This is a genomic window from Mesorhizobium sp. L103C119B0, assembly GCF_000502235.1.
Taxonomy (GTDB): Bacteria; Pseudomonadota; Alphaproteobacteria; order Rhizobiales; family Rhizobiaceae; genus Mesorhizobium.
On sequence record NZ_AYXE01000005.1, the window covers coordinates 230,687 to 282,687 of the forward strand.

The 52,001-nt window shown below is 63.1% G+C and carries 46 protein-coding genes, 1 pseudogene and 1 riboswitch (1 of these 48 cut by a window edge); of the genes and pseudogenes, 18 read left to right on the top strand and 29 right to left on the bottom strand.

All coding sequences use genetic code 11. The features are described 5' to 3' along the window. A riboswitch (cobalamin riboswitch) is annotated at positions 1-152 on the bottom strand (it extends 51 nt beyond the left edge of the window). 491 nt (positions 153-643) lie between these two features. The 3 genes from X728_RS156100 to X728_RS156090 all read left to right on the top strand — a co-directional run bounded on the left by X728_RS156100 (position 644) and on the right by X728_RS156090 (position 1,425). After that, entirely contained in the window at positions 644-850 is a 207-nt protein-coding gene (locus X728_RS156100; protein ID WP_023668885.1) for a DUF680 domain-containing protein, read from the top strand. Between the two features lie 66 nt (positions 851-916). Then, entirely contained in the window at positions 917-1,120 is a 204-nt protein-coding gene (locus X728_RS156095; RefSeq protein ID WP_023668886.1) for a DUF680 domain-containing protein, read from the top strand. Positions 1,121-1,191: 71 nt separating this feature from the next. Beyond that, positions 1,192-1,425, top strand: coding sequence for a DUF680 domain-containing protein (locus X728_RS156090; RefSeq protein WP_023831253.1), 234 nt, complete (start codon positions 1,192-1,194; stop codon positions 1,423-1,425). A gap of 72 nt (positions 1,426-1,497) precedes the next feature. On the opposite strand, the gene ugpC is transcribed toward X728_RS156090, so the two are convergent. The 5 genes from ugpC to X728_RS156065 all read right to left on the bottom strand — a co-directional run bounded on the left by ugpC (position 1,498) and on the right by X728_RS156065 (position 8,107). After that, positions 1,498-2,610, bottom strand: a complete 1,113-nt coding sequence (gene ugpC, locus X728_RS156085; RefSeq protein ID WP_023668888.1) for a sn-glycerol-3-phosphate ABC transporter ATP-binding protein UgpC — start codon at positions 2,608-2,610, stop codon at positions 1,498-1,500. 66 nt (positions 2,611-2,676) lie between these two features. Then, positions 2,677-4,341 (bottom strand): alpha-glucosidase family protein, encoded by a 1,665-nt coding sequence (locus tag X728_RS156080; protein ID WP_031195265.1) that lies wholly within the window; start codon positions 4,339-4,341, stop codon positions 2,677-2,679. 5 nt (positions 4,342-4,346) lie between these two features. Next, positions 4,347-5,501, bottom strand: coding sequence for a carbohydrate ABC transporter permease (locus X728_RS156075; RefSeq protein WP_023715517.1), 1,155 nt, complete (start codon positions 5,499-5,501; stop codon positions 4,347-4,349). A 1-nt stretch (position 5,502) separates the two neighbouring features. Then, entirely contained in the window at positions 5,503-6,516 is a 1,014-nt protein-coding gene (locus X728_RS156070; RefSeq protein WP_023668891.1) for a sugar ABC transporter permease, read from the bottom strand. Positions 6,517-6,751: 235 nt separating this feature from the next. Beyond that, positions 6,752-8,107: an ABC transporter substrate-binding protein gene (locus tag X728_RS156065; protein ID WP_023668892.1), complete on the bottom strand. Its 1,356-nt coding sequence runs from the start codon at positions 8,105-8,107 to the stop codon at positions 6,752-6,754. A gap of 365 nt (positions 8,108-8,472) precedes the next feature. Here X728_RS156065 and X728_RS156060 point away from each other — a divergent pair, with 365 nt between their 5' ends. Further along, entirely contained in the window at positions 8,473-9,495 is a 1,023-nt protein-coding gene (locus X728_RS156060; protein ID WP_023831255.1) for a substrate-binding domain-containing protein, read from the top strand. Positions 9,496-9,661: 166 nt separating this feature from the next. Beyond that, complete coding sequence (locus tag X728_RS156055) at positions 9,662-11,008, top strand: FAD-binding oxidoreductase (RefSeq protein ID WP_023831256.1); 1,347 nt, start codon at positions 9,662-9,664, stop codon at positions 11,006-11,008. Between the two features lie 10 nt (positions 11,009-11,018). Here the strand turns inward: X728_RS156055 and X728_RS156050 are convergent, their stop codons facing one another. The 9 genes from X728_RS156050 to X728_RS156010 form a co-directional block, all read right to left on the bottom strand. Further along, a complete protein-coding gene (locus X728_RS156050; RefSeq protein WP_023831257.1) occupies positions 11,019-12,437 on the bottom strand; it encodes a S8 family serine peptidase in 1,419 nt (472 codons plus the stop codon). Beyond that, entirely contained in the window at positions 12,427-13,095 is a 669-nt protein-coding gene (locus X728_RS156045) for a hypothetical protein (protein WP_023831258.1), read from the bottom strand. The genes X728_RS156050 and X728_RS156045 overlap by 11 nt, the downstream gene beginning before the upstream one ends. Before the next feature lie 14 nt (positions 13,096-13,109). Continuing rightward, positions 13,110-13,676 carry a sigma-70 family RNA polymerase sigma factor gene (locus X728_RS156040; RefSeq protein ID WP_023831259.1) on the bottom strand — a complete coding sequence of 189 codons (567 nt, stop codon included), beginning with the start codon at positions 13,674-13,676 and terminating at the stop codon, positions 13,110-13,112. A 286-nt stretch (positions 13,677-13,962) separates the two neighbouring features. Continuing rightward, positions 13,963-14,802 (bottom strand): alkaline phosphatase family protein, encoded by an 840-nt coding sequence (locus X728_RS156035; RefSeq protein WP_023831260.1) that lies wholly within the window; start codon positions 14,800-14,802, stop codon positions 13,963-13,965. 64 nt (positions 14,803-14,866) lie between these two features. Continuing rightward, entirely contained in the window at positions 14,867-16,522 is a 1,656-nt protein-coding gene (locus tag X728_RS156030) for an ABC transporter ATP-binding protein (RefSeq protein ID WP_023831261.1), read from the bottom strand. After that, positions 16,522-17,349, bottom strand: a complete 828-nt coding sequence (locus X728_RS156025; protein ID WP_023703637.1) for an ABC transporter permease — start codon at positions 17,347-17,349, stop codon at positions 16,522-16,524. The genes X728_RS156030 and X728_RS156025 overlap by 1 nt, the downstream gene beginning before the upstream one ends. Positions 17,350-17,358: 9 nt before the next feature. After that, positions 17,359-18,318 carry an ABC transporter permease gene (locus X728_RS156020; protein ID WP_023823868.1) on the bottom strand — a complete coding sequence of 320 codons (960 nt, stop codon included), beginning with the start codon at positions 18,316-18,318 and terminating at the stop codon, positions 17,359-17,361. Between the two features lie 16 nt (positions 18,319-18,334). Further along, positions 18,335-19,921 (bottom strand): ABC transporter substrate-binding protein, encoded by a 1,587-nt coding sequence (locus X728_RS156015; RefSeq protein ID WP_023671387.1) that lies wholly within the window; start codon positions 19,919-19,921, stop codon positions 18,335-18,337. 154 nt (positions 19,922-20,075) lie between these two features. Further along, positions 20,076-22,061, bottom strand: coding sequence for a CocE/NonD family hydrolase (locus X728_RS156010; protein ID WP_023831262.1), 1,986 nt, complete (start codon positions 22,059-22,061; stop codon positions 20,076-20,078). Positions 22,062-22,241: 180 nt separating this feature from the next. Between X728_RS156010 and X728_RS1000000168650 the strand changes: the two are divergent. Together X728_RS1000000168650 and X728_RS156005 are read left to right on the top strand one after the other, a co-directional pair. After that, positions 22,242-22,495, top strand: a pseudogene (locus X728_RS1000000168650) (BrnT family toxin). Next, positions 22,482-22,793, top strand: coding sequence for a BrnA antitoxin family protein (locus X728_RS156005; protein ID WP_023671384.1), 312 nt, complete (start codon positions 22,482-22,484; stop codon positions 22,791-22,793). Before X728_RS1000000168650 ends, X728_RS156005 begins: the two are co-directional and overlap by 14 nt. Positions 22,794-22,803: 10 nt before the next feature. On the opposite strand, the gene X728_RS156000 is transcribed toward X728_RS156005, so the two are convergent. The 4 genes from X728_RS156000 to puuE are packed head-to-tail and all read right to left on the bottom strand — an operon-like array spanning position 22,804 to position 26,205. Beyond that, on the bottom strand, positions 22,804-23,397 hold the full coding sequence (locus tag X728_RS156000; RefSeq protein WP_023671383.1) for a nucleoside deaminase: 594 nt from the start codon (positions 23,395-23,397) through the stop codon (positions 22,804-22,806). Positions 23,398-23,400: 3 nt separating this feature from the next. After that, positions 23,401-23,901 (bottom strand): ureidoglycolate lyase, encoded by a 501-nt coding sequence (locus X728_RS155995; protein WP_023831263.1) that lies wholly within the window; start codon positions 23,899-23,901, stop codon positions 23,401-23,403. Beyond that, positions 23,898-24,761: a bifunctional allantoicase/(S)-ureidoglycine aminohydrolase gene (locus X728_RS155990; RefSeq protein WP_023831264.1), complete on the bottom strand. Its 864-nt coding sequence runs from the start codon at positions 24,759-24,761 to the stop codon at positions 23,898-23,900. Before X728_RS155990 ends, X728_RS155995 begins: the two co-directional genes overlap by 4 nt. 25 nt (positions 24,762-24,786) lie before the next feature. Beyond that, positions 24,787-26,205: an allantoinase PuuE gene (gene puuE / locus X728_RS155985; protein WP_023831265.1), complete on the bottom strand. Its 1,419-nt coding sequence runs from the start codon at positions 26,203-26,205 to the stop codon at positions 24,787-24,789. A 184-nt stretch (positions 26,206-26,389) separates the two neighbouring features. Between puuE and uraH the strand changes: the two genes are divergently transcribed. The 4 genes from uraH to xdhC all read left to right on the top strand — a co-directional run bounded on the left by uraH (position 26,390) and on the right by xdhC (position 31,706). Next, complete coding sequence (gene uraH / locus X728_RS155980; RefSeq protein ID WP_023694734.1) at positions 26,390-26,764, top strand: hydroxyisourate hydrolase; 375 nt, start codon at positions 26,390-26,392, stop codon at positions 26,762-26,764. A gap of 3 nt (positions 26,765-26,767) precedes the next feature. Next, the gene (gene xdhA, locus X728_RS155975; protein ID WP_023746345.1) at positions 26,768-28,249 is read left to right on the top strand and encodes a xanthine dehydrogenase small subunit; all 1,482 of its coding nucleotides are present in this window, start codon (positions 26,768-26,770) and stop codon (positions 28,247-28,249) included. After that, positions 28,249-30,615, top strand: a complete 2,367-nt coding sequence (gene xdhB / locus X728_RS155970; protein WP_023831266.1) for a xanthine dehydrogenase molybdopterin binding subunit — start codon at positions 28,249-28,251, stop codon at positions 30,613-30,615. The genes xdhA and xdhB overlap by 1 nt, the downstream gene beginning before the upstream one ends. Before the next feature lie 74 nt (positions 30,616-30,689). After that, positions 30,690-31,706, top strand: coding sequence for a xanthine dehydrogenase accessory protein XdhC (xdhC, locus tag X728_RS155965; protein ID WP_023831267.1), 1,017 nt, complete (start codon positions 30,690-30,692; stop codon positions 31,704-31,706). 12 nt (positions 31,707-31,718) lie between these two features. On the opposite strand, the gene X728_RS155960 is transcribed toward xdhC, so the two are convergent. The 3 genes from X728_RS155960 to X728_RS155950 all read right to left on the bottom strand — a co-directional run bounded on the left by X728_RS155960 (position 31,719) and on the right by X728_RS155950 (position 34,935). After that, positions 31,719-32,969, bottom strand: coding sequence for an LLM class flavin-dependent oxidoreductase (locus X728_RS155960; RefSeq protein ID WP_023831268.1), 1,251 nt, complete (start codon positions 32,967-32,969; stop codon positions 31,719-31,721). Continuing rightward, the gene (locus tag X728_RS155955) at positions 32,966-33,907 is read right to left on the bottom strand and encodes an LLM class flavin-dependent oxidoreductase (RefSeq protein ID WP_023695955.1); all 942 of its coding nucleotides are present in this window, start codon (positions 33,905-33,907) and stop codon (positions 32,966-32,968) included. The genes X728_RS155960 and X728_RS155955 overlap by 4 nt, the downstream gene beginning before the upstream one ends. A 107-nt stretch (positions 33,908-34,014) precedes the next feature. Further along, complete coding sequence (locus tag X728_RS155950; RefSeq protein ID WP_023671373.1) at positions 34,015-34,935, bottom strand: LysR family transcriptional regulator; 921 nt, start codon at positions 34,933-34,935, stop codon at positions 34,015-34,017. 135 nt (positions 34,936-35,070) lie between these two features. Here X728_RS155950 and X728_RS155945 point away from each other — a divergent pair, with 135 nt between their 5' ends. The 4 genes from X728_RS155945 to X728_RS155930 all read left to right on the top strand — a co-directional run bounded on the left by X728_RS155945 (position 35,071) and on the right by X728_RS155930 (position 39,873). Then, on the top strand, positions 35,071-36,288 hold the full coding sequence (locus X728_RS155945) for a urate hydroxylase PuuD (RefSeq protein ID WP_023695954.1): 1,218 nt from the start codon (positions 35,071-35,073) through the stop codon (positions 36,286-36,288). A 2-nt stretch (positions 36,289-36,290) separates the two neighbouring features. After that, the gene (guaD, locus tag X728_RS155940) at positions 36,291-37,607 is read left to right on the top strand and encodes a guanine deaminase (protein WP_023831269.1); all 1,317 of its coding nucleotides are present in this window, start codon (positions 36,291-36,293) and stop codon (positions 37,605-37,607) included. 311 nt (positions 37,608-37,918) lie between these two features. Next, the gene (locus X728_RS155935; protein WP_023711326.1) at positions 37,919-38,425 is read left to right on the top strand and encodes a heme-degrading domain-containing protein; all 507 of its coding nucleotides are present in this window, start codon (positions 37,919-37,921) and stop codon (positions 38,423-38,425) included. Between the two features lie 167 nt (positions 38,426-38,592). Beyond that, positions 38,593-39,873, top strand: coding sequence for a glycerate kinase (locus X728_RS155930; protein WP_023822081.1), 1,281 nt, complete (start codon positions 38,593-38,595; stop codon positions 39,871-39,873). A gap of 276 nt (positions 39,874-40,149) precedes the next feature. On the opposite strand, the gene X728_RS155925 is transcribed toward X728_RS155930, so the two are convergent. The 4 genes from X728_RS155925 to X728_RS155910 form a co-directional block, all read right to left on the bottom strand. Further along, complete coding sequence (locus X728_RS155925) at positions 40,150-41,619, bottom strand: UdgX family uracil-DNA binding protein (protein WP_023822080.1); 1,470 nt, start codon at positions 41,617-41,619, stop codon at positions 40,150-40,152. Positions 41,620-41,621: 2 nt separating this feature from the next. Further along, a complete protein-coding gene (locus X728_RS155920; RefSeq protein ID WP_023831270.1) occupies positions 41,622-42,857 on the bottom strand; it encodes a putative DNA modification/repair radical SAM protein in 1,236 nt (411 codons plus the stop codon). A gap of 119 nt (positions 42,858-42,976) precedes the next feature. After that, positions 42,977-44,362 (bottom strand): glutamine synthetase family protein, encoded by a 1,386-nt coding sequence (locus X728_RS155915; RefSeq protein ID WP_023695949.1) that lies wholly within the window; start codon positions 44,360-44,362, stop codon positions 42,977-42,979. A gap of 35 nt (positions 44,363-44,397) precedes the next feature. Beyond that, positions 44,398-45,882 (bottom strand): aspartate aminotransferase family protein, encoded by a 1,485-nt coding sequence (locus X728_RS155910; protein ID WP_023831271.1) that lies wholly within the window; start codon positions 45,880-45,882, stop codon positions 44,398-44,400. Positions 45,883-46,037: 155 nt separating this feature from the next. On the opposite strand from X728_RS155910, the gene X728_RS155905 reads away from it, so the two are divergent. Continuing rightward, entirely contained in the window at positions 46,038-46,490 is a 453-nt protein-coding gene (locus tag X728_RS155905) for a hypothetical protein (RefSeq protein ID WP_023683507.1), read from the top strand. 1 nt (position 46,491) lies between these two features. Here X728_RS155905 and X728_RS155900 read toward each other — a convergent pair whose 3' ends face one another. Together X728_RS155900 and X728_RS155895 are read right to left on the bottom strand one after the other, a co-directional pair. Beyond that, positions 46,492-47,466 carry a WD40 repeat domain-containing protein gene (locus X728_RS155900; RefSeq protein WP_023815964.1) on the bottom strand — a complete coding sequence of 325 codons (975 nt, stop codon included), beginning with the start codon at positions 47,464-47,466 and terminating at the stop codon, positions 46,492-46,494. A gap of 248 nt (positions 47,467-47,714) precedes the next feature. Continuing rightward, on the bottom strand, positions 47,715-48,770 hold the full coding sequence (locus tag X728_RS155895; protein WP_023739647.1) for a GTP-binding protein: 1,056 nt from the start codon (positions 48,768-48,770) through the stop codon (positions 47,715-47,717). A gap of 421 nt (positions 48,771-49,191) precedes the next feature. Here X728_RS155895 and X728_RS155890 point away from each other — a divergent pair, with 421 nt between their 5' ends. After that, the gene (locus X728_RS155890; protein WP_023694717.1) at positions 49,192-49,662 is read left to right on the top strand and encodes a MarR family winged helix-turn-helix transcriptional regulator; all 471 of its coding nucleotides are present in this window, start codon (positions 49,192-49,194) and stop codon (positions 49,660-49,662) included. Positions 49,663-49,688: 26 nt separating this feature from the next. On the opposite strand, the gene X728_RS155885 is transcribed toward X728_RS155890, so the two are convergent. Continuing rightward, positions 49,689-50,624 (bottom strand): AraC family transcriptional regulator, encoded by a 936-nt coding sequence (locus tag X728_RS155885; protein WP_023831272.1) that lies wholly within the window; start codon positions 50,622-50,624, stop codon positions 49,689-49,691. A gap of 46 nt (positions 50,625-50,670) precedes the next feature. Between X728_RS155885 and X728_RS155880 the strand changes: the two genes are divergently transcribed. Then, the gene (locus X728_RS155880; protein ID WP_023714565.1) at positions 50,671-51,078 is read left to right on the top strand and encodes a DUF2000 family protein; all 408 of its coding nucleotides are present in this window, start codon (positions 50,671-50,673) and stop codon (positions 51,076-51,078) included. On the opposite strand, the gene X728_RS155875 is transcribed toward X728_RS155880, so the two are convergent. Then, the gene (locus X728_RS155875; RefSeq protein ID WP_023689240.1) at positions 51,075-51,863 is read right to left on the bottom strand and encodes an alpha/beta fold hydrolase; all 789 of its coding nucleotides are present in this window, start codon (positions 51,861-51,863) and stop codon (positions 51,075-51,077) included. The two genes, X728_RS155880 and X728_RS155875, sit on opposite strands and share 4 nt — an antisense overlap. Positions 51,864-52,001 lie beyond the last annotated feature (138 nt).

The following is a 52,001-nucleotide window of genomic DNA, read 5'->3' on the forward strand; positions in this document are numbered from 1 at the left end:
GACCATCGCGACACCTTCCCAGGCTGCTGCCCAGTGGTCTCCCGTTGCGACTTCAACTCCACCACCGTTGCGGGGGCAGCGCCGGATTCTGACCGGCTTCCCAATTCTCCGCTGCGTCGTCACGAAGCGGCACCTGAGATGCGATCATCTAATCACGGCAGCGATCGCGACGTCGGCATGAAAGCGACATCATATCCATGCGGCGCGACACGCGCGGCATACGCCCCGCCGACCACCGAAGGGCTGAGATCCTGTCTTGCGGCGCTATCATCGCCGAATCGCTGCGGATCCAGTTCCGATCGGGGGCAAAAAGGGCTCAACGGTATCGAAAAGTTACTAGCAATCTCTAATCGAACCGAACGGTTCGTTTCTGTTGACAATGCGTGCAGGATGGTGTGAACGACGGCCCGGAAACCGACACCGGAGCGAACCACTCGGTTCGACATAAGCAACTGAAAACAATGCGATAAATGACCATAGAGGAACTTCCTGGCACAATTTCAAGGTGCAGGACCGTGGTCCACACGGAACAACTTCGTGATTGGAAACCAGCCTATGGCTTTCCCACATCGGGGCTGTCCGAACGACGCGAATTCCTCCCAAGACACGCCGCTAGACGGACAGACAAACTGGAGTACTAAAAATGAAAAAGATCATCCTCACTGCCGCAGCCGTTTTGGCGATCACCGGCAGCGCCTTCGCCGGTAGCGACAATTACGGTTCCAATGGTGCGAACCAGCCAGCCGTCTCGGTCGACAGCTCGTATACGGCTTCCATTCAGAAGCCGGCGCACGCTGACAAGCAGCCTGTCGTTCAGGGCGCCGACCGCGACCTCTACGGCAATCGCTGATCCCGACCAAAGAAGGGCGGCTAACCCGTCGCTCTCGGGATCCCAAAAAATTCAGGAGTATTTGAAATGAAAAAGATCATCCTTGCTGCCGCCGCCGTTTTGGCCATCTCCGGCAGCGCTTTCGCCGGCAGCGACAACTACGGTTCGAACGGCGCCAACCAGCCTGCGATTACGTCGACCGATAGTGGCCATACGGCTTCGGTTGAGAAGTCGGCTCCAGCCGAGCAGGCGCCTGCCCACGGTGCCGACCGTAACCTTTTCGGCCGCTAAAAGCCGGTTTCCAGCACGTGGCGGGCTTATCCGCTGCAGCTGGCGGCATCAGAAAAATTCAGGAGACTAAAATGAAGAAGATCGTTCTTGCCACCGCAGCCGTTCTGGCTGTTTCGAGCGCTGCCTTTGCCGGCAGCGACAATTATGGCTCCAATGGCGCCAACCAGCCGGCCGCTGCCGTCGACACCACCCGCACTTCGTCGACCGGCACCAAGTCGGCGGTCTACAAGCTGCTGAACTCGTCGAACGACCAACAGAAGTTCGTTCCTCAGAGCAGCGACAGGGATCGGTTCGGCAACAACTAACAGCCGAAGCTTAAAAAAGAGCGGCGGGCCTGGCCCGCCGCTCTTTTTTCATGCCTGTACGACGCAGCTATCTCAAGCCGCCTTCACTTCCACCGGCTTGAGCGAGAAGGAGTGCCCATCGGCGTCGAAGATGTGCAGGTCCCCGGCATCCGCGGTCAGTCGCAGCTTTGCCCCGCGCTTGACCTCGACATTGCCGGGCAGCTTGGTCACCAACGGCAGGTCAGCGCGGCCGATATCGACATAGACAAGCTGCACCTCGCCGAGTTGCTCGACATAGTCCACCACGCCCTCGAAAAGATATTCCGCGCCGGTGGCGGCCGACAGATCCTCCGGCCGCACGCCGAAGCTGACTGCCGCACCCTTTGCTGACGCCGGCGTTGCGATCGGCACCGTTGCCTTGCGGCCGCCGACATGGCTGACGATTGTCGGGTTGCCCGTCCTGTCGATTGTCGCCGGCAGGATGTTCATGGCCGGCGAGCCGATGAACTGGGCAACGAACAGATTGCCGGGCTTCTTGTAGAGGTCCATCGGCGTGCCGACCTGCTCGATATGGCCATCCTTCAGCACGACGATGCGGTCGGCGAGCGTCATCGCTTCGACCTGATCGTGGGTGACGTAGATCATGGTCGTGGCAGGCATCGATTCCTTGAGCTTGGCGATCTCGATGCGGGTCGCGACGCGCAGCGCCGCGTCGAGATTCGACAGCGGCTCGTCGAACAGGAACACTTTCGGATTGCGCACGATGGCGCGACCGATGGCGACACGCTGGCGCTGGCCGCCCGACATCGCCTTGGGCAGGCGGTCGAGATATTTGGTCAGCTGCAGGATTTCGGCGGCCTGCCGCACCCGCTTGTCGATCTCGGCCTTGCTTTCCTTGCCGATCTTCATAGAGAAGGCCATGTTGTCGTAGACGGTCATGTGCGGATAGAGCGCATAGGACTGGAACACCATGGCAATGCCGCGCTTGGAAGGCGGCACGTCGTTCACCACCTCGCCGGCGATCTTCAGCTCGCCGGAGGTGATCTCCTCAAGCCCGGCGATGGACCGCAGCAAGGTCGACTTGCCGCAACCCGACGGGCCGACGAAGACGATGAACTCGCCCGACTTTATGTCGAGGTCGATGCCGTGGAGAATGTGCAGATTGCCGTATGATTTCTTCACCTGTCTCAGCGTGACATCGGCCATAATTTCCTCCCAGTGATTTCCCTAGAGAACCTGGATTTCCTCAAAAAATCCAGTTTCGTCAAAAACTCAGTCGATGCGCCCGAACCAGGCGCCGTAGCCGCCGAGGCGGATGGAACCTGTGCCGGATTGTCCCGAAAAACCGTGCCCGGCCAATGGCAGCAGCGCCTGACCACCGAGATCGACCTCGGCCGGCTTGCTGGCCAGATTGAAGACGCAGACGATCTGCTCATTGCCCTCACGGCGGGTGAAGGCGACGGTGTCGCCCTCGCTTTCGATGAACTCGATGTCGCCTTTGGCCAGGGCCGGATGCTGGCGGCGGAAACCGAGAAAGCGCCGGTAGTGCTCGAGCAGCGAGGCCGCGTCGCCCTGCTGAACATTGACCGCTTGCGACAAGTGCTTGCCCGGCACCGGCAGCCAGGGCTTGGCCGTCGAAAAGCCGGCATTGCTGGCGGTTGCATCCCACACCATCGGCGTGCGGCAGCCGTCGCGGCCCTTGAATTCGGGCCAGAAGCGAATGCCGTAGGGGTCCTGCAGATCCTCGAACTGCAACTCGGCTTCGCCCAGCCCAAGCTCCTCTCCCTGATAGAGGCAGACCGAACCGCGCAGCGACATCAGCAGCGCCGAGATAACCTTCAGATAGGCGGCCGGGTCGGCCTCGTCGGCGGCCCAGCGCGAGGCCGGACGCATCACGTCGTGGTTGGAAAAGGCCCAGCACGACCAGCCGTCGCTGGCGACCTTGCCGAAGGCTTCCAGCACCTGGCGCACCTTGGCGGCGCTGATCTTTTCCGGCGCCAGGAAATCGAAGGAATAGCACATGTGGACGCGTTTGCCGCCGGCGGTGTAGGCGGCGACCACTTCCAGCCCACGCTGCGAATCGCCGACTTCGCCGACCGCGGCGGCCGCCGGATATTCGTCGAGCAGCGCCCGGAACCGTTCGAGGAAGGCAAGGTTTTCCGGCCGGCTCTTGTCGTAGATATGGTCCTGGTAGTTGTAGGGATTGACCGCAGGTGCTGTCTGGTCGTTGCGCTCTTCGGGCGGCAGCGGCGGATTGTTCTCCAGCCCCTGGCTGTGGAAGTAGAAATTGATGGTGTCGAGGCGGAAGCCGTCAACGCCGCGCTCCAGCCAGAAGCGGGTGACGTCGAGCAGCGCGTCCTGGACTTCCAGATTGTGGAAGTTGAGATCGGGCTGCTCGGACAGGAAGTTATGCAGGTAATATTGCTGGCGGCTGGTGTCCCACTGCCAGGCCGAGCCGCCGAAGATCGACAGCCAGTTGTTGGGCGGCGTGCCGTCCGGCCTGGCGTCGGCCCAGACATACCAGTCGGCCTTCGGATTGCCGCGGCTGGCGCGGCTCTCCTTGAACCATGGATGGTTGTCGGCGGTGTGCGACAGCACCTCGTCGATCATCACCTTGAGGCCGAGGTGATGGGCTTCCGCAACCAGCGCGTCGAAATCGGCGAGCGTCCCGAACATCGGGTCGACGTCGCAATAGTCCGAGACGTCGTAGCCGAAATCCTTCATCGGCGACTTGAAGAAGGGCGAAATCCAGATGGCGTCGACGCCGAGCGAGGCGATGTAGGGCAGCCTGCGGATGATGCCCTTGAGGTCGCCGATGCCGTCGCCATTGGAGTCCTGATAGGAGCGCGGATAGATCTGGTAGATCACCGCGCCCCGCCACCAGTCGCGACCGACGGCGAGATCGGGCTTCGAGGTCGCCTTCAAAGCGGCTTGCATAAGTCTCAACCTCCTTTGACCGAGCCGGCCAGCAGCCCGCGGACGAAATAGCGCTGCAGCGAGAAGAACACGATCAGCGGCACGATAATGGTGACGAAGGCCGATGTCGTCAGGATTTCCCAGTCGCCGCCGCGCGAGCCGAGCAGTGCGTTGAGCTTCGCGGTCAGCACGATCTGATCCCCTTCGGTACCGAGGAAAACCATTGCCACCAATAAGTCGTTCCACACCCACAGGAACTGGAAGATCGCAAAGGACGCCAGCACCGGGAAGGACAGCGGCAGCACGATCTTGACGAAGATTTCGAAATCGCTGGCGCCGTCGATACGCGCCGATTCCATGATCTCGCGCGGCAGGCCGGCAATATAGCTGCGCAGGAGATAGATGGCGAAGGGCAGGCCGAAGCCGGTATGCGCCAGCCAGATGCCGAGATAGGTTTTCGACGGCACACCGAAGAAGATGCCGACGCCGTTGTAGATCTTCAAAAGCGGGATCAAGGACATCTGCAGCGGCACGACCAGCAGGCCGATGATTGTTGCGATCAGCAAGGCGCGGCCGGGAAAACGCATCCACGCCAATGCATAGGCGGCGAAGGCGGCGATCAGGATCGGGATGACCGTCGCCGGGATGGTGACGGTCAGCGAGTTTATGAACGAGCGGCCGATACCCTCCGAAAACAGCACGGTCTTGTAATTGTCGGTGGTGAATTTCGGTGGCGCCGACGAGGCGTAATAGACGCGCTGGCCACGGTCGCCTTCGAAAGCCTTGGGCGAACTCATGACGAACGTTCCGTCGGCATTGAGCTGCAAGGTCACGCCGTCGCCGAGATCGGCAGTGGTGCCGGCCGGATATTGCGTCGGTGCCGCCGACTTGACGCCGAAGGCGCTGATGTTGCGCGCAGCACCGTCGCCGAAGATGTTGCCGGCAAGCACGAACTTGCCGTCCTTCTCGACCTGCGCCGAGGCCGGCGGCAGGCGGCCGGCTTCGGTTTGGCTGGAGCTGGAGAACGAGTTCCACCAGCCCGAGGCGATGATCTGGTCCTTGTCGCGCAGTGACGAGACCAGGATGCCGAGCGTCGGCACGGTCCAGATGGCGACGAAGACGAGCACGGCGATGTGGACGCCGAAGCGGCTGGCAAAGGACTTCCCGGTCGCGACGGCCATCTCAATGTCCTCCCGTCTCTTTGTTCGCCTGGCGGATGTTCCAGACCATGATCGGGATGACCGCGATCATGATGATGATGGCGATGGTGGCGCCGCGGCCGAAATCGCCGCCGCCGCGGAACATCCAGTCGAACATCAGATTGGCCAGCACCTGGCTGTTCCACTGGCCATTGGTCATGGTCAGCACGATGTCGAACACTTTCAGCACCAGGATGGTGATTGTCGTCCAGACCACGGCGATGGTGCCCCAGATCTGCGGCACCATGATCTTCCAGAAGATCTGGAACGGATTGGCGCCGTCGATGACCGCGGCTTCAAGCGTCTCTTCGGGGATGCCGCGCAACGCCGAAGACAGGATGACCATGGCAAAGCCGGTCTGGATCCAGATCAGGATGATCATCAGGAAGAAATTGTTCCAGAACGGCAGCGATATCCAGACCTGCGGCTGACCGCCGAAATACTGGATGATGGCGTTGAGCAGACCGATCTGCGTCTGGCCCTCGCCGCGATATTCGTAGATGAATTTCCAGATCACGCTGGCGCCGACGAAGGAGATCGCCAGCGGCAGGAAAATCAGGCTCTTGGCGATCGTGCCCCACCAGATCTTGTCAGTGAGCACGGCGATTATCAGCCCTAGAAAGGTGCAGGCGGCGGGCACCACCGCCAGCCAGATGATATTATTCAGGATCGAGTTGCGGAACTCGCGGTCGCCGAACGCCCATTCATAGTTGGCGAAGCCGACAAAATGCTGGCCGCCGCGGTCGAGGAAGGACAGCCAGAGCGTCGCCACCACCGGATAGATCAGGTAGACGGTGAGGATGATCATCGCCGGGCCGACGAACAGCCACGGACGGACCAGTCCTTGCCGGCGCAGATTGTCGATGGCCGCAGCCCCTGCCACGCCGCGCGACGGGAATATCAGGTCGACCAGCTTGTTGGCGCCCCAGAAATAGGCGACGCAGCCGCCGACGCCGATGATGATGACAAAAATGGCCGATAAGATCTGAGCAGCCATGGGTCCCTCTTCCCTGCGCATGATCGGCCGGGCCTTGAACAGCCCTGGCGATGTGGCTCTGCGCCGATTTAAGTTATTCTGAAACGAACGAACGCAAATCGGTCCGGCGTAAGGCGCCGGTCGGATCCGGGCCATAGCGGCCCGCATCCAGTCTGTGGAGGAAGTCCTGAATTTGCCGCCAAAGCAGCTGATTACTTGGCAGTGATTACTTGCCAGCTGACTGCTTGCCAGCTGACTACTTGATAGCGTCCCAGCTCTTCTGGATGTCGGTGGCGACATCCTGCGCCGACTTGCCGCCGACCAGATCGATCATGCCGGTCCAGAAGGCGCCGGCGCCGATCTTGCCCGGCATCAGGTCCGAACCGTCGAAGCGGAAGGTCGAGGCATTGGCGAGGATATCGCCCTGCTTCTTCAGCGCGTCGCTGGCATAGGCATCCTTGTTGACCGACTTGAGCGGCGTGACGAAGCCGCCCTGGGCCATCCAGATTTCATGTGCCAGCGGCATTTTCAGGAATTCGATGAACGCGCGTGCACCCTTCGAGTCCTTGGTGATCATGGCCAGCGTGCCGGCGCCGAGCACAGGCGTGCCGAGCTCGGGCTTCGAGGCATAGGGCGGGAAGTAGAAGAAGTCGGCGTCCTGTCCAACCTTTGTGCCTTCCGGGAAGAAGGTCGGGATGAACGATGCCTGATGGTGCAGGTAGCATTTCGGCGGCACCGAGAAGAGGCCCTTCGGGCTGTCGCGGAAGTCGGTCGCGGCAACCGCCTTGGCCCCACCGTCGACCATCTTGTCGTCGGTCGCGATCTTGCCGAAAATGTCGATGGCGTTGACCACCGCCGGATCGTTGAACGGGATCTCGTTCTTTACCCACTTGTCATACACGTCGGGCGCCTGGGTGCGCAGCATGATGTCTTCGACCCAGTCGGTCGCCGGCCAGCCGGTAGCGCCGCCTGAGCCGAGGCCGATGCACCACGGCGTGCCGCCGTCGGCGATGATCTTCTTCTCGAGGTCGGCGAGCTCTTCCTGGGTCTTGGGAACCTTGTAGCCGGCTTCCTCGAAATTGTCGGGCGAATACCAGACCAGCGATTTCACGTCGGCCTTGTAGGGGAAGGCGAAGAAGCCCGGCTTGCCGTCCTTGTCCTTGAAGGTGCCGAGATCGACCCATGACTGGCCGGCGCCGTAATTGTCCTTGATCCATTTGGCGGTGTCGTCGCCCAGCGGCGTCAAAAGGCCCTTGGACGCCAGATCCTGGATCAGGCCCGGCTGCGGCAGTACGGCGATATTGGGCGGGCTGCCGGCCTGGGTATCGATGACGATCTGCTGTTCGTAATTTTCCGACGAGGAGTATTTGATCTCGGCGCCGGTGGCTTCCTGAAAATATTCGAGAACAGTGCGGATGAGGCCTTCGTCCTCGCCGCGCCAGGGCCCGAAGATGGTCAGCGTCTCGCCCTTGAGATCGACCTTCTTCAGCTCTTCGTAATTGGCCCAGTTGAAGCGCTTGTCTTCCCCGGGCTTGAACTTCAGTTCGGCTTGCGCCGGCAGGGACAAGGCGAGTGTGGCAAACGCTGCGCCAAGCAGAAGCATCTTCTTCATCGGTATTCCTCCCAGTGTGGACACATACACCCGGGCGGAACCTCCATTCCGCCCGCCGACGCTGCAGGACTGTGACTCGTTCAGAAAGGAACCGCAACCTTTCGAAGAGTCTTCCAAAGCGCTTTGGCCTTTTTGATCTCGCCATTGAATCGGCTGGAAGTCAAGAGGGCGGTGGGCTAATCGATTTAATTTTAGTGGCGAGACGTTGCTAAAGTGCGCTGCAGCAAAGTATTTTCGCGCTGCAACAGCACAATTTGCTTCAAACTGGCCGGACCAGTGCGTATGGTCGCCCAGTTCCGTTGCGCTCGTCTTGGCGGCCACAGAGATTAAAAATTAAAAGCGCTTTGAGGCTTGGAGGCCTCCCAGTGAACCTGAAGCAGCTCTCTCATATGCTGGCCCTGTCGCAGACAACGGTAAGCCGTGCGCTCAACGGCTATCCCGAGGTCAACGAGGAAACCCGCCGGCGCGTGGTGGATGCCGCCAAGCGCCACGGCTACCGGCCCAACCCGAGCGCGCGCCGGCTGGCGACCGGCAAGACGGGCATGATCGGCTATGTGCTGCCGACGGGCGCCGCCGTCGACATCGACCCGCATTTCGTCGAGTTCCTGTCGGGTCTCGGCGACTATGCCCGCTCGCACGAGCTCGACCTGGTGCTGTCGCCGGCCGATGCCGACGACCAGGAAACCACCTATCGCCGCATCGTCGCCAACCGCCAGGTCGACGCCGTCTACATCTCCTCGCCGCGCCCGGCCGACCGGCGGGTGGCGCTGGTCAACACGCTCGGCATTCCCTTCATCGTCCATGGCCGCAGCGAAGGCTTCGATTTCGACTACCCCTTCACCGACATCGACAATGAGGGCGGCTTCCACGACGCCGCCCGGCTGCTGGTTCAGCTCGGCCACCGCCGGCTGGCGCTGATCAATGGCGACGACCGCGAGACCTTCGCCATCCACCGCGAGCGCGGCATGCGCAGGGCGCTGGCCGCGAGCGGCCTGACGCTCGGCGAGCGCCATGTCTGTTCACTCACCATGACCGAGGAGAACGGCTACCGCGCCGCCAGGCGCCTGCTCGAACAGAGCGAGCGGCCGACGGCGATCGCCTGCTCCAGCCTGATCATGTCGCTCGGCGTCGTGCGCGCGGTGCGCGACCTTGGCCTGACCATTCCCGGCGACCTGTCGTTGATTGCCCATGACGACGTCTTTCCATGGCTGAAGCCGGAGAATTTTTCCGTGCCGCTGTCGACGACGCGCTCGTCGATCCGCCTCGCCGGCGCCCGCATCGCCGAACGCCTGGCAGCGCGCATTTCCGGCTTGGAAGAAGGGGCGCGGGGCGAGGTCTGGCCTGTCGACCTGGTGGTGAGAGGCTCGGTCGCCGGCGCGCCGGTTTAGGGATTAATCCAATTGCTCCGCTGGGCAAGTTCACCCATGTGGATGTTGCCCGCAGATAGATTGACTTCGTTGGGACAACGGTCTGCCTGGACCTGTCCTTGATTTGGCTTCGAGTGGGTGGCAACCAGTAAGCCAGAGCCATCAACCAGTCCTCAGGGTGCGCCACTTGCCCATATTCCCGTTCTCCGAAACGGATCCAATCCGGCATCCTGGCCCACCGCCGAAAACGTCGGAGGTGGTCATTGTCGGTGGCGGCATCATCGGTGTGGCGACGGCGCTTTTCCTGGCACAGCGGAACATCCCGGTGACGCTGCTGGAAAAGGGACGCATTGCGGCCGAACAGTCGTCCCGAAACTGGGGCTGGATCCGAAAGCAGGGACGAGACGCGGATGAACTGCCCATCGTCATCGAGGCCATTCGCCTGTGGCGGCAACTGGCTGAGGAATGCGGCGAGGACATCGGCCTGACCCAGACAGGTGTGACCTACCTGGCGAACACCGACAAGGACATGGCCGGGTTCGAAGCCTTCATGAAGATCGCCGCGATCCATGCGCTCGACACCCGTCTCCTGGATGCAGACGAAACCGCGACACTCATCAAAGGCATGTCGCGCAAATTCAAGGGCGCGATGACGACGCCCTCCGACATGCGGGCGGAGCCTTGGCTGGCGGTGCCCGCACTTGCCCGGCTCGCCGTGCGAAAAGGCGTCAAAATCGTCGAGAATTGCGCAGCGCGAACCCTCGAAATCTCAGGCGGCAAGGTCAAGGGCGTGTGGACCGAGACGGGGTATATCGAGGCCTCCAGCGTGCTGGTCGCGGGAGGTGCCTGGTCATCCTTGTTCCTGAGAAGACACGGCGTCTCCATCCCCCAGCTCAGCGTCAGGGTAACCGCAGCCGCAACGGACCCCTTGGCTGAAATCTATGCAGGCGCGGCGACTGACGAACACATCGCTTTCCGGCGCCGGCAGGATGGCGGCTACACGCTCGCCGCGGGCGGCAGCCATCTGCATTACCTGGGACCTGATGCATTCCGGCACGCCTCCAAATACCTTCCTGCGCTGAGGGACAATCCGCTGGGGACACGCTACTTTCCGTTCGCGCCGTCAGGTTACCCCGATGCCTGGTCGACGCCGCGCGATTGGGCGCCGGATTCGCACAGCCCTTTCGAGAGAATGCGGGTGCTCGACCCGGCCCCGGAACCGGCCCGTCTGCGTTCGATAGAACGCAAGTTCAAGCACCTCTTTCCGCAGTTCGAGACGGTTCGCCTGAAGGCAAGCTGGGGTGGCATGATCGATGCCATGCCCGACGTCGTCCCCGTCGTGGATCGGGTAGAGGCAGTCGGCGGCCTTTTCGTCGCGACGGGGATGAGCGGTCACGGCTTCGGCATCGGGCCTGGCATAGGCCGCGTCGTTGCGGACATGATTCAGGGAAACGAGACCGGACACGACCTCAGCCGCTTCCGCCTGTCACGCTTCCATGATGGCAGCCCTGTCCGGTTAGGTCCGGCGCTCTGAATTCGCAGGCTCACTTCTGGGCCGCAGCCGCCGCCTTCGTATCCAGCAGGCCATAGCCGAAATCCTTGTCGCGGCCTTTCGGGCCAAGATCCCTGGCGGTGGCGGCAAGCGCCTTTTCGATGTCGTCAGCCGAGCGCTCGGGCGAGGCGTGGATCAGGTTGGCGATGGCGCCGGAGACAATCGCGGCGGCAAACGAAGTGCCGGTGACGACGTCCGAGCCGGCGCCGCTCGGCGCCACCATCTCGACGCCGGGCGCCGAGATGAAGACATAAGCGCCGCGATTGGCCTGCTGCATAAGCCCGTCCTTGGCGTCGGTGGCGGTGACCGCGATGACACCTTCATAGGCGGCGGGGTAACCATAGGGCGCTTTCGGCCCGTTGTTGCCGGCAGCAGCGACCAGGATGATGCCGAGCCCGCGCGCATTGCGGCAGGCGGTGGCGAGCAGATCGTTCTTGGGGCCGACGAAACTCATATTGATGATGCTGACATTCTGGTCCGCCGCCCAGTCGAGCGCCGACAGGATGACGTCCATGGTCGACTTGCCGTCCTCGAAGGCGCGGGCGTGATAGATCCTGGCGCCGGGCGCCATGCCTTCGAGCGCGCCGACGCCTGCGATCAGCCCGTCAACCGAGGTACCATGGTCACGTTTTTCGACCGGCACGTTGGGCATGGCGTCGAACTGATCGGCAATGACGCCGGACAGCGCCGGATTGGTGTCGTCTATGCCGGTGTCGATGACGGCGATGCGCACGTTTTCGCCGCTGGCTTGCTTGTTGTCGAGCTGAATGCGCTCGAAGGCATAGTTGACGATGCCGGCCGCCTGCTGCAGCGAGTAGATATGGTTTGGCTCGCGCCGCAGGGTGCGGCCATCGGCGGCCAGCTGCGCCAGCACGGCGCCGACCGGGCGGCCGTCGGGAATGCCGAAGCGCACCAGTGTGGTGCCGAGCAGCCGCGACTGGCGCAGCGAGCGCACTTCAAGGCCGAAGGAGGCGGCGATCTGCTGGACGGCGCCGGCATCGCCGTCGACGGTCACCAGCACCTCGTCGGGCACGAACTCGCCGGCGATGGCACGCCGCGGCGCGGTCGCGACAAGATCGGTCGGCGAAACGATCGCCCCGCCGGCGGGTGGCCCGGCCTGCGTGTCGGCAGGCGGCGCTGACGGCCGTGGCGTCGGCACGGGCGCTACGGGAGCCGGTGGGTTGGGAAACAGGTCGACGATCAGGGCCGGAAGGGTAACTGCGCCTGGTTCGCCGCCGACCTTGGCCTCATTGCCGTCTTTCAGGCAGTCGGCAGCCGCCGCTCCGGCCGCGTCGGTGCAGTCGGCCCGGCCGGCATTGGGATCATTGGTCTGCGCCGACGCCGGCACGGCGACGATTGTCATCGCCGCCACCAGGATCGCCGCAAATCGAATGACCGCCCTAGCTGCCATCAACCGGTTTCCTTCCCTCGATCACAGTCTCCGCGAAAGGCTGGGCGGCAATAAGGCCGACGAGCCTGGTGTAGCCTGCTCCGGTCTTGACCGGGATAGCGATGCGGAAGACGCCCGAGGCGGCCGGCCCGCCGGCGATCTTCAGCGCGTTCTGGTCGAGGAAGACGGCGATGTCGGACATCTTCGCATCCGGCTTGAACTTGACCAGCGCGAACGGCAGTTTCGCCAGATCATCCTCGGCGCCGGCAACCTCGAAATCATGGCTCTTGCCGCCGGTCTGCACGTAGGACTGCACCACGACCAACGCCAGTAGCACCGCCGCTGCCGCCCAGCCGACCGTGGCCGGCATCGCCGTGAACCGGCCGAGTGCCTGCGCCAGCCAGGAACGGCCCGCGGGAGCGCGGACCGGTCCGGCTTCGGCGTCGAGCGCCCTGGCAAAGCGGCTGAGCGCATCGGCCGGTGGCCGGATCGCCTCGTTGGCGGCGGTGGCGCCGGAGAATTCCGCCTCAGCCTCGCCAAGCGCCGCCATCGCCGCCGGATCGCTCGCCAGCCATTCCTCGACGGCTTCGAGGTCCGAGCCTTCCAGCGAGCCGTTCAGGTAGAATGGCAGCAGCGTTTCCATTTCGTCACGGCGTGACATCTTTTCAGCGGCGCTCATATCTTCAGGATTACTCATGGCCACCCCCTGTCGTAACCGGCGTCCTTGAGGGCTTCGCCGAGTTTCTTGCGGGCGTAGAACATTCGGGTCTTGACAGTGGCGACCGGGATGCCGAGCACCTCGCCGATCTCCGTCACCGACTGTCCATGGTAATAGGCAAGGTCGATCACCGAGCGGTGTTCCTCCGGCAAAGCATCGACGAAGCGCCGCAAGGCGGCGCCCTTGTCTTCCTTCATGGTGGCGACTTCCGGCGTGTCGGCGCCATCGGGAACCTGCGCCGCATCATCGTCATCGATCCAGTCTTCTTTTTTCTTGCGCAGCATCGACAGCGCCTTGAACCGGGCGATGCCGAGCAGCCATGTCGAGACTTCCGAGCGCCCTTCGAAACCGGGCGCCTGGCGCCACAGCTCGAGAAAGACCTCGTTTGCGATATCGTCGGCCATCATTTCCGATCCCGTCTGGCGCACCACGAAGCGGTAGACCCGCGCGTGGTGACGCATGAACAGCAGCCGAACAGCGGCACGGTCGCCCTTCGCGACCCGGTCGACAAGCGCGCGATCAGTCTCGGTCGCTGCCGTCATGGCCGGTCGAGCCGCCTGGCTCCTGTCTGCTCTGTCGCCGATAGGTTCAAAAAGGTTCATCCTTCCGCCAAGGAATTTTGGCGAAGCTAACCGAAGAGAGGGAGTGTTGCCAGAGCGTCTCCCTTCTCCCCGTCACTATACGGGAGAAGGTGCCGGCAGGCGGATGAGGGGCGGCGCCGGCGTTGGGGTATTTATTTTGATGTTAGCGCTGCCCCTCACCCTTACCCTCTCCCCGTATAGTGACGGGGAGAGGGGGTAGCGAACGGCGGCTCAGCGACGACCTCCGTCACCCCAAAAACGGCTTAGCCTTCATGGTCTCCGGCACCGGCACACCCAGCCGCTTCAGCACCGTCGGCGCCAGTTGCAGCTGATCAAGCAGCGTGTCCGGATCCGGCCCTTTGCCGGCTCCGAAATAATACAGCGCGAAATCCTGCATTTCGTCGTCATGGCCGCCATGGTGGCCGCGGTCGGTCTGGCCGTGGTCGGCGGTGACGATGACCTCGTAGCCGGCTTGCAGCCAGCCCGGCAGGAAAGCGGCCAGCATGCCGTCCATCGCGTAGCAGGCATGGTCCATCTCGTGGCAGTCATGGCCGAAGCGGTGTCCCATCGAATCCAGCGTGCAGGTGTGGAGGATGCCGTAGTCGATATCATGGCGCCGGGTCAGCATGGTCAGCGTCGCAAACAGGTCGACATCGCTCGGCGTCATCTGGTTGCGGGCATTATAGCCGGTCATGGTGTGGAAGCGGCCATGCGCGATCGGTCCGTTGGGCTCGTCATACTCCATGTCCTCGACCAGATCGAACGGATAGGAACGAAAGAATTCCGACCAGTAGGAATGCGTCACCGCGCCGGTCTTGCCGCCGGCCTTGCTGACCTCGGAGAAAATATCCGGCTTGTTGACGAGAAAACGGTTCTCGTTGGATAGGATGCCGTGCTCCTGCGGCGAAACCCCGGTGTGGATCGAGGCATAGCAGCAGGCCGAGGTCGACGGCAGCACCGAGCGCATCTTCCACACCTGCGCCTCGCCCGACTGCACCCAGCCCTCGAGATTGCCCATCAGCCGGCGCCAGTTCCGGTAGGGCACGCCATCGAGAATGATGAGCAGCAGTTTGGTCTTGAGCGCCATGGGCGGCTCCGGAAAGCTTTTGCCGGTGAAAGAAGTTTTCGCGACAAAGGCCGCGAATTCCCTACTAATTCCCCGCGCTCGCCATGCGCCGTCCCTTGATCGCCTTTTCCAGCCAGCCGATCTCCATCTCGGGAACGGACGACAGCAGCAGGTCGGTATAGGCGTCGAAGGGCGGCGTCAGCACCTTGCTCTTGGCGCCGTAGCGCACCACCTCGCCGCGGTACATCACCGCGATCGAATCGGCGATCGACTTCACCGTCGCCAGATCGTGGGTGATGAAGAGGTAGGCGACCTTCTCGTGCTGCTGCAGGTTGAGCAGCAGCTTGAGAATGCCGTTGGCCACCAGCGGGTCGAGCGCCGATGTCACCTCGTCGCAGATGATCAGCTTGGGCTTGGCGGCGAGCGAGCGGGCGATACAGACGCGCTGTTTCTGGCCGCCGGAGAGTTCGGCCGGATAGCGGTCGAGAAAGCCCTTGCCCATCTCTATCTCGTCGAGCAGTTCGGCGACACGTTTGTCGCGCTCGCGGCCGCGAATGCCGAAATAGAACTCCAGCGGCCGGCCGATAATGGTGCCGACGGTCTGGCGCGGGTTCATCGCCACGTCGGCCATCTGGTAGATCATCTGCAATTGCCGCAGATCCTCCTTCGGCCGGTCGGCAAGCCTGTTGGCGAGCGGCCTGCCGTCGAAGGTGACGGTGCCTTCTTCCGGCGGCAACAGCCCGGTGATGGCGCGCGCCAGCGTCGACTTGCCGGAGCCGGATTCACCGACGACAGCCAGCGTCTGTCCCGGAAAGATGTCGACCGAGACGTTCTTCAGCACCTTGACATGGCTGCCGCCGTAAGCGGCGGTGACGTTCTTGACCGACAGGAACGGCGCCACGCCGGGCTTCTGCTCGGCATGCTCGATCTCATGCACCGAGACCAGCGCATTGGTGTATTCCTGGCGCGGCTCCTTGATGATCTGGCGAGTGCCGCCCCATTCGACCAACCTGCCATGGCGCAGCACAATGATCTCGTCCGAGACCTGGGCGACGACGGCAAGATCGTGGGTGATGTAGAGCGCCGCGACATGGGTGTCGCGGATGGCGTCCTTGATCGCCGCCAGAACGTCGATCTGTGTCGTCACGTCGAGCGCCGTGGTCGGCTCGTCGAAGACGATCAGGTCGGGTTCCGAACACAGCGCCATCGCCGTCATCACGCGCTGCAACTGGCCGCCGGAGACCTGGTGCGGGAAGCGTTCGCCGATGATTTCGGGGTTTGGCAGGCTGAGCTTCTTGAACAACGCCACGGCACGTTTCTCGGCCTCGGCGCGTGTCGCCGTGCCGTGCAGCAGCGTTGCTTCCACCACCTGGTCCATCAGCTTGTGCGCCGGGTTGAAGGCGGCGGCCGCCGACTGCGCGACATAGCAGACCTCGCGGCCGCGCAATTTGCGGAAACCTTCCTTGCCCCCCTTGAGAATATCGCGGCCGTTGAGCAGCACCTCTCCGCCGGTGATGCGCACGCCGCCACGGCCATAGCCCATCGACGACAGGCCGATGGTCGACTTGCCGGCGCCGGACTCGCCGATCAGGCCGAGCACCTTGCCCTTTTCCAGCGTCAGCGAGACATCGTGGACCAAAACGATGTTCTTCGGCACCTCGCCGGGCGGAAACACTGTCGCTTCGATGCGCAGATTGCGGATATCGAGCAGCAGGCCGGGCTTTGCTTTTGTGTCAGCCATCACCCGCGTCCTCCCTTCAGGCTTGTCGTGCGGTTGAGCACCCAATCGGCGACCAGATTGACCGAAATCGCCAGTGCTGCGATCGCCGCGGCGGGGATGAGTGCCGCCCCGATACCGAAGACGATGCCGTCCTTGTTTTCCTTGACCATGCCGCCCCAGTCGGCATCCGGCGGTTGCACGCCAAGGCCGAGAAAGGACAGCGTCGACAAGAACAGCACCGCGTAGATGAAGCGCAGGCCAAGTTCCGAGACCAGCGGCGACAGCGCGTTGGGCAGGATCTCGCGGAAGATGATCCAGCCGCTGCCTTCGCCCCGCAGCTTGGCGGCCTCGACATAATCCATGACGTTGATGTCGACGGCCACCGCGCGCGACAGCCGGTAGACGCGGGTCGAGTCGAGGACGCCCATCACCAGGATCAGCGTCACCAGATTGGTCGGCAGCACCGAAAGCACGACGAGCGCCATGATCAGGGTCGGGATCGACATCAGCAGATCGACAAGGCGCGACAGAAGCGTGTCGAACCAGCCGCCGAACACCGCCGCCGAAAAGCCGAGGATGGCGCCAAGCGAGAATGACAGCGCGGTGGCCAGCACCGCAATGAACAGCGTGATGCGAGCGCCGTAGATCATGCGCGACAGAAGATCACGGCCGAGATTGTCGGTGCCCAGCCAATGCGCTGCGGACATCGGTTCCCAAGGAACGTCGCTGACAATCTCGGCATTGCCGTGTGGTGCGATCCATGGCGCGAAGACAGCCGCCACGACGAACATCGTCGTCAGTACGATGCCAATCAGCGCGGGAATGGGGATGCGTTTGATATCGAGCATGCCCGCCGCCTATTTCGGATGTCTGAGGCGCGGATTGGCGACAATCGCCCCGATGTCCGCGATGATGTTGAGAGTGATGTAGACAGCGGCAAAGATCAGGCCGACGGCCTGCACCACCGGCACGTCGCGCTTGGTGACGTGGTCGACCAGATATTGCCCCATGCCGGGATAGACGAAGATCACCTCGACCACGACGACGCCGACGATGAGGTAGGCGAGGTTGAGCATGACGACATTGATGATCGGCGCGATGGCGTTGGGGAAAGCATGCTTGCGGATGACGTTGAAGGCCGACAGGCCTTTCAGTTCAGCCGTCTCGACATAGGCCGACTGCATGACGTTGAGGATGGCCGCGCGGGTCATGCGCATCATATGCGCCAGCACAACCAGCGTCAGCGCGGCGGCCGGCAACGCGATCGCCTGCATACGCTCGCCGAACGGCATGCCGTCATAGACCGTGGAAATGGCCGGGAACCATTGATACTTCACGGCAAAGAAGTAGACGAGCACATAGCCGATGAAGAATTCCGGGAAGGAGGTCGAGGCGAGCGCCAGGCCGGAGATCAGCTTGTCGACCCAACCGTTGCGGTAACGCACGGCGATCAGGCCGAGGATGATCGCCAGCGGCACGGCCACGACCGCCGCCCAGAAGGCGAGAAACAGCGTGTTCCACAGCCGCCCCTTGATCGAGGTCGCGATATCCTGGCCGCTCGACATCGCCGTGCCGAGGTCGCCGGTGAGTGCACCGCCGAGCCAATGGAAATACCTGATGTAAGCCGGCTGATTGAGGCCGAGCTGCTCGCGCAAATTGGCGAGCGATTCCGGCGTCGCCGACTGTCCGAGAATGGCTTGCGCGACGTCGCCGGGCAGGATCTGGGTGCCGGCGAAGATCAGGACCGAAACGGCCAGCAAGAGGACGATGCCCAGCGCAACGCGCTGGGCCACAAGTTTCACGACGGGTGAGGACATATCCGCAAAGCCGGGCTCAGGCTTCGAGCCAGCACTTCGCCAGCGCGTAGCCGTTCATCAGCTCCTGATGCGGATCGTCGACCCAGCCGCCGACCTTGGCGCCTGTCGCATCGATGAACTGATTGAACATCGGCAGGATCAGGCCGCCCTCGTCGCGCACCAGCACGGCCATGTCGTGGTACATCTGCTTGCGCTTGGTCTCGTCGAGTTCGGCGCGTGCGGCCAGCACCAGCTTGTCGAAGTCCGGACGCTTGAAACGGGTGTCGTTCCAGTCGGCGGTCGACAGATAGGCGGTCGAGTACATCTGGTCCTGGGTCGAGCGGCCGCCCCAATAGGAGGCGCAGAAGGGCTGCTTGTTCCAGACCTCGTTCCAGTAGCCGTCGCCGGGCTCGCGCTTGAGCTCGATCTTGATGCCGGCCTTGGCCGCGCTCTGCTGGAAGAGCTGCGAGGCGTCGACCGCGCCCGGGAAGGCGACGTCGGAGGTGCGCAGCAGCACGGTGCCGTCATGGCCCGACTTCTTGTAGTGGAACTTGGCCTTGTCGGGATCATATTTGCGCTGCTCGATCTCGGAAAACAGCGGATAGGACGAATTGATCGGGAAGTCGTTGCCGAGCGAGCCGTAGCCGCGCAGCACCTTGTTCAGCATCTCTTCGCGGTCGATCGCGAGCTTCAGCGCCATGCGCAGGTCGCTGTTGTCGAAGGGCGCGGTGTTGCAATGCATGATGAAGACGTAGTGGCCAGGGCCGGCATGGTTGCGGATGGTGACGCCCGGTACGCGCTTGATGAGGTCGACGATCTTCGGCTCGACGCGGTTGATCATGTTGACCTGGCCGCCCTGCAGGGCCGCCGTGCGCGCGGTCGCGTCGTTGATGACGATGATCTCGATCTGGTCGGCATGGCCCATCTTGTCGGCCTGCCAGTAATTGGCGAAGCGCTCGCCGCCATGGCGCACGCCGGGCTCGTTGGTAGTGACCTTGTAGGGTCCTGCCGAGATGCCGGCATCCGCCTTGTCCTTGCCGCCGTTGGGCTGGACGATGAGGTGGTAGTCGCTGAGGAGATAGGGAAGGTCGGCGTTGGCCTCCTTCAGCGTCAGGACGACTTCCTTGCCACTGGCCTTGATGCTGTCGATGCCTTTCATGTAGCCCAGCGCGCCGGACTTCGATTTTTCATCGGAATGGCGCTCGAGGGTTGCCGCCACATCCTCAGCGGTCACCGTCTTGCCGTTGTGGAATTCGACGCCGTCGCGGATTTTCAGCGTCCACACCTTGGCGTCGTCCGACGAGCCGATCTCTTCGGCGATGCGGTTCTCGAGTTTGCCTTCCGGGGACAGCTCGACGATCAGCTCGCCCCACATCTTGCCAAAAGCGAACGGCACTTGCGTCATGAACAAAGCCGGGTCCAGGCTGTTCGTGGATTCGCCGCCGACGAGGCCGGCCTTCAGCGTGCCGCCCTTGACCGGGCCTTCCGCGCGAGCCGCACTGGAAAGCAGCATATTGGCGAAGGGCGCTGTGACGCCGAGTGCTGCGGCGCGGCCGAGGAAATCACGACGGCTCAGCTTGCCGGACGCAACGCGCCGGCTCAGATATTCGAGTTCGTTGGACATTTGAGTTCCTCACTCTGTTGGTTCGACCTTATGGTCGTTTTTTGCTTGTTGTTACCAAAGGGATATTGACCGGAAGGCAAAGCCGTAAGCAAGACGGAATGCGACATGCCGTGGCGTAAATCGTGCGTCGCAACTGGACCAGTCGGGTCGACGCTCAGAGCAGGTCGCGCGGGATCGTCTCTTCGAAATCGCGTTCGAAAACCAGCGTTTCGCCCTCATAGGCTTCGATTCTGGCGCTGACGATGAAGTTTTGCGCATCGCAGCGCATTTCAGCCGACGTCTCGGTGCGCACCGACCATCCGTTTCGCGACAAGGTCTGCGTCCAGTGCGTGCGACCCGAGGCAGACAGCGGCTCGTCGGGGTGGATCGTCCAGCTCTCGCGGGCAATGCTGCCATTGGCCAGTCCATGCGCGAGATCGCGCACTTCTCCGAAATCATCCGTGATCGACAGCGTGACGATGCCGGTCTTCTCATCGCGATCGACGTGACGCTCGGAATTCGCTGCACGAACTGTCGCGGTTGCCCAGGGTGTTGCGCCTTCGGGAGACTGGAACGAGGTCTCGTCGGCTTTTGCGAGCGGGCGCAGCGGCAGCCTCAGCGTCGCCGCTGAAAGGTCGAGCCGCACCGGCTCCGGCGACGGCCAGATCATCGGCCAGTAAGCATTGGAAACCGCGATGCGCAGGCGGTGTCCGGCCGGCACGCGGTAGGCGCACTGGTCGAGAATAACGCGCGCCGAAACCGTTTCGCCCGGCACCAGCGCTTGCGGCTGTTCGTGCGAAGAACGATGCGTCAGGTTGAGCACGCCGTAGGAGATCAGTTCCGAGGCGCCGTCGGGGTGCACGTCGCACAGTCGAACCGCGATGTTCGCCTGCGGGCGATCGGACGACACCCGGATGAGAAGCTCCGGCGCGCCGACGATGTCGAGTGTCTCGGCAAGCACAGGCTGATCGAAGCAGACGGACAGCGCATCGTCCGGGCGCTGGTCGCCCGGCAGTTCCGGGCCAAAGGTGAAGGGAAAATATTCGCCGCCGGCGAGCCCGCAGCTTTGCGGGGTCGCCACGATCGCCGGCCTGACGCCGTCAGCAATGAGTTCGATCGCCCCGACCTTGATGTTGGGAGACGGCCATTCCTGTTCGGCCACCCAACGGCCCGGCCGCTCCGGGTGCCAGCGCGCCGGCCGCACACTGTCCATGACATAGGCGCGGTAGTCCGGGTCGGCCTCGACGCCGGTGTCGACGCCCTTCAACCAGCTGTCCCACCAGCGCAACGCCTCCTGCAGGAAGCCGATGGCGGGTTTGGGTTCGGCATAATGCGGGTATTTGTGGATCCATGGCCCGACAATGCCCTTCACCGGCGCCTGGATGTTGGTGACCAGATGCGAAATCGTGTTGCGGTAGCCGTCATGCCAGCCGCCGATCGACAGCACGGCCGCTTTGACGGCGGAGAAATCCTCGCAGATCGAACCGCGTTTCCAATAGGCGTCGCGATGCTGATGGCTGAGCCAGAGCGGCAGAAGGAAAGACTGGTTCTCCAGCCGCGTCAGCCAGAGGTCGCGCCAGCGGTTGTCGCCCGCAATCAGCGGATCCGGCGGTCGCGACGAATAGGACAACATGGTCGAGGCCCAGCCGAAATTTTCCGTCAAAAGGCAGCCGCCCTTGTAGTGGATGTCGTCGGCGTAGCGGTCGACGGTCGAGCACAGGCTGATCACCGCCTTCAGCGCCGGCGGCTGCTTGGCCGCCACCTGCAGGCAGTTGAAGCCACCCCAGGAAATGCCCATCATGCCGACACTGCCGTTGCACCAGGGCTGTGCTGCCGCCCAGGCAATCACATCGCAGGCGTCCTGCAATTCCTGCTCGGAATATTCGTCGTCCATCAGACCTTCGGAATCGCCATTGCCGCGCATGTCGACGCGGATCGAGGCGTAGCCGTGGCCGGCAAAATAGGGATGCGTCAGTTGATCGCGAAAGATGGTGCCGTCGCGCTTGCGATAGGGCAGGTGCTCGAGGATCGCCGGCACCGGATCGCTGCTGGCGTCCTCCGGCATCCAAACCCGCGCCGACAGCCGGCAACCATCCGGCATGACGATGCCCATATCGGGGAATTCGACGACCTTGCGGGGAAATTCGGTGATGGTTTTCATGCGATGCTCCAGGATGTCAGTGACGCATGAAGCGGGCATGTCATGAAGTCAAACGGGCGACGGCCGGTGTCGCCGCGACGACGCCACGATATGTAGCCCGATTGTTTTGCCCTGATGTTGCAGGATATAATTAATGATTACATTTATTAACTGAACCCAACGTGATGAGGATGGTTTCGCCTGAAAATCGTTTGGGATGAGCCAAAGCGCGTGACGAACCTGGACAGCCGGGGTCTCGATTTGCCGAACTCGATATTGAGTTTTTTGCGACTTCAACCGTCCTTCCAGCCAAGGCCGACCGGTTCAAGGCGATTGGCGAATTCGGAGAGATCATCCTGGCCGTGATTTTCAAGCCGCTTGGTTCGGAGGCGATTTCGGTGATCTCGATGCGCCGTGCCAGCCGAAAGGAAAGGTCAGTATATGAACAATCCTAAATCGCGTGTTCGACCGCTTACCGATGCGGAGGAAGTGGAAATTCAAAGACAAATTGTTGATGATCCCGACGATGCGGAGACGACAGACGAACAGTTGGCGCAAGCCAGGCCTTTCGCGGAAGTGTTTCCAGAACTTTTCGAGAGCATAAGGCGTGCTCGTGGCCGGCCAGCCGTGGAGAAGCCTAAGCAAGTCGTGTCCATCCGTCTGGATCAGGATGTCATCAGTAAATTCAAGGCGACCGGCAAGGGCTGGCAGGCCAGGATCAACGAGGTGCTGAAAAACGCGAAGGTAGGCTAGGCAATCCGCGTCAGTTCAGCGGAATGTCGTTTTCGGACTTGCGCGCCTGATAAGCGCCGGACAGTTCGTCGTAGCGGGTGGAAATATTGCCGATCCTTGCCTCAAGCCGGCCGCGCTCGGCCTCGGGCAGCGCCCGCACCAGCCTGCGAATGGAAAAACTCTTCCAATAAGCGTTCTCGGCATTGTAGCCGCCGGGATCAAGAGTGAAGACCTCTTTCAGGATTTTCAGATCGTGCGGGATCGCAAAGCTGTCGCGTGAATCCTCGTGGCTGAAGAGGTAGTAGAAATTGTCGAAGCCGGTCCAGGTGATCGCCGACAGGCAGAGCGAGCAGGGCTCATGCGTGGCGATGAAGATGGCGTCCTTGGTGTCGACGCGCTCGGCTTTCGGCATTTCATAGAAACGCTTCAGGCAGTGCACCTCGCCATGCCAGAGCGGATTTTCCATCTCGTTGTTGGTTTCGGCCAGCACCAGCGAGCGGTCGCCCTTCCGCAGGATGGCGGCGCCGAACAGCTTGTTCCCATGGGCCACGCCCTCTGCCGTTTTCGGCACGATGTCGTGCTCGATGACATCGAGCAGGCGGTCGATCAGCGATATGTCGGTCATTTCTCAGGTCTCGTTAGGGAGATGGACTTCGTAGGGGTGCGAGAAATGGAACTCTTCGAGGTTGGAGCCGTCACCGCCGCGGTCGACGATGACGAAATCCTGCGCTTCGCCGAGCGGCGTCAGCACGCCGTGCCAGTGATTGCGCGGATAGTTGACGCCTTGCCCGGGTGCGGTGATGAAGGCGTGCGGCTCGCCCGGACCGTCCTTGCCGTCATGGCAGACGACGACCAGGAAAGGCCGCGGTGACAGCGGGATGAACGCCTGGCTGCCTAAGGGATGGCGCTCGACCATGGTCAGCTTCAGCGGCAGGTCGTAAGGCGTCCCGCGCGCCATCGAGATCACCACGCGGGCATTCGGTCCCGCGGCTTCAGCGGTGGCGAGATCGTGGTAGCGCTCGGTCTTGCCGCCATTGATCGGGTAGTGATTGCCGCCGCCCATGTCGATGACATCGCCGAAGCCGGCAAAGCTTTCGCGGGTCAGCGGCCGCGCTGTGATGCGGGTCACCGCGCGCGACCGCCAAAGCCCGCCCCGCCGAGCTTGGCGTGCCGGTTGACGTCCTTGTAAAGGAGATAGCGGAATTTGCCTGGGCCGCCCGCGTAGCAGGCCTGCGGGCAGAAGGCGCGCAGCCACATGAAGTCGCCGGCCTCGACCTCGACCCAGTCCTGGTTGAGGCGGTAGACCGCCTTGCCTTCCAAGACATAGAGCCCGTGCTCCATGACATGCGTCTCGGCAAACGGGATGACGGCGCCGGGCTCGAGTGTGACGATGGTGACATGCATGTCGTGGCGAATGTCGGCCGGATCGACGAAACGGGTCGTCGCCCAGCGGCCCTCGGTGCCGGGCATCGGCGTTGGCGCCACTTGCTGGTCACTGCTGAACAGGGCTTCCGGCGCGTCGATGCCGTCGACGGGCTCATAGGCCTTCCTGATCCAGTGGAAGCGTACGGCGTCGCGACCTTCGTTGCGCACCGTCCAGCCGCTGTCCGGCGGCAGGAAGGCAAAACCGCCGGCTTGCAGCACGTGCTTCTTGCCGGCCAGCGAAACGGTCAACTCGCCCTCAACCACGAACAGCACGCCCTCGGCGCCGGCGTCCGGCTCGGGCCGGTCGCTGCCGCCGCCAGGCAGGATCTCGACGATGTACTGCGAAAATGTCTCAGCAAAGCCCGACAGCGGCCTCGCGATGATCCAGGCCCTGGTCTCGTCCCAGAACGGCAGTGGGCTGGTGACGATGTCCTGCATCACCCCCTTGGGGATGACGGCATACGCTTCGGTGAAGACGGCGCGGCCGGTCAAAAGCTCATTTTGGCCAGGATGGCCGCCACGCGGCGCATAGTAGGTTTTCTGGTCAGTCTTGATCATATCCATAGGTCCTGACCCCTCGGTCATTTCATTAGAGCGGGAGCATGTCTTTCAGGCGGAGCAGCGCGATGCGCTCGACCTGTTTGCAGGCGGTATCGAGTTCGATGCCGCGGCTGTTGCCGATGCGCGCCTCGAACTCGGCGAGGATCTCCTCCTTGGTCTTGCCCCGCACCGCGATGATGAAGGGGAAGCCGAAGGTGGTGACGTAAGCGGCGTTGAGCTTGGAAAACAGCTCGCGCTCCTTGTCGGTCAGCGCGTCGAGTCCGGCGGAGGCCTGCTCGCGGGTCGATTCCGCCGTCAGCCGCCGCGCCTTGGCCAGTTTTCCGGCGAGATCGGGATGCGCGTTGAGGACGCCGATCCGCTCGGTTTCGCTGGCGGCGCGGAAGACGCGGCAGAGCGCATTGTGCAGGCCGCCGGCGCTGTCATGCGCCGGCCCAAGCTCCAGCTCATAGGCACGTTCGGCGATCCAGGGCGAATGTTCGAACACGCCGCCGAAAGTGTCGACGAAGGTCTCGAACGCCATCTTCGACGGCTTGAGCGCCGCCGGCTGGTAAGGGTGGTTCTCCTGCCAGTGCCTGGCGATATCGATGCGCCGTGCCAGCCAGACCTTGTCGTGCGATCTGACATAGTCGACGAAGCGCTTCAGCGCCGCCACCCGCCCGGGACGTCCGACGAGGCGGCAATGCAGGCCGATATTCATCATCCGCGGCCGGCCCGCTTTGCCCTCGGCATAGAGCGTGTCGAAACTGTCCTTCAAATAGGCGAAGAACTGGTCGCCGGAATTGAATCCCTGCGGCGTGGCGAAACGCATGTCGTTGGCATCGAGCGTGTAGGGGATGACGAGTTGCGCGCCGCCGCCGTGCTCGAACCAGTAGGGCAGTTCGTCGTCATAAGTGTCCGACACATAGTCGAAGCCGCCCTCTTCGGCCACCAACCGCACCGTATTGACCGAGGTGCGGCCGGTGTACCAGCCGGTCGGCCGTTGGCCTGTCACCTCGTAGTGCAGCTTGATCGCCGCTTCGAGGTCGCGGCGCTCGTCCTCGGCGCTGTGGTCGCGGTAGTCGATCCATTTCAGCCCGTGCGAGGCCATTTCCCAGCCGGCCTCCTGCATCGCCGCCACCTGGTCGGGCGACCGGGCTAATGCTGAGGCGACCCCGTAGCAGGTCACCGGCACTTGCGCCTCGCTGAACAGGCGCAGCAGCCGCCAGAAGCCTGCCCGCGCGCCATATTCGTAGATCGATTCCATGTTCCAGTGGCGCTGGCCGACCCAGGGCGCGGCGCCGACGATTTCCGACAGAAAGGCTTCCGAGGCCTTGTCGCCGTGCAGCACGCAGTTCTCGCCGCCTTCCTCGTAGTTGACGACGAATTGGACGGCCACATGCGCACCGCCCGGCCATTTCGGATCCGGCGGATTGGCTCCGTAGCCGCGCATGTCTCTAGAGTAACGCATTGCCCCTCCCCGCCGGACGCTGCCGGAAGTTATGATCAGGATAGTCGAAAGGGTTGCTCGCGCATTCCCCCGAAATTTTTGAAAGTGTTTTTGTGCCACTCCGCTCGACCGGGACTTATGCATCGCCTTTAATTGGCGCACAATTCACTGCTTTGTTCGGCTGTATCGGAAATGGGAGGCGCCAGTGGCAGAAACGTCGAAAGCCGATGGCGGACGTCTGACGACGCATGTGCTCGACACCGCGACCGGCAAGCCGGCGGCGGGCCTGTCGATCGCGCTTTATCATCTTGAGAGCGACGCGCGGATACATTTGAAGACCGTCGTCACAAATGCCGACGGCCGCTGCGATGCGCCGCTGCTGGCAGGAGCGGAATTCCGCCTTGGAGAATACGAACTGGTGTTCGCCGCCGGTGACTATCTACGCGGCCAGGGCACCAAACTGCCGGAACCGGCCTTCCTCGACAGTGTGCCGATCCGCTTCGGCATGGCGGAATCCGTGCATTATCACGTGCCGTTGCTTATCTCTCCTTATGGCTACTCGACCTACAGGGGGAGCTGACGCATGGCCAAGATCACCATACGCAACGAGATCCGCTTCATCCTCAATGGCAGGGATGTCGCGCTGTCGTCGGTGGCGCCCGACGCGACCTTGCTCGACTGGCTGCGGCTCGACCGCTCGCTGCGCGGCACCAAGGAAGGCTGCGCCGAGGGCGATTGCGGCGCCTGCACGGTCCTGGTCGGAAAATTGTCCGCCGGCAAGCTGGTTTATGAAAGCGTCAACGCCTGCATCCGTTTCCTCGGTTCGCTCGACGGCACCCATGTCGTCACCGTCGAGCATCTGCGCGGCGCGCCTGGCCAATTGCATCCGGTGCAGCAGGCGATGGTCGATTTCCACGCTTCGCAATGCGGCTTCTGCACGCCGGGCTTCGTCATGTCGCTCTACGGCTTGTGGATGAAGTCGCCGGACCCGTCGAATGCGGCGATCGAGAAGGCCTTGCAAGGCAATCTTTGCCGCTGCACCGGCTATGAGGCAATCATGCGCGCCGCGCGTGCCATCTCCAGCTACGGCAAGGCGGCGAAGGATCCGCTGGCGGCCGAGCGCAAGGCGATCACCGCCAGGCTCGAGGCTATGCATGACGGTGCCCGCGTCGAAATCGGCGCCGGCAAGCTGAGGTTGATCGTCCCGGCCAACGCCGATGATTTCGCCGCTGTACTGGATAAGGAACCCGACGCCACTGTTGTCGCCGGCTCGACCGACGTCGGCCTGTGGGTCACCAAGCACATGCGCGACATCTCACCGGTAGTCTTCATCGGCAATCTCGAGGGGCTGTGCGCGATCTCCGAAGACAATGACGTCATCACCATCGGCGCCGGCGTTACCTACACCGACGCCTTCGCGACACTGGCCAAGCGCATCCCCGCGCTCGGGCCATTGTTCGACCGCATCGGCGGCGAACAGGTACGAAACATGGGCACCATCGGCGGCAACATCGCCAATGGCTCGCCGATCGGCGACACGCCGCCGCCCCTGATCGCGCTTGGTGCGCAACTGACGCTGCGCCGCGGCAAGAAGCGGCGCACCATCGCGCTCGAGGATTTCTTCATCGCCTATGGCAAGCAGGACCGGCAGCCAGGCGAATTCGTCGAGGCCGTGCACGTTCCCGTGCCGGCCAAGGGCACGAAGTTTGCCGTCTACAAGATCACCAAGCGCCGCGACGAGGACATCACCGCAGCCCTTGGCGCCTTTTTCCTCGACTTGGCCAAGGACGGAACCGTGGCCGATATATGCATCGCCTATGGCGGCATGGCGGCCACCCCGAAGCGGGCTTTCGGTGTCGAAAAAGCGCTGCTCGGCAAGCCGTGGACGGAGACAACGGTGGAAGCGGCCATGGCTGAATATGCCGGCGATTTCACCCCGCTGACCGATATGCGGGCATCGGCCGAGTACCGGGCGCTGGCGGCCAGGAACCTGCTGCTGCGCTTTTTTGCCGAAACCAGCGGCAGCAAGGCGCCGTTCCAGGTGTCACGCAACGAGGCGGCCTGATGAACAAGCACGCCTCTCCAGATCTCAAGGCGCAGAAGATTTCCGGTGGCGTCGCCGCCGACCAGCGCCACGATTCCGCGCACAAGCATGTCAGCGGCAGCGCGGTCTATATCGACGATATGCCGGAACCGGCGGGCATGCTGCATGGCTGCCTCGGCCTGTCCACGGCGACGCATGCGACGATCAGCAAAATGGATCTGTCGGCGGTGCGCGCGGCGCCGGGCGTCGTCGATGTGCTGACGGCCAAGGACGTTCCGGGCGAAAATGACATTTCGCCGACCGGTCGACACGACGAGCCGGTGCTGGCCGACGACAAGGTGCAGTTTTATGGTCAGCCGATCTTCTGCGTTATTGCCAAGACGCGCGAACAGGCGCGCCGCGCCACCCGGCTGGCCAAGGTCGAATACAGTCCATTGCCTTTCGTCACCGACATTGGCGATCTCGACCCCCGCACGGACAAGCTGGTCACGCCGCCGCTCACGCTGAAGCGTGGCGATGCCGCTGCCGCGATCAAGGCGGCGCCCCGCCGGCTGAAGGGCAAGATGCGCATCGGCGGCCAAGAGCATTTCTATCTCGAAGGCCATATCGCAGTGGCCATTCCTGGCGAGGACCAGGACGTCACCATCTATTCCTCGACCCAGCATCCGAGCGAAGTCCAGCATATGGTCAGCCATGCGCTGGGCGTGCCGAGCAACGCCATCACAGTGGAAATCCGCCGCATGGGTGGCGGCTTCGGCGGGAAGGAGACGCAAGGCAACCAGTTTGCGGCATTGGCTGCGATCGCCGCCAAGAAACACCATCGCGCGGTCAAGATCCGGCCCGACCGTGACGACGACATGATTGCCACCGGCAAGCGCCATGACTTCCTCGTCGACTACGAAGTAGGTTTCGACGACGCCGGCAACATTCTTGGCGTCGACTTCATGTTCGCGGCGCGTTGCGGCTTTTCCTCGGACCTGTCCGGCCCGGTCACCGACCGCGCGCTGTTCCATTGCGACAACACCTATTTCTGGCCGGCGGTGCATGCGCAATCGGCGCCGCTTTACACCAACACCGTGTCGAACACGGCGTTTCGCGGCTTCGGCGGCCCGCAGGGCATGGTCGGCGCCGAACGCGTCATCGACGAGGTTGCCTTTGCCGTCGGCAAGGACCCGCTCGAAATCCGCAAGCAGAATTTTTATGGCACCAGTGGTGATAAAGACGGGGGCCGCAACGTCACCCCTTATCACCAGACGGTCGAGGACAACATCATCCACCGCATCGTCGCCGAGCTGGAGGCGAGCGCCGACTATGCGGGGCGCCGCCGCATCATCCAGGCCTTCAACGCCAACAGCCGCTTCATCAAGCGCGGCCTGGCGCTGACGCCGGTCAAATTCGGCATCTCTTTCACAGCCACCCACTACAACCAGGCCGGCGCGCTGGTGCATGTCTACACCGACGGTTCGGTGCATCTGAATCACGGCGGCACCGAGATGGGGCAAGGCCTCTACGTCAAGGTGGCGCAGGTGGTGGCGGAAGAGTTCCAGATCGACCTCGACCAGGTCAAGATCACCGCGACGACCACCGGCAAGGTGCCCAACACTTCGGCCACCGCGGCGTCGTCCGGCACCGACCTCAACGGCATGGCGGCGCAGAACGGCGCCCGCCAGATCAAGGAACGGCTGACCGACTTCGCCGCCGAAAAATACCAGGTGCCGCGCGAGCAGGTGCTTTTCCTGCCCAACCGGGTGCGCATCGGCAACCAGGAGATCGCCTTCACCGACCTTGTCAAGCAGGCCTATATGGCCCGCATCCAACTGTCGGCGGCGGGTTTTTACAAGACGCCGAAAATCCACTGGAACCGTGACAAGGGCGAGGGCCGTCCGTTCTATTATTTCGCCTATGGCGCCTCGTGCTCGGAAGTCTCGGTCGACACGCTGACCGGCGAATATGTCGTCGAGCGCACCGACATATTGCATGAAACCGGCCGCTCGCTGAACCGCGCCATCGATCTCGGCCAGATCGAGGGCGGCTTCATCCAGGGCATGGGCTGGCTGACGACGGAGGAGCTGTGGTGGGACGACAAGGGCCGGCTGCGCACGCATGCGCCGTCGACCTATAAGATCCCGCTCGCGTCCGACCGGCCGAAGATATTCAACGTCACGCTGGCCGACTGGCCGGAGGCCAACGAGCCGACGGTGCACCGTTCCAAGGCGGTCGGCGAACCGCCCTTCCCGCTCGGCATGTCTGTGCTGCATGCGCTGTCGGACGCGGTGGCAAGTGTGGCCGATCATAAGGTCTGTCCGCGTCTCGACGCTCCTGCAACACCAGAACGGGTGCTGATGGCGATCGAACGGCTGAAGGGTGAAGCCAAGAATAGCGCCTGACTCTGACCTGGATTCTGGCAAAACGTGCAATTCAGACTGAAAAACCCTATATTTCCCGTACGGGAATGCGAAATATGAAGTCGAAAGTGCAAAGCCTCAGAGCTTTTCTCGCCAGCGCCGGCCGGCTTGCTCTGGTCGAAGTGGCCGGCACCAAAGGCTCGACTCCGCGCGAGAAGGGCGCCTTCATGCTCGTATCGCAGGCGGCGATTTTTGGCACGATCGGCGGCGGTCAGCTCGAGTACATGGCGATCGACAAGGCGAGGCAGATGGTGGGGTCTTCACCCTCCCCCTTGTGGGGAGGGTCGGCCGGCGAAGCNGGGGGGGGGGGTGCGGACGATCGTGCCAAGCCACCCCGTTTCGCGGACGCCGCCACGCGGCGTCCGCTCACCGACCCTCCCCACAAGGGGGAGGGTAAAGAAGCCCGCATCGCGGTCGATGAAGTCCGCGCCACGCTTGACGTGCCGCTAGGTCCCGAGATCGGCCAGTGCTGCGGCGGGCGCGTCGAAGTCTTGATCCGTATCGTCGATGCCGCGCTTGCTGCCGAGCTGATCGCGGCCGCAGAAGCCGAGGAAGCCCACCTGCCGCATGTCTATATCTTCGGCGGCGGCCATGTCGGCCAGGCGCTGGCCTCGACCGTTGCACTTCTTCCCGTGCGTGGTGTCGTCATCGAGACGCGGGCCGAAGCGCTGGAAGGCATGTCGGAAACCGTCGAGACGCTGCTGACGCCGATGCCCGAGGCCGAGGTGCGAAACGCCCCCGCCGGCACCGCCTTCGCCATCCTCACCCACGACCATGCGCTGGATTTCCTCATCGTCGCCGAGGCGCTGAAGCGCGACGACGCGGCCTATGTCGGCATGATCGGCTCGAAAACCAAGAGAGCGACGTTCAGGAACTGGTTCCTGAAATCGGCGGATGGCACGGAGGCTGAGTTGGCCCGCCTCGTCTCCCCGATCGGCGGCGACGCCGTCAGGGACAAGCGCCCGCCGGTGATCGCGGCGCTCGCGGCAGCCGAGATCATGACGGCACTGGTCGTTCACAACACCGCGCCGAATGCCGACCATCAAGTCCAGCATAAGATGATGGCCGGCTAAGCTTCGGCGCGGCTAAGCAGGCCGCTTCAGGCCGAGATGATCTCGCAAGGTGCTGCCTTCGTATTCCCGACGGAACAGTCCGCGCCGCTGCAGTTCCGGCACCACCAGCGTGGCAAAGGCATCGAGCTCGCCGGGGAAGTATGACGGCATGACGTTGAAGCCGTCCGCGCCGCCGCCCTCGAACCGCGCCTGCAATTCGTCAGCGATCTGCGCCGGCGTGCCGACGATACGCCAATGGCCACGTGCGCCGGCGAAATGGCGCGCAAGCTGGCGGATCGACAGGCCGTCGCGGCGCGATTGTTCGATGACCAGCGCCTGGCGGCTTTTCATTCCCTCGGTCTCCGGCAGCTCGGGCATCGGTCCGTCGATCGGATAGCTCCCGAGATCGGAGATGCTGAGATAGCTGGACAGTAGCGCCACGCCGACATCGTCGGGGATCAGCGCCTGGAATTCCTCCTGTTTCTCCCGCGCTTCGGCCTCGGTGTCTGCCACCACCGGGGAGACGCCGGGCATGATCTTGATGTCGTCGGGTTCCCGCCCATAGGCAGCCATACGGCCCTTGAGGTTGTCGTAAAAGCCCTTGGCTTCCTCGAGGGTCTGCGCCGCCGTGAACACGACGTCGGCGGTGCGGGCGGCAAGGTCGCGGCCGACATCCGAGGCGCCGGCCTGCACCATCACCGGCGCGCCCTGCGGCGAGCGCGGCAGGTCGAGCGGGTCGCGCACCGAAAAGCTCTGGCCGTTGTGATCGTGAAAGCCACTGCCTTGCCAAAGTCCTGATACCACCTCGGCGAATTCGCGCGCCCGCTCGTAGCGGTCGGCATGCGGTTTCAGGCCCGTCGCGCCGAAATTGGCGGCTTCGATGGGGCTGGCCGACGTCACCAGGTTCCAGCCAGTCCGGCCACCACTCAGATGATCGAGCGACAGAAAGGTGCGCGCCAGGCCGTAGGGCTCGTTGTAGCTGGTCGACGCCGTCGAAACGAGGCCGATGCGGCTGGTCTGCACGGCGAGCGCGGACAGCAGGCTGATCGGCTCGAAGCCGATCGAGCGTGAGGTCTGGCTGGCGATGCCGACATTGGCTTCGCGCAGACCGGCGGCGTCCTCGCAGAACACCATGTCGAACTTCGCCGCTTCCGCCGTGCGCGCCAGCTGGATGTAATGATCGATGTCGATGCCTGCCGTGACATGCGCCTTGGGGTGACGCCAGGCGGCGATGTGGTGGCCCGTCGCCCACAGGAAGGCGCCAAGCTTCATCTGGCGGGTCATTGCGCTCCTCCGGCAAGTCTGAGATGAGAGCGCAAGGTGGTGCCGGGATAATCCGGGCGGACGAGGCCGCGGCGCTGCAATTCCGGCAGCACGCGGCCGATGAAACCGTCAATCGCCGCAGGCGGTATTGCGATGTTGAACCCGTCGCAGCTTTGCGAGCTGAACCATGTTTCGAGCGCGTTGGCAGCGACATCTGCGCCAACGTTCAGCAGCAGCTTGACCGCACCCGGATCGCGTCCGCAGGCCACAACGCGGCGCTTGAGATCGTCATGGCGCGCCTTGGGGTCCTTTGTGGGTCTGTCCAGCAGGACGACATCGGCAGTGCGGGCGGCCATATCCAGGTCGGCCTCGGACAGGCCGGACAGCACCAGCACCGGCGTATCCTGCGGCGAGCGCGCGACGTTCAGCGGCCCGCGCACGGAGAAAAATTCGCCCTTGTGGTCGAGCAGGTGCATTTTTTCGGGATCGTGGAAGCGGCCGCCGATCTTGTCGAACAGCAGCGCGTCGGCATCCCAGCCCTGCCACAGGCGCTGAACGATGCCGATGTATTCCTGCGTGCGGCGGCGGAACACATCGTCGGAAAATCCATCCGGCCGGCTGAAATTGGCGGCTTCCCGTGGCGCCTGCGCCATGGTCGCGTGCCAGCCGGCGCGGCCATGGCTGATGATGTCGAGCGAAGCAAGACGGCGCGCCAGATTGTACGGCTGGTGAGCCACCGTCGAGGCTGCAGCGACAAGGCCGATCCGACTTGTCACCGTCGCCAGCGCCGCCAGCAAGGTCGTCGCTTCGAAAGAACTCGACCCGGCGCTGTTCGGCGCGGAATCATCGAGGACAATCATGTCCAGCCCCGCCGCTTCCGCTTGCTTGGCAAAACCGGCCAGGTCGCTGAACCCGAGCGGCTGCCCGGAAGTAATGTTGAGCGAAACGGCAAGATGCATTGTGGCTTGCTGGTCAGTCGGCATGGGACCATCGATCATAGGGCGGCGTATGCGAACCTAAGGTCACCTGCTTGTAAGACAACCCTGGCGACTGGGCCAACAGCCCCTCACTTGCCGGCCAGCAAATCCTTGATCAGCCGCTGGCAACGCTCGGCCATGAAGTCGAGCAACAGCCGCACCTTTGGATCCTGCAGCTTCTTGTGCGGATAGACGGCGGCGAACTGCACCGGCGTTGGCGGCGTGCTGGCCAGGATGACCTGCAGCCGCCGGTCGCGGATGAAGGGTTCGACCTCGAAGCGCGGCTTGTTGATGATGCCGCGGCCCGACAGCGCCCAGCCGGTCAGCACATCGCCATCGTCGGTGTCGTAGGGGCCGTGCACCTCGAATTTCTGCGGGCCGGACGGCGTCTGCAGCGTCCAGACATATTCGCGCGCCCCGGAATAGCGCAGCATCAGGCAGTCGTGCTTCTTGCCGATCAGCTCCTGTGGCTCCACCGGCTCGCCGCGCGCTTCGAGATATTTCGGTGCCGCCACCAGCACGCGTTCACATTCCATGATGCCGCGCATCCGCAGGCTGGAATCCTCGATGATGCCGAGCTTGAAGGCGACGTCGATGCCTTCCTTCATGATGTCGATATTGTGGTCGGAGAGCCTCAGCCGCACCTCGATATCGGGGTATTTGTCGTGGAAATCCGGAATGCCCGACGCCACGAGCCGCCGTCCAAGGCCGAGCGGTGCGGTCACCTTGATGGTGCCGCGCGGCTGGCCGGAAAGAGCCGAGACCGCGGCTTCCGCCTCGGTGATCGCCTCCAGCACCTGCTTGGCGCCGGAGTAGAACACCGTGCCATGCTCCGTCGGCATTAATTGCCGTGTGGTGCGGTTGAACAGCCGCACGCCGAGGTGTTTTTCCAGCTCCTTGATGCGGTTGGAGGCGACCGCCGGCGAAATGCGCATGTCGCGGCCCGCCGCCGAGAGATTGCCAAGCTCGACGACGCGGACGAAGACGGCGATGTTGTCGAGATAGGCCATTCGTGGCTCTTTATTTGGCGGCGTACGTGGTCAGCCTAGTATTTTCCATTTTTTTTTGAAAGTCATCGTACACCTCGCCTCTTTTCGTTTGCGCCCCACACCGTAAAGTCAGCCGATCGGCAGGGACGATTTCACATGATGGATTTCGCGATTTTCTGGGACTGGCTGAGTTTCGCCGTGCGCTGGCTGCACGTCGTCACCGGCATCGCCTGGATCGGCTCGTCCTTCTATTTCGTCGCGCTCGACCTTGGGCTGCGCCAGCGCCCCGGCATGCCGGCCGGCGCATTCGGCGAGGAATGGCAGGTGCATGGCGGCGGCTTCTACCACGTCCAGAAATATCTGGTGGCGCCGGCCGAAATGCCGGAACACCTGACCTGGTTCAAGTGGGAATCCTACGCCACCTGGCTGTCCGGCTTCGCCATGCTGTGCGTGGTCTACTATGCCGGCGCCGATTTGTTCCTGATCGACCCCAATGTGCTGCCGATGTCGGTGCCGGTCGGCATCCTTTTGTCGATGGCCACCATCGGCGTCGGCTGGGTAGTCTACGATCTGCTCTGCCGGTCGCCGCTCGGCAAAAGTGACACCGGACTGATGCTGGTGCTCTATGGCGTGCTGGTGTTCATCGCCTGGGGTCTGACGCATCTGTTCACCGGCCGCGCCGCTTTCCTGCATCTGGGCGCCATCACCGCCACGATCATGTCGGCCAATGTCTTCATGGTGATTATTCCAAACCAGAAGATCGTCGTCGCCGACCTGATTGCCGGCCGCAAGCCCGACCCGAAATACGGCAAAATCGCCAAGCAGCGCTCGCTGCACAACAATTACCTGACGCTGCCCGTGCTGTTCCTGATGCTGTCGAACCACTATCCGCTGGCGTTTGCGACGGAGTTCAACTGGGTCATCGCCTCGCTGGTGTTCATCATCGGCGTCTTGATCCGGCACTATTTCAACACCGTGCATAAGCGTGCCGGCAACCCCCACTGGACCTGGATGGCGGCTGCGGTGCTATTCGTCATCATCATGTGGCTGTCGACAGCGCCGAAAATACTGACCGGCGAGCCCAAGGCATCCGCCGCGGCCGAAGTCTATATCGCCTCGTCGCATTTCCCGGCGGTGCGCGACACCGTGCTTGGCCGCTGCTCGATGTGCCATACGGCCGAGCCGGTCTATGAAGGCATCTACCATGCGCCGAAGGGCGTGATGCTCGACACCGACGCCGGCATTGCCGAGCATGCGCGTGAAATCTATTTGCAGGCCGGGCGCAGCCACGCCATGCCGCCCGCCAACGTCACCCAGATCAGCGACAAGGAACGGGCGCTGCTGGTCGCCTGGTTCGAAGGCGCAGGGAAATAGGGATGACCTCCACACTTCTGCGCGGCCGCACCCTAAGTTTTTTGCGCTGGCCCGAAGCCATCGACGACCATGCCGCCTGGCGCTATGAGGAGGATGGCGGCCTGCTGATCCGCGACGGCCGGATCGTTGCCGTGGGCAGCTACACGGAAGTCGAAAAGCAAGCGGGCGACGGTGCGAAAAAGATCGATCATCGGCCGCATCTGCTGCTGCCCGGCTTCATCGATGCGCATGCGCATTTCCCGCAGATGCAGGTCATTGCCTCCTACGGCGCCGAACTGCTCGACTGGCTGAACACCTACACCTTTCCCGAAGAGACCAAATTCGCCAACGCCCAGCATGGCCGCCGCATCGCCCGGCTGTTCCTGGACGAGATGGTGCGCCACGGCACGACGACGGTCGCCGCCTACTGCTCGGTGCACAAGGCGTCTGCCGAAGCGTTCTTTGCCGAATCGCATGCGCGCGGCATGCTCAACATTGCCGGCAAGGTGATGATGGACCGCAATGCGCCGGCAGGCGTGCTCGACACGCCGCAATCCGGCTATGACGATACGAAGGCGCTGATTGCGGAATGGCACGGCAAGGGCCGCCAGCTTTATGCGATCACGCCGCGCTTCGCCATCACCTCCTCGCCCGAGCAGCTGGAGATGGCCGGCACGCTCTGCCGCGAAAACCCCGACCTGCACATGCAGACGCATCTGTCGGAAAACCACGCCGAAATCGCCTTCACGCAAAAACTCTATCCGCAGGCGCGCGACTACACCGATGTCTACGAGCAGTATGGCCTGCTGGGGCCAAAGAGCCTGTTCGGCCACTGCATCCATCTCTCGGAACGAGAGGCCGATGCGCTGTCGGACTCAGGCTCGGTGGCGGTGTTCTGCCCGACCTCGAACCTGTTCCTCGGCTCCGGCCTGTTCGACTACCAGCGCTTTCGTCGCCGCGACAAGCCGCTCAGGATCGCTGCCGCCACCGATGTCGGCGGCGGCACCAACTATTCGATGCTGCGCACCATGGACGAGGGCTACAAGGTGATTGCGCTGAATGGCGAAAAGCTGAACCCGTTCCAGTCCTTCTGGCAGATAACGCGTGGCAATGCCGAGGCGCTGTCTGTGGCGGACAAGGTCGGCACGCTGGATGAAGGCACCGACGCGGACATCACCGTGCTCGACGCCCGCGCCACGCCGGCGATGCGGCTGAGGATGGAGACTGTGGAGACGCTGGCGGAGGAGCTGTTCCTGCTGCAGACATTGGGCGACGACCGCGCGGTGCGCGAGGTCTATGTTGCGGGGCGGCCGGCCAAGATCGATATGATCGTGGGGTAGGACCCATCATCCGCGCGGGACAAGATGATGATTGCGCCTGGTTGCCAAGTGGTCCCCCACTCCGTCGCCGCTTCGCGGCGCCACCTCTCCCCCCTCCGGAGGGAGAGGAAGGGAGCCTTTGCTTCGGAGGACGGGCGCCGGTTCGGACAGCTTGGCGCCCTTCCTCTACCCTGTCGATCGGGGGAGAGGTGTCGAGAGAAGCTCGACGGAGTGGGGGTCGACCCTGGCGGGGCAAGACCACCACCGCGACGAGACCTTGACCGGGCGGAGCTTGTCGTACACACGATTTGTGACTGACTTCGGAGAACAAAATGGCCGCTGCCGACGACATCGCTCTGATCCAGAAACAGGAAGAGACGCTGGTCTTCCCGGCCTTCGACGAGGCCGTCGCCTTCAAGGTCGGCGCGGCGATCCGCGAGCGGGCGCTGGCCGAAAAGCTGCCCATCATTGTCGATATCAGGCTGTGGGATCGGCCGCTGTTTTATGCCGCGATGCCCGGTTCAAACGCCTCCAACCCCGACTGGGCACGACGCAAGATCAATGTGGTCAAGCGCTACCTCAGGAGCACCTATCGTCTGGTGCTGGAACAGCAGCGACCGGACCGCACCTTCAAGGTCGGCGAGGGGCTGGATATTGCTGATTACGTACTGGCCGGCGGCGGGTTTCCGGTGACTGTAAAGGGTGCCGGCGTCATCGGCGTCATCGCCGTCTCCGGCCTGCCGGAACGCCAGGATCATGGCGTCGTCGTCGATGCACTGTGCGATCATCTCGGCGTCGATCGGACACAATTGGCGCTGCCGCCGGAAGGTAAATCGTGACGTTGGCGCTGCCCCTCATCCGCCTGCCGGCACCTTCTCCCCGTATAGTGACGGGAGAAAGGACAAGCTCGAGCGCTGGCGATCCCCTCTCCCCGTCTTTCACGGGGTGAGGGTGAGGGGCAGCGCCAACGTTTGCTCATTTTAAAAACCGCCAGTTACGGCCAAGGATAACCGTGCTCGATCCCAAATCCTTTCTCATCTCGATCTTCAATGCCGCTGTTGCCGCTGCCGATCCTGAACGGACCATCAGGGATCATCTGCCGGCCAGGCCCAAGGGCCGTACCATTGTCATTGGCGCCGGCAAGGGCTCGGCGCAGATGGCGGCCGCGTTCGAGAAGGTGTGGGATGGCCCAATCGAAGGGCTGGTCGTCACCCGCTACGGCTATGGCGCCAGATGCGAGCGCATCGAAATCATCGAGGCGGCACATCCGGTACCGGACGCTGCCGGTCTTAAGGCGTCGCGGCGCCTGCTCGAAAAGGTGCAAGGGCTGACTGCGGACGACCTGGTAGTGGCGCTGATATCGGGCGGAGGATCGGCGCTGCTGCCGTCGCCTGCCGCCGGCCTGACGCTCGCCGACGAAATCGCCGTCAACGAGGCGCTGCTTGCCTCCGGCGCGCCGATCGCGGCGATGAACACAATCCGCAAGCATCTCTCGACCATCAAGGGCGGCCGGCTGGCAGCTGCCGCCTGGCCGGCCAAACTGGTATCACTGGTTGTCTCTGACATTCCCGGCGACAACCCGGCCCTGGTGGCCTCCGGCCCGACCGTGCCCGACTCCGGCAACCGCGCCGATGCGCTGGCCTCGATAGCGGCCTACGGCATGAAACTGCCCGACGCCGTCATGGCGCACATCAACTCGCCAGAGGCCGATGCGCCAGATCCGGATGACCAGCGCTTTTCACGCAATGAAGTGCACCTGATCGCCTCGGCTGGCGTGTCGCTGGAAGCGGCAGCCGCTGAGGCAAAACGGCAGGGCATCGAAGCCGTCATCCTCTCCGATTCCATCGAGGGCGAGGCGCGCGAGGTCGGTGGCGTGCATGCAGCCATTGCGCGCGAAGTGGCGACGCGCAACCGGCCGTTCAAAAAGCCGGTGCTGATCCTGTCCGGCGGCGAGACGACCGTGACCTTGTGGGCCCCTGTTGACGGAAAAAGGGGCAAGGGCGGCCGCAACTCCGAATTCCTGCTCGCCTTTGCCATCGGTATCAGCGGCGCGGAAGGTATTCATGCATTGGCCGCCGATACCGACGGCATCGATGGCTCTGAAGACAATGCCGGCGCCTTTGCCGATGGCTCAACTGTCTCGCGCATGCGTGCCGCCGGCATCGACGCCAAGGCGATGCTGGCCGGCAACAATGCCTGGACGGCGTTCAACGCGATCGGCGATCTGTTCGTGCCGGGGCCGACGGGTACGAATGTGAATGATCTGAGGGCAATCCTAATCAGTTAATTCGGCCGTGGCGGCCGAAGTTTCCAACGTTGGATTCACGACCGTAGGTGATTGGCTGAAGCCACTCAGCTTCGTCATCCCTGGGCGAAGCAGGAGCGAAGCTCCGTCGCGAAGCCCCGGGTCCATTCCGTGATGTTAGCCGTCGAGCGCAGCGGAGCAGAATTCTGCACCGTAGCAGCGTCCAAACGTCGCGGCATGAATCCTCGGGTCTGCGCTGCGTCGCTTCACTCCTTGCTCCGCCCGCGGATGACGATGTCGCTGAGGCTTTCGCTCATCTCACGACCCCATCAGCCGCTTCACCTCTCTCATATCCCTGAGAAACCGCTCGCGCTCTGCCTCCTTGTCCGCGGGCTCATGAATACGCAGAATAAAGGAGGGGTGGATGGTGATGAACACGCGCAAGCCATCATCGCGTTCGATCAACTGGCCGCGCATTTTCGTCACGGCAATGGCCTTGCCCAGCAGCGACAACGCCGCCGTTGCCCCAAGCGCCACGGCGAGGTCCGGCTTGATCAGCTCAAGCTCCCGGCCGATCCACCAGCGGCAGGCCTGGACTTCGCCGGTATTTGGCTTCGAGTGGATGCGGCGCTTGCCGCGCGGCTCGAACTTGAAGTGCTTGACGGCGTTGGTGACGTAGACTTTTTGCCGGTCGACGCCTGCGTCATCGAGAATCGCATCGAACACTTTGCCCGCTGGCCCGACAAAAGGTTTGCCGGCGAGATCTTCCTGATCGCCAGGTTGTTCGCCGACGAAGACCACTTTGGCGTCATCCGGCCCCTCGCCGAACACGGTCTGTGTCGCGTCGCGCCAGAGCGGGCAGCGACGACAACCCTTTGCAGCCTCGCGCAAATCGGAAATCGTCTTGGCATCGTCTTCATCCGGCGCCTCGGCCGGCTCGGGCTTCGGCCAATGTCTTGCCTGCAGCTTGGCGTGGTGCGGCGCCGGCGTTGTCGGCAGTCTGGCAATCATATCCCTGGCGGCCTCGTCCGCTCCTGCGATCAGATCTGGAATGAGCGAGGCCTCGGGAAGGTTCCGCCAATATTTCTTCGGCATCTCCTTCTGCATCGCCTTCACCTTGAGCCGCGCCGGGTTGAAGATGTTTTCGAAATAGGTCAGCCACAACGCCTCGGTGTCGTCCTGATCAGGTGCATCGCCCTTGGCCGCACCCGGCCCGATCGCCAGCCTTTCGCCGTTCCAGTCGGCGGAGGCATAGGGCGTCAGGATGGTCCAGCGCATGCCGGTGAACCGCCGGACGAAGAAATCCGCGTTGCGCTCGACAATGAAATGCTCCGGCTCGAACCAGGCGACGTAGCGCTCGTTCTCGCCGTCGCCGATCTTCCGGAAGCGTACGAAGGCATGCATCTTATGGCCGTCGCGCCGCACCGCCTTTTCCATGGCTTCGAGCCGCCTGGTGTCGGGATCGGATGCGATCGCCAGCAGTTTCGGCTCGGTGCGCAGGCGCCAAAGCATCCAGTAGAGAAAGGCAAACCGGCCGGGGTCGGAGTGGCAGAAGGCGGTTTCGGCATGGGCGATGAACTCGCGCGGGACGGTAAGCTGCGCGCCCTCTGGCACCGCCGGCAAGGCATCTTGAGGATCATTGGCGTCGGACCCGACACCCCAACTAATATCCTCAGGTCGGACCTCATTCAGCGCCAGACGCCGTGCCGCATCGCGCCAACCGGCGAAATCGGTCTGGCTCGCTAGCCGGACAGTGTATCGGGCAAGGTCGAGCTGAGCCGGCTGCATGGTCAAAACAGCGACAGTTGTTCGCAGGACTTTACGATCGTGTCGCGCAGGCCTGTCTTGTCGGTGAGTCCGCCCGGCGACCAGCCTTCGGCGATGATGAAGGGCCTCAGCTTGGCGATCGAATGGCAGATCCGTCCGACATCTTCCAGCCGCATGCGTCGGTGGCGGCGGGTTTCAAGGATCTTCGCCACCACCTTGGTGCCCAGACCCGGAACCCGCAGCAGCGCTTCGCGGTCGGCGCGGTTGATGTCGACGGGAAACCTCGCCCGATTGCGCAAAGCCCAGGCGAGCTTGGGGTCAATGGCGAGATCGAGCATGCCGTCGCTGCTGCCGGCGAGGATTTCCGGCTGCGAAAAGCCGTAGAAGCGCATCAGCCAGTCGGCCTGATAGAGCCGGTGCTCGCGCATCAGCGGCGGTTTTTGCAGCGGCAGCGACGATGACGAATCCGGGATTGGGCTGAAGGCGGAATAATAGACGCGCCGCAGGTGATAGCTGCCATAGAGCCGCGCGCTGGTGTGCAAAATGCCGTCGTCGGATGTTTTGTCGGCGCCGACAATAATTTGCGTCGACTGACCTCCGGGCGCAAAGCGTTCGCGCTTCTTGGTCCTCAGCGTCGGCTCGGCCTTTTCCTCCATCTTCCGGCGCAGGTTCGCCATGGAAAGCCGGATCGTTTCCGGCTTCTTCTCCGGCGCCAGTTTCTTGACGCCCTCATCGGTCGGCAGTTCGACGTTGATAGACAGCCGATCGGCGTAGAGCCCGGCCTGCTCGACCAGTTCGGCCGAGCTTTCCGGAATGGTCTTCAGATGAATATAGCCGGAGAATTTTTCGTCCAGCCGCAGCCGCCGCGCCACCTCCACCATCTCGGCCATGGTCTCGTCGGGCGAACGGATGACGCCGGAGGACAGGAACAGGCCTTCGATGTAGTTGCGCCGATAAAAGTCCATGGTCAGCTTCACCACCTCGTCGATGCTAAAGCGGGCGCGGCGCACATTCGATGACGAGCGGTTGATGCAGTAGCTGCAATCGTAAATGCAGAAATTGGTGAGCAGGATTTTCAGGAGCGAAATGCAGCGGCCATCCGGCGCGTAGGAATGGCAGATGCCCATGCCTTCTGTGGAGCCGATACCGCCGGATTGGAGCGAATCCTTCTTCGCCGAGCCGGACGAGGCGCAAGAAGCATCGTATTTGGCGGCGTCAGACAGGATTGCCAGCTTTTCACGGACGGTGGGTGCGCTCATCCGTTCATGATATGTTCTTGAAGGCTGCAGCGCCACCTCATTTGATGCAGGCGGCGAAAAAGTAATCGCCGCCTGATCGTCGGGCTAGCAGGACGACTGCCCGAGTTCCAGGCGGTCTCTCAGACCTCATGGAGGTAGAGGTGGTAATCCAGCTCGCTGACGGTGCGGGCGACGCGCAGATACTCCGACTGCTTGATCGCCACGAAGGTGCGATGCAGATCCTCGCCAAGCGCCTCTTTCAGGAAGCTCGAGGCCCGCGCCGCCTCGATCGCGGCGCGCCAGTCGACCGGCATGGTCGTGCGCGTGATGGCGGCTTCATAGCCATTCCCAGTGGTTTCGGGGCCGGGGTCGAGGCCTTCATCCAGACCCTTGATGATGCCGGCCAGCACCGTTGCCGCGATCAGGTAGGGATTGGCGTCGACGCCCGACGGCCGGTGCTCGATGCGCCGGTTCTTGGCGTCGCCCGCCGGGATGCGCAGCGCCACCGAACGGTTGTTGACGCCCCAGGTCGGCGCCACCGGCGCATAGGACTGCGAGACGAAGCGCCGCCAGGAATTGGCGTGCGGCGCAAACACCAGCATCGATTCGGCCATGGTCTGGATCAGCCCGCCGAGCCCCTGCAGCAGCGGCAGCGACCAGCTTTCGCCGCCGGCTTCGGCAAAAACGTTGCGGCCGTTCTTGTCCTGCAGCGAAACATGGAAATGCATGCCGGAGCCGGCATATTTTTCGATCGGCTTGGCCATGAAGCAGGCGGTAACACCATGGCGGCGCGCCTGCGCCCGCACCAGCCGCTTCAACATGACGAGGTCGTCGGCCGCCCGCATGACATCCTTGCGGTAGTTCAGCGTCAGCTCGTACTGGCCGGGCGCGTATTCGGAAATCACCGTTTCGGCCGGAATGCCTTGCGCCTTAGCCGCGGCATAGATGTCGGAAAACAGCGGCTCCATGCCGTGCAGATGGTCGACGGAATAGACTTCCGTCTTGGCCGAGCGGCGGCCGTCGAGCACGGCATCCGCCGGTTTCACCTTGCCATCGGCATCGCGCTCATTGGCCAGCAGGAAAAATTCGAGTTCGAAGGCGCCGGCGGGATAGAGGCCCTTGGCCGCCAAGATGTCGACCTGCCTGGCCAGCGCCAAGCGCGGGTCCGACGACATTGGCTGTCCCTCGAGATGGTACATCGCCATCAGCAACTGGCCGCGCGGCGGGTTCGTGCCGTAAAGCGGCACCAGCGTGCCGGGAATGGGCCATGCCCTGAGATCGCCGTCTCCAGTCGTCCAGATCAGCCCGGTTTCGTGCACATCCTCGCCGGTGATGTCGAGGCCGAGGATCGAGATCGGCATGTGGCGGCCGCCCTCGAAGATGCTTTTCAGCTCATGCCGGCGCACGATCTTGCCGCGGCCGACGCCGTTGGCGTCGGTCAAGACGATATCGAAGGCTTCGATTTCGGGATGGGCGTCGAGAAAGGCTTGCGCCTCGGCGGGCGTCGAGCCCGAAGGTGAAGTCATGATTAGTGTACTCGAGTTTGGCTTGGCAGCTTGTCTCATGCCGTCAGCCTTGCCGCAACCGTGGCGAAGGCGGTGATCAGCCGGTTGACCTGGGCGCCGGTGGTGGCCGGTGAGATCAGCATCATGTTGTGAAAGGGCGCGATCAGCANTGCCGCAACCGTGGCGAAGGCGGTGATCAGCCGGTTGACCTGGGCGCCGGTGGTGGCCGGTGAGATCAGCATCATGTTGTGAAAGGGCGCGATCAGCACGCCCTGGTTGACCAGCGCGACATGGATAGCCGCCTCAAGCTCCGGCGCATGGGCAGTCTCGGCTTCGGCGCCGTTCCTGAGCGGGCCAGGGGCGCAGATGAACTCGACGCGGGCGCCGACGCGGGCGACATGCCAGGGCAGATTGTAGCGATCGATGACGCCGGTCAGCCCGGCATCGAGCCGCAGGGCGAGGCGATCCATCCGGGCATAATTCTCCTGCGTCATCACCTCTTCGAGCGTTGCGCGCATGGCTGCGAACTGCAGCGGGTTCGCCGACAGCGTCGTGCCCATGCCGGAATAGCCCGGCTCCTTGGTTCGATTGTAGTCGGCATAGCGCGAGGCGACCTCGTCGCTCATGCCCCACACGCTTGCCGGCACGCCGCCGGCGATCGGCTTGCCCAGCACGAACAGGTCGGGCTGCAGCCCGAATTTCCTGGTGTAGCCGCCGGGTCCAGTCGAAATCGTGTGCGTCTCGTCTATCAGAAGCAGCGTTCCGGCCGCGCGCGTCAGTTTGCGCAAGGCGTCGTGAAAACCCGGATCGGGCAGCACCATGCAGGAATTGGTCAGCACCGGCTCAGCAATGACGCAGGCGACATCCTTGTCCTTGAGCGCTGCTTGCAGCGCGGCGACATCGTTGAATTCAATGACCTTCGCCGTCTTGGTCAGGTCGCGAAACTCACCCGCCAGCCCCGGCCGATTCACGGGCTTGCCGTCGACCATCCGGACCATCGTCTCGTCGACCGAGCCGTGATAGCAGCCGTTGAAGACCAGTATCTTTTCGCGGCCGGTGACGGCGCGGGCGACGCGCAGCGCGAAGCGGTTGGCGTCGGTGGCGGTGGTGGCGATCTGCCAGAACGGCAGACCGAAACGCTGTGTGAGCAGCGGCCCGATGGCCAGCGCATCTTCCGAAGGCAGCATATAGGTCAGGCCGCGCCCGGCCTGGCGGCGGATGGCGCGCGCCACCGGCGGCGGCGAATGGCCGAACATCGAGCCGGTGTCACCGAGGCAGAAATCGTCCAGCCTGTTGCCGTCGATATCCGTGATGGCGGCGCCCTTGGCGCTTTCGACCAGGATCGGGAATGGCGTCGGCCAGTCGTTCATCCAGTGCATCGGCACACCGCCGAAGAAGCCTGGCAGGCCGTTACCGACCTTGGCCTGCGATTTCGGCCGCGCCTTGCGGAAGGTGTTCGCCTCGCTTGTCCGCAATGCAGCGATGCGGTCACGGCTGATACCGCCGATGGACGCCTTTGAATAACTGTTCGTGCTGTGCATGAAATCCCTCTCGGCCGGCACACTACCCAATTGGCGACGGCAACCGCAATTGGCCGTGTTGGTGCGCTGCATTGGGTCAGCAGCAAGTTCGGCAGACTTGACCTTCCGGCGCAGTCGGGCGCCAATGCGATCGGGTCTGTGGTTTGGGGAGAAAAATGCGGACGATCATCTGCGCTATTGCGCTACTCTTGTCGGCCGCTGCGGCTTCCGCATCGGGCGGCGTCTGGTGTTCCGTCGATGACAAAGCGGTGCAATTCGAGGTCGGCGCCGGGGTCACCAGAGGTATGGGCGGCCCGACCTTCAATTTTCGCGGCGATCTCGAGATACTTGGCCGGCCGGAAGGCGACAGTCTGCGCAAGACCGTCTTCGAGGATTCCGACCTCACCCAGTACTGGCTGGACGACAAGGAGTTGCGGCTGAACGTCTACCACGAGCATCAGCTCGGAGATAAATTCAACTCTGTCGAACTGACGATCCTGACCAAGACCAGTGACGAGGGCGTCTATGACGGCCGGTACACGCTTGCCGTCTACGACAACGCCGCCGACACGGAACAGGACGGCAAGCCGAAAGAATTGACCGGCAAGGTGTCGTGCGGAGCCGAATAGGTCACGCCGAGATATCGATGACGCCGCAGTCGCCGGCGGCACTGCCGAAGGCGACCCGGCGCTCTTCCTTATCCCACATCATCGCGGTGATGGCGCCCTTGCCCGGGCGGCGCAACAGCACCTCTTTGGCATCGGTAAAGCGCACCGCCATGACCATGCCGTCATCATAGCCGACGGCGACGACATCCTGGCTCGGATGGCAGGCAACCGATGTCACCATGGCGTTGCCGCGCGTGCCGAGCTCCAGCGGCGCCTTGCCCATCGGGCCGTCCTTGCCCGAAAACGGCCAGACGATCGCCGCCGGCGCGCCGGAACTCGCCAGCCATTTGCCCTTCACGCTCCACGACAGGCTTTTGACCTTGCCGGGATAGCCGGTCATGCGCATGTGCTTGCCGTCGGCGAGCTTCCAGCCATGCAGCGCGTTTTCCTGCATGGTGGTGACGAGGAAGGCGCCATCCGGCGAGAAGGTGACGCCGGTATGGGCACCGGCCCATTCCAGCTCCACCGGTCTGCCCTCGGCGGCCGGGAAATGCAGCGTCGCGCCATTGTAGCGGGCGACGCCGAAGCGTATGCCCTTGGGGGAGAAGGCCAGCCCCTCGACCGAACGCGGATGGGCAAACTCTTTGGTCTTGCCGTCGGCAAAGCGCACGAACGCAGTCTTGCCTGTGGCATAGGCGATAGCGCCTTGCGGCCCGGCGGCGACGCTGGTGATCCACTTCTTGCCGGCGCTCGCCAATTCGCCGACGGTGCCACCTGCGGTGACAGCAAAAATCTTGCCGTCCTCGCCGCCGGTGATCAGGCGGTCGTTGGCGGCGTCATGGAACGTGGAGAGCAGGCCGTCATTGGCCTGAATTGCCTTGTGGCCGTTGTCGAGCCTATGAACTGTCCCATCGGCCAGCGCAAAATGCGGCACGTTGTCGAGGAAGACGGCGGCAAGGCAGTGACCTTCCAGGTCGAGGGGAGCAACTGTGGGCATCAGGACCATTCCAATGAAGCTGTCACCACTCCCGGGAAGCCATTGAGGCGGCCAGGCCTGGCGTCAACCTTCCCCTTTGTGGGAGAAGGTGGATCGGCGCGCAGCGCCGAGACGGATGAGGGGTGTTGGACGGATCGCCGTCGGTGCCGAGCTGGAGCACCCCTCATCCGACCTCGCTTCGCGAGGCCACCTACTCCCACAAGGGGAGAAGGAAGAGCGGGCAGCGCTAGCGCCATAGAGTCCGGAAATCAAGCCGCCTGGCAGGCGTCAAAGCTCTTCTTCAGCCGTTCGGCGTCAAGCTCGCGGCCGATGAACACCAGCCGGCTCTCATGCTTTTCGCCGTCTTTCCAGGCGCGCTGGTGGTCGCCTTCGATGATCATGTGCACGCCCTGGATGACATAGCGCTCGTCGTCGCCCTTGAGCGCGATGATGCCTTTCAGCCGCAGGATGTTGGGACCTTCCATCTGAGTGATCTTCTCGATCCACGGGAAGAATTTCTTCGGGTCCATCTCGCCGCCGCGCAGCGACACCGACTGCACGGTCACGTCATGGATGTCGGAGGGATGCGCGTGATCGTGATGATGATGGTCGTGATCATGGTCGTGGTGATCGTGCCCGTCATGGTCATGGTGGTCGTGATCATGATCGTGCGCCTCGAGGAAATGTGGGTCGTTCTCCAATGCGCGCGACAGGTCGAAGGCGCCGCGGTCGAGCACTTCCGACAGCGCCACGCCGGCGCGCGTGGTGCGGTGGATCCTGGCCGCCGGGTTGATGGCGCGGATGGTGGCTTCGACCTTGGCCAGCTCTTCGGGCGTCACCAGATCGGTCTTGTTCAGCACGACAACATCGGCGAAGGCGATCTGGTCCTCGGCTTCCTTGGAATCCTTCAACCTGAGCGGCAGGTGCTTGGCGTCGACCAGGGCCACGACAGCGTCGAGTTTGGTCTTGGAGCGCACGTCGTCGTCCATGAAGAAGGTCTGCGCCACCGGCACAGGATCGGCGAGGCCGGTGGTCTCGACGACGATGGCGTCGAAGCGGCCGGGACGGCGCATCAGGCCTTCGACGACGCGGATCAGGTCGCCGCGCACCGTGCAGCAGACGCAGCCATTGTTCATTTCGTAGATTTCCTCGTCGGATTCCACGATCAAATCATTGTCGATGCCGATCTCGCCGAATTCATTGACGATGACGGCATAACGCTTGCCATGGTTTTCCGACAGGATGCGGTTGAGCAGCGTCGTCTTGCCGGCGCCGAGATAGCCGGTGAGAACGGTCACGGGGATTTGCGTCTGTGCTTCGCTCATATCTTGCCTCGAAATGGCTGGGCCACGGAATTGCGGGCCGCAAGAAGGGATTGTTGGCCTGATATAGGATGTGTGCCGGCCTTTTGCACGAGGCAAACCGCCTGGGTGTTTGACCCAGGATTGACGAAGCGGATGGGTAGACCCGAGAGGCCGAGTGCGAGGGATGCCGACCATCAACGTGTCGCCGGAAACGCCTCTTCGTTGACCTGTGCTGAGCCGCGCCGCGTCAAACCGTTGCAATCGCCTTGGCGGAAACTCGTTTGTCATCTAACTGAAATAAACATCTGGCATCACCATTTCGAGCACCACAAATGCTTGCCGGCAAAGCTGTTTCGAAAGCCGGAATCTTTTGGATCGTCGATTGCCAACCGGCCGGCTGCGTCTATGCTGCACGCACCGGTACGGCCGAAGAGGGATCACCATGGCCAAGGCGGACAAGACTGCAACGATGAGCCGGCTGCATTCGGCGGCAAGGCTGGCAAGGACCGCGCTGGCGGCGCGGCTTCTGGCGCACGGCTTCTATGCCGGCCAGGACCAGATCATGCTGACGCTCGACCGCGAGGACGGCCAGACGCCCGGCAATCTCGCCGGCCGCCTCGGCGTGCGCCCGCCGACCATCACCAAGACCATCAACCGGCTGCAGGCCCAGGGCTTTTTGGAAAAGCGCGCCTCTTCCGCGGATGCACGCCAGGCGCATATCTTTCTCACCGACACCGGCCGCGAGATCATCCACGCCATCGAGAAGTCGGTGAAGAAGACCGAAAAGCAGGCCTTGAAGGGCCTCGACAAGAAAGAACAGAAGACGCTGTTCAAGCTGCTCGCCCGCATCGAGGCCAATTTGTCGAACGAGGAGCTGGTGCTCGTCGACGACGACGCCGACATCGACGACTGACCGGCACGGCGGCCGCGTGTCTTGAGCTAGGCCGCCACCGAAGGGCCGCGCACCAGCCCCGACCAGCGGCCGGGCGTCAGGCCGAATGCTTTCTTGAAATGCCTGTTGAAATGACTCTGGTCGCTGAAGCCGGCGCCAACGGCAATCTCGGCCAGCGGCTCGCCCACCTCGATCATCCGTCTTGCCTTTTGCAGCCGGCGCATCAGCAGGAACCGATGCGGGCTGGTGGAATAGGTCGCGCGAAAATGGCGTGACAGCGCATAGCGGTCGAGCCCGGTGACGGCTTCCAGCTCATCGGAACGAACGGACCGCTCGGCATTCTCCTCGAGATAGCCGCGCGCCAGCGCTGCCGCACGCGAGGCCGACTTCCCCATCGGCTTTGCTTTCTGTCCCGCATGACGCCCCAGATGCTGCGCCAGCTCCGCAACGAAATCGGCGACGAACAGCTCGTCCAGTTCCTCATAGAGCGGCGACAGGGCCGAAAGCAGCGTGCCACGCAAGGCAGGATCGCTGACCACAGCATCCCTGACGAAAGGCAGCGGCGCGCCGTCGAGGCAGTCGAGCAGCAGTGAGGGTTCCAGATAGAGGATCCGGTAGCGCAGACCATCCTCGGTCCCGGCGCCGCCATCGTGCACTTCGTCGGGATGCAGCACGATAACCTGGCCGGGCAGGCTGTGGTTGACAGTGCCCCTGTAGTGGAAGCGCTGCACACCGGAAAGCGTCACGCCGACGGCAAGCGTATCATGACGGTGCAGGTCGAAGGCTTTGCCATGGAAATGCGCCTCGATGCGCTCGATGCCGGTCCTGCCTGGCGCCGAGACGATCCGGTCTTCATCCGCGCACGAACGTCCAAGACCCTGTGTCGCCTCANCGGTCCTGCCTGGCGCCGAGACGATCCGGTCTTCATCCGCGCACGAACGTCCAAGACCCTGTGTCGCCTCACCGTCTAGATCGTGCGTCATCACCTATCCCTGCCCTTCATGGGCGTGCTCCGGAGTCCTCATTTTGGTGTTCGATACGAAATTTGCAATCGTGCTGCGGGACGATCTCGCCGTCTGGCAAAAGCTCAACGTCACGGCCTTCCTGAGCAGCGGCGTCGTCGCGCAATTCCCCGACATTATCGGCGAACCCTACCGCGACCGCGCCGGCAACCTTTACAATCCTCTGTCGATCCAGCCGGTCATCGTGCTTTCGGCCGATGGGCCGACGCTCAACTCCATCCACCGGAAGGCGCTGGAGCGGGGCGTGACGGCGTCAGCCTATGTCGAGGAGATGTTTGCCACCGGCTTCGATGCGGCCAACCGCGCCGTCTTCGCCGAGTTCGGCCCTGAGGACGCCAAGATCGTCGGCATCGCGCTGCGTGCCGACAAGAAACTCGTCGACAAGATCACCAAGGGCGCCCGCATGCACGCCTAATTCAGCAGGAAGCGTGTAACGGCGCTCATGAATTCAGTCGGCCGCTCGACGTTCAGCATATGGACGCCCGGAAGCAGTGTAAGCGTGGCGCCGGGGATGCTGGCTGCGATCGCCTCGCTGTGGCTTGCCAGCGTTACCTTGTCGTCTTCTCCACCGATCACCAGGGTGGGGGCGGTAATGAGGGAGACAGTCCGGCGCAGATCGCAATCGCGTACGGCGGCGAAGCATCCCGCGAGACCTTGGGGCGGCGTCGCCAGGACCATCGCGCGGAACGCGTCGACGGTTTCGTTTGGGCCGGCAAGCATCGAGGCGGGAAACCAGTTGTGCATGAACATGTCCGCGGCGGCCGACATGTTGCTCGCAGCAAGGACAGTACGGATCTGCTCGTCAAAGTAAGAAGCCGGCCCGAGATGTGGCGAGGTGTTGGAAAGGATGAGACGCTCGATGCGGTCCGGGGCATGGATACCCAGCCACTGCCCTACGAAGCCGCCCAGCGACAGCCCGCAGAAATGCACGCGGGCGATCTGAAGCGCATCCAGCAGCTCAAGGACGTCGCGGCCCAGCCGATCGAGCGAATAGGCTCCGGCCGGAGCATCGGAACTGCCGTGGCCGCGCAGATCATAGCGCAGCACCCGGAAAGATCCGGCAAATTCCGCAAGCTGCCGGTCCCACATATGCAGGTTCGTCGCAATGGAATTCGAGAGCACAAGCACAGGGCCGGCCCCCGCCAGCTGATAGGCGATCCGGCAGCCGTCGCCCGTCGTAAAATAAAGCGTGTCAGTCATCTGGTCCTCATCTCACCCTGGCGAAAGGAGTTCGATGCTCCCGCCGCCCTTTGAATGAGCCACCCTAGGTGTTTGATCCCAGGCTTTGATGGCGCATACTTTTCGTCCGAATCAAAGGATGCGCTATGGGCCAGGTTC

Coding starts and splice junctions, on each gene's coding strand:
- X728_RS156100 (WP_023668885.1), top strand. CDS start 644: ATGAAAAAGATCATCCTCACTGCCGCAGCCGTTTTGGCGATCACCGGC.
- X728_RS156095 (WP_023668886.1), top strand. CDS start 917: ATGAAAAAGATCATCCTTGCTGCCGCCGCCGTTTTGGCCATCTCCGGC.
- X728_RS156090 (WP_023831253.1), top strand. CDS start 1,192: ATGAAGAAGATCGTTCTTGCCACCGCAGCCGTTCTGGCTGTTTCGAGC.
- ugpC (WP_023668888.1), bottom strand. CDS start 2,610: ATGGCCGATGTCACGCTGAGACAGGTGAAGAAATCATACGGCAATCTG.
- X728_RS156080 (WP_031195265.1), bottom strand. CDS start 4,341: ATGCAAGCCGCTTTGAAGGCGACCTCGAAGCCCGATCTCGCCGTCGGT.
- X728_RS156075 (WP_023715517.1), bottom strand. CDS start 5,501: ATGGCCGTCGCGACCGGGAAGTCCTTTGCCAGCCGCTTCGGCGTCCAC.
- X728_RS156070 (WP_023668891.1), bottom strand. CDS start 6,516: ATGGCTGCTCAGATCTTATCGGCCATTTTTGTCATCATCATCGGCGTC.
- X728_RS156065 (WP_023668892.1), bottom strand. CDS start 8,107: ATGAAGAAGATGCTTCTGCTTGGCGCAGCGTTTGCCACACTCGCCTTG.
- X728_RS156050 (WP_023831257.1), bottom strand. CDS start 12,437: ATGGCAGCTAGGGCGGTCATTCGATTTGCGGCGATCCTGGTGGCGGCG.
- X728_RS156045 (WP_023831258.1), bottom strand. CDS start 13,095: ATGAGCGCCGCTGAAAAGATGTCACGCCGTGACGAAATGGAAACGCTG.
- X728_RS156040 (WP_023831259.1), bottom strand. CDS start 13,676: ATGACGGCAGCGACCGAGACTGATCGCGCGCTTGTCGACCGGGTCGCG.
- X728_RS156035 (WP_023831260.1), bottom strand. CDS start 14,802: ATGGCGCTCAAGACCAAACTGCTGCTCATCATTCTCGATGGCGTGCCC.
- X728_RS156030 (WP_023831261.1), bottom strand. CDS start 16,522: ATGGCTGACACAAAAGCAAAGCCCGGCCTGCTGCTCGATATCCGCAAT.
- X728_RS156025 (WP_023703637.1), bottom strand. CDS start 17,349: ATGCTCGATATCAAACGCATCCCCATTCCCGCGCTGATTGGCATCGTA.
- X728_RS156020 (WP_023823868.1), bottom strand. CDS start 18,318: ATGTCCTCACCCGTCGTGAAACTTGTGGCCCAGCGCGTTGCGCTGGGC.
- X728_RS156015 (WP_023671387.1), bottom strand. CDS start 19,921: ATGTCCAACGAACTCGAATATCTGAGCCGGCGCGTTGCGTCCGGCAAG.
- X728_RS156010 (WP_023831262.1), bottom strand. CDS start 22,061: ATGAAAACCATCACCGAATTTCCCCGCAAGGTCGTCGAATTCCCCGAT.
- X728_RS156005 (WP_023671384.1), top strand. CDS start 22,482: ATGAACAATCCTAAATCGCGTGTTCGACCGCTTACCGATGCGGAGGAA.
- X728_RS156000 (WP_023671383.1), bottom strand. CDS start 23,397: ATGACCGACATATCGCTGATCGACCGCCTGCTCGATGTCATCGAGCAC.
- X728_RS155990 (WP_023831264.1), bottom strand. CDS start 24,761: ATGGATATGATCAAGACTGACCAGAAAACCTACTATGCGCCGCGTGGC.
- puuE (WP_023831265.1), bottom strand. CDS start 26,205: ATGCGTTACTCTAGAGACATGCGCGGCTACGGAGCCAATCCGCCGGAT.
- xdhA (WP_023746345.1), top strand. CDS start 26,768: ATGGCCAAGATCACCATACGCAACGAGATCCGCTTCATCCTCAATGGC.
- xdhB (WP_023831266.1), top strand. CDS start 28,249: ATGAACAAGCACGCCTCTCCAGATCTCAAGGCGCAGAAGATTTCCGGT.
- X728_RS155960 (WP_023831268.1), bottom strand. CDS start 32,969: ATGACCCGCCAGATGAAGCTTGGCGCCTTCCTGTGGGCGACGGGCCAC.
- X728_RS155955 (WP_023695955.1), bottom strand. CDS start 33,907: ATGCATCTTGCCGTTTCGCTCAACATTACTTCCGGGCAGCCGCTCGGG.
- X728_RS155950 (WP_023671373.1), bottom strand. CDS start 34,935: ATGGCCTATCTCGACAACATCGCCGTCTTCGTCCGCGTCGTCGAGCTT.
- X728_RS155945 (WP_023695954.1), top strand. CDS start 35,071: ATGATGGATTTCGCGATTTTCTGGGACTGGCTGAGTTTCGCCGTGCGC.
- guaD (WP_023831269.1), top strand. CDS start 36,291: ATGACCTCCACACTTCTGCGCGGCCGCACCCTAAGTTTTTTGCGCTGG.
- X728_RS155935 (WP_023711326.1), top strand. CDS start 37,919: ATGGCCGCTGCCGACGACATCGCTCTGATCCAGAAACAGGAAGAGACG.
- X728_RS155925 (WP_023822080.1), bottom strand. CDS start 41,619: ATGCAGCCGGCTCAGCTCGACCTTGCCCGATACACTGTCCGGCTAGCG.
- X728_RS155920 (WP_023831270.1), bottom strand. CDS start 42,857: ATGAGCGCACCCACCGTCCGTGAAAAGCTGGCAATCCTGTCTGACGCC.
- X728_RS155915 (WP_023695949.1), bottom strand. CDS start 44,362: ATGACTTCACCTTCGGGCTCGACGCCCGCCGAGGCGCAAGCCTTTCTC.
- X728_RS155905 (WP_023683507.1), top strand. CDS start 46,038: ATGCGGACGATCATCTGCGCTATTGCGCTACTCTTGTCGGCCGCTGCG.
- X728_RS155900 (WP_023815964.1), bottom strand. CDS start 47,466: ATGCCCACAGTTGCTCCCCTCGACCTGGAAGGTCACTGCCTTGCCGCC.
- X728_RS155895 (WP_023739647.1), bottom strand. CDS start 48,770: ATGAGCGAAGCACAGACGCAAATCCCCGTGACCGTTCTCACCGGCTAT.
- X728_RS155890 (WP_023694717.1), top strand. CDS start 49,192: ATGGCCAAGGCGGACAAGACTGCAACGATGAGCCGGCTGCATTCGGCG.
- X728_RS155875 (WP_023689240.1), bottom strand. CDS start 51,863: ATGACTGACACGCTTTATTTTACGACGGGCGACGGCTGCCGGATCGCC.